Source organism: Calothrix sp. PCC 6303 (assembly GCF_000317435.1).
GTDB lineage: Bacteria > Cyanobacteriota > Cyanobacteriia > Cyanobacteriales > Nostocaceae > PCC-6303.
This window is the reverse complement of sequence record NC_019751.1, coordinates 5,305,777-5,363,447: the sequence shown is the minus strand read 5'-3', so window position 1 is coordinate 5,363,447 and position 57,671 is coordinate 5,305,777. Positions and strand designations below refer to the sequence as shown.

The 57,671-nt window shown below is 39.4% G+C and carries 42 protein-coding genes and 1 pseudogene (2 of these 43 only partly in view); 17 read left to right on the top strand and 26 right to left on the bottom strand.

Annotation, left to right across the window (positions count from 1 at the left end):
* Positions 1 to 1,015: the 5' portion of a GT4 family glycosyltransferase PelF gene (pelF, locus tag CAL6303_RS21705; RefSeq protein ID WP_051036720.1), read on the bottom strand. Its footprint begins 497 nt before the window's first position; the window shows 1,015 of its 1,512 coding nt (coding positions 1–1,015); its start codon is at positions 1,013 to 1,015; its stop codon lies off the left edge, out of view.
* A gap of 8 nt (positions 1,016 to 1,023) precedes the next feature.
* Positions 1,024 to 2,856 carry a response regulator gene (locus CAL6303_RS28655; protein ID WP_015199978.1) on the bottom strand — a complete coding sequence of 611 codons (1,833 nt, stop codon included), beginning with the start codon at positions 2,854 to 2,856 and terminating at the stop codon, positions 1,024 to 1,026.
* Between the two features lie 1,100 nt (positions 2,857 to 3,956).
* Between CAL6303_RS28655 and CAL6303_RS21695 the strand changes: the two genes are divergently transcribed.
* Entirely contained in the window at positions 3,957 to 7,340 is a 3,384-nt protein-coding gene (locus CAL6303_RS21695) for an alpha/beta fold hydrolase (RefSeq protein ID WP_015199977.1), read from the top strand.
* 348 nt (positions 7,341 to 7,688) lie between these two features.
* On the opposite strand, the gene cax (CAL6303_RS21690) is transcribed toward CAL6303_RS21695, so the two are convergent.
* Both cax (CAL6303_RS21690) and CAL6303_RS21685 read right to left on the bottom strand, forming a co-directional pair.
* On the bottom strand, positions 7,689 to 8,774 hold the full coding sequence (cax, locus tag CAL6303_RS21690) for a calcium/proton exchanger (protein ID WP_015199976.1): 1,086 nt from the start codon (positions 8,772 to 8,774) through the stop codon (positions 7,689 to 7,691).
* 317 nt (positions 8,775 to 9,091) lie between these two features.
* Entirely contained in the window at positions 9,092 to 10,588 is a 1,497-nt protein-coding gene (locus CAL6303_RS21685) for a VanZ family protein (RefSeq protein WP_015199975.1), read from the bottom strand.
* A gap of 1,056 nt (positions 10,589 to 11,644) precedes the next feature.
* Here CAL6303_RS21685 and CAL6303_RS21680 point away from each other — a divergent pair.
* Positions 11,645 to 13,252, top strand: coding sequence for an adenylate/guanylate cyclase domain-containing protein (locus tag CAL6303_RS21680; protein WP_015199974.1), 1,608 nt, complete (start codon positions 11,645 to 11,647; stop codon positions 13,250 to 13,252).
* 286 nt (positions 13,253 to 13,538) lie between these two features.
* On the opposite strand, the gene CAL6303_RS21675 is transcribed toward CAL6303_RS21680, so the two are convergent.
* Positions 13,539 to 14,630, bottom strand: coding sequence for a hypothetical protein (locus tag CAL6303_RS21675; protein ID WP_015199973.1), 1,092 nt, complete (start codon positions 14,628 to 14,630; stop codon positions 13,539 to 13,541).
* A 565-nt stretch (positions 14,631 to 15,195) separates the two neighbouring features.
* Between CAL6303_RS21675 and CAL6303_RS21670 the strand changes: the two genes are divergently transcribed.
* Positions 15,196 to 15,882 (top strand): Mo-dependent nitrogenase C-terminal domain-containing protein, encoded by a 687-nt coding sequence (locus CAL6303_RS21670; RefSeq protein WP_015199972.1) that lies wholly within the window; start codon positions 15,196 to 15,198, stop codon positions 15,880 to 15,882.
* A gap of 35 nt (positions 15,883 to 15,917) precedes the next feature.
* Here the strand turns inward: CAL6303_RS21670 and yidD are convergent, their stop codons facing one another.
* A complete protein-coding gene (gene yidD, locus CAL6303_RS21665; RefSeq protein WP_015199971.1) occupies positions 15,918 to 16,190 on the bottom strand; it encodes a membrane protein insertion efficiency factor YidD in 273 nt (90 codons plus the stop codon).
* 78 nt (positions 16,191 to 16,268) lie between these two features.
* Between yidD and CAL6303_RS21660 the strand changes: the two genes are divergently transcribed.
* A complete protein-coding gene (locus tag CAL6303_RS21660) occupies positions 16,269 to 16,970 on the top strand; it encodes a diacylglycerol/polyprenol kinase family protein (protein ID WP_015199970.1) in 702 nt (233 codons plus the stop codon).
* Between the two features lie 416 nt (positions 16,971 to 17,386).
* Here CAL6303_RS21660 and CAL6303_RS21655 read toward each other — a convergent pair whose 3' ends face one another.
* Entirely contained in the window at positions 17,387 to 17,782 is a 396-nt protein-coding gene (locus tag CAL6303_RS21655) for a hypothetical protein (protein WP_015199969.1), read from the bottom strand.
* A gap of 643 nt (positions 17,783 to 18,425) precedes the next feature.
* Between CAL6303_RS21655 and CAL6303_RS21650 the strand changes: the two genes are divergently transcribed.
* The gene (locus CAL6303_RS21650; protein ID WP_015199967.1) at positions 18,426 to 19,037 is read left to right on the top strand and encodes a hypothetical protein; all 612 of its coding nucleotides are present in this window, start codon (positions 18,426 to 18,428) and stop codon (positions 19,035 to 19,037) included.
* A 327-nt stretch (positions 19,038 to 19,364) separates the two neighbouring features.
* Complete coding sequence (locus CAL6303_RS21645; protein ID WP_015199965.1) at positions 19,365 to 20,657, top strand: cation:proton antiporter; 1,293 nt, start codon at positions 19,365 to 19,367, stop codon at positions 20,655 to 20,657.
* A 330-nt stretch (positions 20,658 to 20,987) separates the two neighbouring features.
* Here the strand turns inward: CAL6303_RS21645 and CAL6303_RS30865 are convergent, their stop codons facing one another.
* Both CAL6303_RS30865 and CAL6303_RS21640 read right to left on the bottom strand, forming a co-directional pair.
* Positions 20,988 to 21,140: a hypothetical protein gene (locus CAL6303_RS30865; protein ID WP_015199964.1), complete on the bottom strand. Its 153-nt coding sequence runs from the start codon at positions 21,138 to 21,140 to the stop codon at positions 20,988 to 20,990.
* 247 nt (positions 21,141 to 21,387) lie between these two features.
* Positions 21,388 to 22,410, bottom strand: a complete 1,023-nt coding sequence (locus CAL6303_RS21640) for a tRNA-dihydrouridine synthase family protein (protein WP_015199963.1) — start codon at positions 22,408 to 22,410, stop codon at positions 21,388 to 21,390.
* A 342-nt stretch (positions 22,411 to 22,752) separates the two neighbouring features.
* Here CAL6303_RS21640 and CAL6303_RS21635 point away from each other — a divergent pair, with 342 nt between their 5' ends.
* On the top strand, positions 22,753 to 24,090 hold the full coding sequence (locus CAL6303_RS21635) for an ABC transporter substrate-binding protein (protein WP_015199962.1): 1,338 nt from the start codon (positions 22,753 to 22,755) through the stop codon (positions 24,088 to 24,090).
* A gap of 106 nt (positions 24,091 to 24,196) precedes the next feature.
* On the opposite strand, the gene CAL6303_RS21630 is transcribed toward CAL6303_RS21635, so the two are convergent.
* The 5 genes and pseudogenes from CAL6303_RS21630 to cax (CAL6303_RS21610) form a co-directional block, all read right to left on the bottom strand.
* On the bottom strand, positions 24,197 to 25,537 hold the full coding sequence (locus CAL6303_RS21630; RefSeq protein ID WP_015198005.1) for an IS4 family transposase: 1,341 nt from the start codon (positions 25,535 to 25,537) through the stop codon (positions 24,197 to 24,199).
* A gap of 62 nt (positions 25,538 to 25,599) precedes the next feature.
* Positions 25,600 to 26,088: pseudogene (locus CAL6303_RS21625) on the bottom strand (DUF1345 domain-containing protein).
* A gap of 320 nt (positions 26,089 to 26,408) precedes the next feature.
* The gene (locus tag CAL6303_RS21620; RefSeq protein WP_015199961.1) at positions 26,409 to 26,762 is read right to left on the bottom strand and encodes a phage holin family protein; all 354 of its coding nucleotides are present in this window, start codon (positions 26,760 to 26,762) and stop codon (positions 26,409 to 26,411) included.
* A 71-nt stretch (positions 26,763 to 26,833) separates the two neighbouring features.
* Positions 26,834 to 27,658, bottom strand: a complete 825-nt coding sequence (locus CAL6303_RS21615; protein WP_238993725.1) for a peptidoglycan-binding domain-containing protein — start codon at positions 27,656 to 27,658, stop codon at positions 26,834 to 26,836.
* A 1,023-nt stretch (positions 27,659 to 28,681) separates the two neighbouring features.
* Entirely contained in the window at positions 28,682 to 29,770 is a 1,089-nt protein-coding gene (cax, locus tag CAL6303_RS21610) for a calcium/proton exchanger (RefSeq protein ID WP_015199959.1), read from the bottom strand.
* A 542-nt stretch (positions 29,771 to 30,312) separates the two neighbouring features.
* Here cax (CAL6303_RS21610) and CAL6303_RS21605 point away from each other — a divergent pair.
* Positions 30,313 to 32,919, top strand: coding sequence for a DUF3536 domain-containing protein (locus CAL6303_RS21605; protein ID WP_015199958.1), 2,607 nt, complete (start codon positions 30,313 to 30,315; stop codon positions 32,917 to 32,919).
* A 109-nt stretch (positions 32,920 to 33,028) separates the two neighbouring features.
* Here CAL6303_RS21605 and CAL6303_RS21600 read toward each other — a convergent pair whose 3' ends face one another.
* The 5 genes from CAL6303_RS21600 to CAL6303_RS21580 form a co-directional block, all read right to left on the bottom strand.
* Positions 33,029 to 33,250 (bottom strand): CTB family bacteriocin, encoded by a 222-nt coding sequence (locus CAL6303_RS21600; RefSeq protein WP_015199957.1) that lies wholly within the window; start codon positions 33,248 to 33,250, stop codon positions 33,029 to 33,031.
* 80 nt (positions 33,251 to 33,330) lie between these two features.
* Entirely contained in the window at positions 33,331 to 33,552 is a 222-nt protein-coding gene (locus tag CAL6303_RS21595; RefSeq protein WP_015199956.1) for a CTB family bacteriocin, read from the bottom strand.
* Positions 33,553 to 33,632: 80 nt separating this feature from the next.
* On the bottom strand, positions 33,633 to 33,854 hold the full coding sequence (locus tag CAL6303_RS21590) for a CTB family bacteriocin (RefSeq protein WP_015199956.1): 222 nt from the start codon (positions 33,852 to 33,854) through the stop codon (positions 33,633 to 33,635).
* Between the two features lie 80 nt (positions 33,855 to 33,934).
* Complete coding sequence (locus tag CAL6303_RS21585) at positions 33,935 to 34,156, bottom strand: CTB family bacteriocin (RefSeq protein WP_015199955.1); 222 nt, start codon at positions 34,154 to 34,156, stop codon at positions 33,935 to 33,937.
* Between the two features lie 609 nt (positions 34,157 to 34,765).
* On the bottom strand, positions 34,766 to 35,071 hold the full coding sequence (locus tag CAL6303_RS21580; protein WP_015199954.1) for a hypothetical protein: 306 nt from the start codon (positions 35,069 to 35,071) through the stop codon (positions 34,766 to 34,768).
* A 525-nt stretch (positions 35,072 to 35,596) separates the two neighbouring features.
* Here CAL6303_RS21580 and CAL6303_RS21575 point away from each other — a divergent pair.
* Both CAL6303_RS21575 and CAL6303_RS21570 read left to right on the top strand, forming a co-directional pair.
* The gene (locus CAL6303_RS21575) at positions 35,597 to 36,049 is read left to right on the top strand and encodes a ribbon-helix-helix domain-containing protein (RefSeq protein ID WP_015199953.1); all 453 of its coding nucleotides are present in this window, start codon (positions 35,597 to 35,599) and stop codon (positions 36,047 to 36,049) included.
* A complete protein-coding gene (locus CAL6303_RS21570; RefSeq protein ID WP_015199952.1) occupies positions 36,030 to 36,710 on the top strand; it encodes a PAS domain-containing protein in 681 nt (226 codons plus the stop codon). The genes CAL6303_RS21575 and CAL6303_RS21570 overlap by 20 nt, the downstream gene beginning before the upstream one ends.
* A 365-nt stretch (positions 36,711 to 37,075) precedes the next feature.
* On the opposite strand, the gene CAL6303_RS21565 is transcribed toward CAL6303_RS21570, so the two are convergent.
* Positions 37,076 to 37,735, bottom strand: a complete 660-nt coding sequence (locus CAL6303_RS21565; RefSeq protein ID WP_015199951.1) for an NAD(P)H-dependent oxidoreductase — start codon at positions 37,733 to 37,735, stop codon at positions 37,076 to 37,078.
* Positions 37,736 to 38,112: 377 nt separating this feature from the next.
* On the opposite strand from CAL6303_RS21565, the gene CAL6303_RS21560 reads away from it, so the two are divergent.
* From CAL6303_RS21560 to CAL6303_RS31650, 4 genes are all read left to right on the top strand, one after another.
* Complete coding sequence (locus tag CAL6303_RS21560) at positions 38,113 to 40,713, top strand: chloride channel protein (protein ID WP_015199950.1); 2,601 nt, start codon at positions 38,113 to 38,115, stop codon at positions 40,711 to 40,713.
* Between the two features lie 106 nt (positions 40,714 to 40,819).
* Positions 40,820 to 42,688 carry an NACHT domain-containing protein gene (locus CAL6303_RS21555; RefSeq protein WP_015199949.1) on the top strand — a complete coding sequence of 623 codons (1,869 nt, stop codon included), beginning with the start codon at positions 40,820 to 40,822 and terminating at the stop codon, positions 42,686 to 42,688.
* A 132-nt stretch (positions 42,689 to 42,820) separates the two neighbouring features.
* Positions 42,821 to 43,798 carry a transposase gene (locus CAL6303_RS21550; RefSeq protein WP_083866358.1) on the top strand — a complete coding sequence of 326 codons (978 nt, stop codon included), beginning with the start codon at positions 42,821 to 42,823 and terminating at the stop codon, positions 43,796 to 43,798.
* Between the two features lie 337 nt (positions 43,799 to 44,135).
* The gene (locus CAL6303_RS31650) at positions 44,136 to 45,125 is read left to right on the top strand and encodes a pentapeptide repeat-containing protein (RefSeq protein WP_015199948.1); all 990 of its coding nucleotides are present in this window, start codon (positions 44,136 to 44,138) and stop codon (positions 45,123 to 45,125) included.
* Positions 45,126 to 45,170: 45 nt separating this feature from the next.
* On the opposite strand, the gene CAL6303_RS21540 is transcribed toward CAL6303_RS31650, so the two are convergent.
* From CAL6303_RS21540 to CAL6303_RS21520, 5 genes are all read right to left on the bottom strand, one after another.
* Positions 45,171 to 45,617: a Fur family transcriptional regulator gene (locus CAL6303_RS21540; RefSeq protein WP_015199947.1), complete on the bottom strand. Its 447-nt coding sequence runs from the start codon at positions 45,615 to 45,617 to the stop codon at positions 45,171 to 45,173.
* Positions 45,618 to 46,481: 864 nt separating this feature from the next.
* Positions 46,482 to 46,982, bottom strand: coding sequence for a pentapeptide repeat-containing protein (locus CAL6303_RS21535; protein ID WP_015199946.1), 501 nt, complete (start codon positions 46,980 to 46,982; stop codon positions 46,482 to 46,484).
* Between the two features lie 47 nt (positions 46,983 to 47,029).
* On the bottom strand, positions 47,030 to 47,539 hold the full coding sequence (pgsA, locus tag CAL6303_RS21530) for a CDP-diacylglycerol--glycerol-3-phosphate 3-phosphatidyltransferase (RefSeq protein WP_015199945.1): 510 nt from the start codon (positions 47,537 to 47,539) through the stop codon (positions 47,030 to 47,032).
* A 271-nt stretch (positions 47,540 to 47,810) separates the two neighbouring features.
* A complete protein-coding gene (locus tag CAL6303_RS21525) occupies positions 47,811 to 48,563 on the bottom strand; it encodes a hypothetical protein (RefSeq protein ID WP_015199944.1) in 753 nt (250 codons plus the stop codon).
* 354 nt (positions 48,564 to 48,917) lie between these two features.
* Positions 48,918 to 49,901 carry an RNA polymerase sigma factor, RpoD/SigA family gene (locus CAL6303_RS21520; RefSeq protein WP_015199943.1) on the bottom strand — a complete coding sequence of 328 codons (984 nt, stop codon included), beginning with the start codon at positions 49,899 to 49,901 and terminating at the stop codon, positions 48,918 to 48,920.
* 1,369 nt (positions 49,902 to 51,270) lie between these two features.
* Between CAL6303_RS21520 and CAL6303_RS21515 the strand changes: the two genes are divergently transcribed.
* From CAL6303_RS21515 to CAL6303_RS21505, 3 genes are all read left to right on the top strand, one after another.
* Complete coding sequence (locus CAL6303_RS21515) at positions 51,271 to 52,368, top strand: cyclic nucleotide-binding domain-containing protein (protein ID WP_015199942.1); 1,098 nt, start codon at positions 51,271 to 51,273, stop codon at positions 52,366 to 52,368.
* Between the two features lie 276 nt (positions 52,369 to 52,644).
* Positions 52,645 to 54,081 (top strand): NHLP bacteriocin system secretion protein, encoded by a 1,437-nt coding sequence (locus CAL6303_RS21510; protein ID WP_015199941.1) that lies wholly within the window; start codon positions 52,645 to 52,647, stop codon positions 54,079 to 54,081.
* Positions 54,082 to 54,204: 123 nt separating this feature from the next.
* On the top strand, positions 54,205 to 56,469 hold the full coding sequence (locus CAL6303_RS21505; protein ID WP_015199940.1) for an NHLP family bacteriocin export ABC transporter peptidase/permease/ATPase subunit: 2,265 nt from the start codon (positions 54,205 to 54,207) through the stop codon (positions 56,467 to 56,469).
* Between the two features lie 90 nt (positions 56,470 to 56,559).
* Here CAL6303_RS21505 and CAL6303_RS21500 read toward each other — a convergent pair whose 3' ends face one another.
* Positions 56,560 to 57,671 carry the 3' end of a hypothetical protein gene (locus CAL6303_RS21500; protein WP_015199939.1) on the bottom strand. The gene runs 2,392 nt beyond the window's last position, so 1,112 of the gene's 3,504 nt are visible here — the last part of the coding sequence; the start codon falls outside the window, past its right edge; it ends in the stop codon at positions 56,560 to 56,562.

Sequence of the window (57,671 nt, the reverse complement as noted above, 5' to 3'; positions counted from 1 at the left end):
CTACATTGGGAATGCGATCGCGTACAATGGCGGCAGCCGCAATTAGGTCAATTTGACCTTTGAGGGGAAATATTAACCCCATGTTCATCACTTGAGGACGTTCTTTGACAATGGGGGGAGTGGGATGAAACAGTTCTGGATCTGCTCCATTGTAAATTACTTTGATTTTTTCTGAAGGTACACCCCACCAACGTTCCCAACGGGCGTTATATTCACATACTGGTGATACTTGATCGGCAAAATGATAATTTAGTTTAACTACGGCAGTCACTAAGCGAAACAAAAATTGCCGCACAAACAAGGAAGGAATACTACGATTGAGGTTTAAATATTGCTCTCGCACATTGATTCCATGTTCAGTGAGAAAATAGGGAGTTCCTCGCTGTAATTTGGCAATTACACAGGGTAAACCACAAAAACCAGCAGATGAGGAATGGGTGATATCTGTGTGGGGTACCGGAAGATGAATGGAGATCAGGAAACGGTACAGCAAACGCATTGCTTCAGTCGTTTCCGTTAAGGTGACTGCATCAGGTTCTACAGAAGGATGCCAATTTTGTGAAGTTAAACGCCTAAATGTTGACCACACAGCCCGATCTGTCATGGTTTTGTGATAGTCGTACCGCAAAAAATATTCATGGATGGCAACCAATAAATAGCCCAATTCTCCCATGCCGGCATTATCAAAAACTACAGCGTCTAAAAAGCGCTCAAACAGAGGGATAAATTTAGCATTAATAACCCTTTGTGTGGTCTCTAGTTTGCTCTTAAATGCTTGGGAAAAAGGAAAACGCCAAGAATATTCAACCGGATCATCGGTTCCCCATAGAGGTACCTTCACAACTTGCTTGACGTTGCTAGGTAAGTCATAGCGCAGTTCTAAATAGGGGTTAGCTGCGATCGCAAACAGCTTAAAATCGACTTCTGGTAACTGAGTTGTTAACACATGACACCAGGTACTAACACCTCCCTTATGAAAAGGGTAAGTACCTTCAGTTGCCAATAATACGGACATCCTTTCCACTACTTATCCTCCAAGGAGAATTGCACAGCAGCAGCTTGACCTACAAGCAAGGCATGGCTAGGGTTTGAAAATTCTAATTCCACATTGTGATTCATATTCTCACCAGGCAAAGGATTAATTGATACTACCTTAGCCTGAAATTCCTTTAATTCTGCACCCGCACCTATGCGAACAACAGCTTTCTGTCCTGGGTGTAAAGCATTAACCAAACGAGCATTAACAGAGACTTCCACTTTCATTTTTTCCATCTCTGCTAATCCAATCAGGGTATTACCCGTAAATATTTGATCCCCAGGAGTTACAGGAAGCTCAACAATGACTCCTTTATTGGTTGCTGTGACAAAAGATTTTAAAGATGGGGACTTCTGTTTTAACAGTTTTTCTGATTGTTGCTGAATTAGCTTTAAGCGATCGCTTGCTTGCTGATAGTCTAAATTAGCTTTTTTTAACTGTTCTTCTAGTACTTGCCGTTTTTGTTGGACATCGTTGAGAGATATGCGACGCTGAATCCGGGATTTTTCTTTTTTGGCAAGTTCTAAATCTGTTGAGGTTTTTGCTGCTACTTGAGCAACCTCTAAGTCTGCTTTAGCAACTCTAGCATCAGCCTGTGCTTGTTCTAGTAGTTCTTGACTAATGGCACCTTGTCGCTGTAATTGAGCCAAACGGTTGGCTTTTGACTGCGCTCTTTGATAAATTACCTGCGCTCGTTCAATGGAATTTTGCCGTTGAGGTAGGGGGACTTTATCAGCTTGGCTTTGAGCTAATTCCAGTTCTAACTCTGCCCCAGCCATTTGGGTTGCTAAGGGTGTTTCTCTTTGATTCAGGTCAAAAATCTTGTTTTTTAATTCTAAGACTTGTTGTTGGGCAGTTTCTTGCTGCTGCATAACAGTTTGTTGCTGTTGAATTACTAACTGATGTTGCTGAGTTAGCTGTTCAACTGTTTTTTGTGCTTCTAAATTTTTCAGCGATATGATGGTTTGACCAGATTCCACATGATCACCAATTTTCACATAAATTGCTTCCACCACAGAAGGTGTGGGTGCTGCGATTTTAAAAATTTTAGCTGGCTTAATTTTGCCCGTAAACTCAGTTTTTGTCAGGTTGCTAATTTGCTCAGATTGGCTAAGGGATGGTAAAGGCGATCGCAAACGCTGACGCACTAAATAAAGCCCTAAAGTTGCAGATACCGCAAATGCAAATAAGATGATGATTTCACGCCAACCAATTTGTTTACGAGACTTTTCTTCCAGAAAAATAGCAATTTCTTCTTCCTTGGTAGTGCTTAAATATGCTTTTTCTGCAACTTCTAAGGATTCTAAATCTGAACGAGTTTTTTGTAAAAGTGCTTGACTTTCTCCTTTATAAGTTGGAGGAGCATATTCTAAGACATCAGACGTACTATCTACAAAGTTTAATGTCGAAGTTTGATTGATGACTTTTTTCATCAATCTTCCACCCAGGTGATTATAGCCTTTACTAACTAACCTCACGGCTTCTTTCATCTCTTCCGGGGATATTTCTTTATGCAAATAACCCATTGCCCCAGCATTTAGGGCTTTATAAATATACTCGTTGTTACTATGGGAGCTTAAAACTAAAACTTTAGTTAATGGAAATCTCTGGCTAATAATCTTAATCAGTGTAATTCCATCAATGTCAGGCATTCCTATATCAATTACTGCAACATCTGGTCTTAATCTACCAATTAGCTCAACCCCATCAATTCCATTCTCTGCCATGCCTACCACATCAAAGCTAGGCTCCGTATGCAGCATTTTTTTAACATATTCTCTGATGCTTTTTTGGTCTTCTACTAAGACAATACGAACCATATTTTTATTTTCTTAGTTTGCTCAATGAATGTTTGTAAATAATTTTTATTGCTTTGCTCAAAATTTGTTGATAGCAACAGCAGGAAATATGTGAACTAGGTTTTTACGTTTTGAAGGATTGATTTCAATTGTCAACGAATTAGAAAAAATGAAGTATTTTGATAATTTAAAATCATTTTTAATTTATCGAAGAAAAATTTAGTTATTAACTCGACGCACAAATACAGTCTAAAACTGCAAATATCAGAATGTGTTAAGAAGCTAATATGTTTTAATAAAGATTCTATAGGACTCATATTTGATTTATGAAACACACCCTACATATACTTAAAGATTCCTATATTGTTTTAGTTATTATTTTTTTATATACTCAAATAAATTGAAGCGAAATAATGCTTTTTTATACTCATTTTATTTTAAGTAATGAAAAGAGTCGGGGACTCCATCTTCACTAAGCTGCGGTGTACACACAAGTCCCGTTAACCGTTACCGATTTCCAAATACATAGTGATTGCCTAAGTTCTGGCTAAGAAGCTTATGGTTCTACCCTACAATCACTAAAAAAACTTGGGGTTTCATCATGGACGAGGTTTATCTCAGCGAATTTACGGAAACTCCACACTCCACGTTGAATCCACAATTAAGCATAGGACTCATATTTGATTTATGAAACATGTGTAGGGTGTTTTATTACCAAGTGTAACGCACCATCTTCCGGATTTTAGTGCGTTAGGCTAAAGCGATAACACACCTTACATATACTTAAATTTTTAAGTGCAAAGCACAGGCTACGCCAACAATAATCAAATCGGATTCCTATATATGAACACTATTACTAATTATCGCATTACTGATTTGACACATGAAAATGATTTTATCTAATTTTTAACTCATTGGAAGATGCAATCTATTGCACCTCTAAATTTAAAATTTTCACTGTTATTCAACAAGCGATAATTATTGCCTGACTGAGAGAAGTTGATCAAATAAAATCTGTTATAAACCTCCCTTGTTAAGGGGGGAATTTTGCTTCACTACTCAGACTTTATCCGAAAATTTTCCCTCTGCCTTATTCCTATATATTTATCTAATTATTGATTATGACTCGTTTATCAAACTCAATTGAAAACTTAAAAAATCACTATAAAATAGTTGTTATCGGCTCCGGATATGGTGGAGGAATCGCCGCCTCAAGACTTGCTAGAGCCGGACAAAATGTGTGTATTTTAGAACGGGGGAAGGAGTTTCAACCAGGTGAATACCCAAATACAGAATTAAAAGCCATTGAGCAACTACAGATTGATTTACCCAATAAACATATCGGTTCAAAAACTGGTTTGTATGATTTTCATGTTAACAAAGATATTAATGTCTTTGTTGGTTGTGGTTTGGGAGGAACTTCTTTAATCAATGCCAATGTATCCTTACGTGCAGAACGTCGAGTTTTAGAAGATACCCGTTTCCCGCAAAAGCTAAGAGACGATATTAATACACTGTTGGCTGAAGGATATGAACGGGCTGAGGAAATGTTAAAACCCACACCTTACCCAGAGTTTGGTTTTCCTCCACTTCCCAAGTTAGCAGCTTTGGAAAAGTCGGCAGAATTCCTGAACGAAAAGTTCTATCGTCCCCCCATTAATGTGACTTTCCAAGATGGAGTGAATCATGTAGGGGTGGAACAGAAAAAATGTAATCTTTGCGGCGATTGTGTCACAGGTTGTAATAATAAAGCCAAAAATACAACGTTGATGAATTATCTACCAGATGCAAAGAATCACGGTGCAGAAATTTATACTCAGATTTCAGTTCAATGGGTAGAAAGACAAGGTGATAAATGGTTGATTCACTACCAATTACTTGGTTCCGGAAGAGAAAAGTTCCAAGCACCCACAATGTTTATCAGTGCAGATATTGTGATTTTAGCTGCGGGAACTTTAGGTTCTACTGAAATCTTACTACGTTCGGCAGCGCATGGGTTGCCTGTTTCGAGTCAACTGGGTGGTAATTTTAGCGGCAATGGGGATGTGTTGGCATTTGGGTACAACACAGATCAGAAAATTAATGCTGTTGGTTACGGGAATTTGCCAGCAGAAAAAATGGAAGCTGTTGGACCCTGCATTACAGGTATTATTGACATACGGGAACAACCACGTCTGGAAAATGGGATGGTAATTGAAGAGGGTTCCATTCCCGGTGCGATTTCTCGACTGCTTCCCAAAGTATTTGCAAGTGCTGGGGAAATTCTGGGGAAAGACACAGATAGTGGGATTAAGGATTTTGCCAAGGAAAAATTCCGAGAATTTGAAAGTAAAGTGTATGGTGCGCGTACAGGTGCTGTCAATAATACTCAAACCTACCTGGTGATGACCCACGACAACGCAGGTGGTAGGATGTACCTAGAAAGCGATCGCTTGCGGGTTGAATGGCAAGCTGTAGGGGAACAACCCATTTTTGAACGGGTCAATAGTCGCTTAACTGATGCCACAAAACCCCTGGGTGGGACTCAAATTCCCAATCCAGTTTGGAGTCAGGTATTTAAGCAAAAAGATTTAGTCACAGTACATCCCCTCGGTGGTTGCATCATGGGAGAAAATGCCACATCTGGAGTAGTTAACCACAAAGGACAGGTATTTGCAGATGTTCAAGGTGAAGAAGTTCACACTGGGTTATATGTCTGCGATGGTGCAGTTATTCCCCGTTCATTAGGGGTAAATCCATTATTGACCATTAGTGCGATCGCTGAACGCTGTTGTCGGTTAATTGCTCAAGATTATGGATGGGAAATTAACTACAATTTACCTGAAATGCCCATGGCAATAGATAATCCTGAAGGGGAAACTGTGGGAATTGAGTTTACAGAAACCATGCGTGGTAATTTCTCTCTAGAAAACACAAACATTGAAACAAAGTTTGAATTTACCCTTAGTATCATTGCATCTGATTTAGAAAAAATGCTAGCTGATGTAACTCATCCAGCCAAAATTATTGGAACTGTCACAGCACCAGCTATCTCACCCACACCCCTAACCGTAACCAATGGGGAATTTAATCTGTTTGTGGTGGATGTAGATGGGATAAATACTAAAAAGATGCATTATCGTTTCCCCATGTGGGATGAAGATGGCAAAATCTATTATCTTGATGGTTTCAAAATCATTCACGATCATCCTGGTTTTGATCTCTGGGATGACACCACAACTTTATATATCACAGTCCACGATGGTGATACTACTGATGCTGCCATTCTCGGTAAAGGTGTACTTAAAATTCAACCTCAAGACTTAATGCGGCAAATGTCCACAGTCCGCATCACCAATACCCAGAACCGACAACAGCGTATAGAATATACCGCCAAGTTTGGTAAATTGTTTCTTGGAGTACTATTTAATACCTATGGTGAAATCTTTGCTCGTCCCAGTGTTTTCAAGCCAGGTGCATTACCTCGGCAAAAACGCACATTACGAGTTAGCACACCAGAAGTATATTTTTTTCAAACTCCTGGAGAATCATCCGTACAACTGAGATTAACCAGATATCAAGGTGGGAAAAAAGGTCCAGTAATGTTGGTTCACGGTTTAGGGGTATCTAGCAGCATGTTCAGCATCGATACAATTGATACTAATTTAGTTGAGTATCTCTATGCCAATGAATATGACGTTTGGCTACTAGATTACCGTTCCAGCATCGAATTAGCTGCATCTCAAACCACCTACACAGGTGATGATATCGCATTAAAAGATTACCCAGTAGCAGTCGATAAAATCAGACAAATTACAAGCAGCGAGACTATTCAAGTCATAGTTCACTGCTTTGGTGCTACCACATTCTTCATGGCAATGTTAGCAGGATTAAAAGGGGTTCGTAGTGCAGTTTGTTCGCAAATGGCTACCCATCTAAAAGTGCCTTTGATGACTGCGTTAAAATCAGGATTTTATCTTGCCTCAACTTTAGAAATGTTAGGGATATCATCTTTAACAGCATATGTTGATAGTAATGCTAATTGGCTAAATCAACTTTATGACAAAGCTTTAAAGTTGTATCCGGTGGATGCTGGTGATGGGGATAACAGTCCCGTAAGTCGGCGAATTTCCTTTATATATGGGCAGTTATATGAATTAGACCAGTTAAATCAGGCAACATACAACGCCATGCATGAAATGTTTGGCATCGTAACTATGCGAAGTTTAGAACACATCGCTTTAATGATTCGCAAAGGTCATTTAGTTAACATTTTGGGGCAAGAAGACTACATTCCTCATTTAGAACGGTTAGCAATTCCCATAACTTTTATCCACGGAGAAAAAAATAACTGTTTACTCCCAAAAAGCACCGAAATCAGCCATAGATTATTAGCACAAAAAAACGGTAAACATCTATATACACGTCATGTAATACCCAATTATGGACACCTAGATTGTATTTTAGGTAAAAATGCTTCTTATGATGTTTATCCGTTGATATTGGAACATTTGGAAAAAACATAAGTAAGTGGATATGTGTAGTTCTGGATGACTTGTGAAAAATAAGATCACGTAGAGACGTAGCAGTGCTACGTCTCTACTATTTTGGTAGCTAAGTCAACACAAATAGACCTGCCCAAAAATTAAATTCCCTAAAAGATAGAATACAAAATTTAATTTTTACAAATCATAATATCTACAATATATAGCTTATGCGAATTAAATAGCATAATAAATTATGTGTAAGCTCAAAATTAGAAAATCCTATTTTTTGTCTCTAAGCTATCATCAACTATCTCAACCACTTATTGCTAAATTGAGCAAAGAGATCTAAGCAATCTTTAAAAACCTTGTACAGACTTCGTGTTACTATCAAGCAGGATGATAATAAAATGCCACAACCAAAATTAGATATGTAGCTAAGAGTAATGTCCCATCCAGCCAGTTTGATCGACCCGTGAAACTAATTAAATTTGTAACAATGGTAGCAACAATTAATGCCACCACCTCAAAGGGATTAAAATTGAGATCCATCGGTTGATGAATAAATTGTCCGATAAAAACTAGCAGGGGAGCAACAAATAATGCCACCAGTAAACTATCTCCCAAAGCTACAGAAACTGTTAAATCCATCTGATTCTTCAGAGAAAGTTGGGTGACAGTGACAACACCCGATACATCACTAATTAAAGGGATGAGAATAACTCCAACAAATAGAGGAGTGAGGTTAGATCCTGCCATTACCAACTCAACGACATTCACAAATAAATCCGACTCATAAGCCACCGCGACGGTGGAAGCCAATAACACTAGTAACCAAATCCATACCCGTGACTTTTCCTCATTACTAGCTTCCTGATTTATCGGATTTTCATTAACCAAACCCACCTCGTAAAGATAGCTGTGGGTTTTCAGGGAAAATAACAAAGTTAAGCCGTAAACAATCAGGAGAATTGTGGCAACAACTAAAGAAAGATTAAGAATAGCCGAAGCTTTCACCACATTGGAAGTATAAATCACCAGAGTCGGGAGAGCGATCGCTATCACCGCCAATGTCATAGAAGAACCATTAACTCTGGCTAGAATTGGTCTGAATTCTTGCTCTTTATAGCGAATTCCTCCCGTAAGCATTCCTATTCCCATAAACAGCAGTAAATCACTGAGAATACTTCCAGTTATACTGGCTTGAACAATATCTACTAGCCCTTGTTTTAAGGCAGAAAGAGCGATGATGATGGTGGTAGTATTGCCAAAGACAGCGTTAACTAATCCTCCTAAGGTTGGACCTGTAACCACCGCAACCCTCTCCACAGCCGTACTTAACCAGATTGAAAGAGGGATGATAGACAATGCCGAGGTAATAAAAACTGCCATTGCTCCCCACTGTTGCATATTAGCAACCACAGATAGGGGAATAAATAGCAGAAAGACAAAAGAAACAATTTTTCTTAAACTCATAAGTTAGCCATTTCAGCCAGGAAACATAAGGAGGGAGAGAAGGAAAATACTATATATAGGAATCCGATTTGATTATTGTTGGCGTAGCCTGTGCTTTGCACTAGACACGTCCTAAAACTCACAAGCTAATATTAACAAGGCTTTGAAACCAAATCTTGTTAAAAGTTTAAGTATGTGTAGGGTGTGTATTTCAGAAATCAAATATGAGTCCTATATTAATATAAGGGATCTCTACCCTATGAGTACATTAAGGGCAGGGACTAGGCTGTTGATTTTGTCAACTTATCAGAGAGTATTTTGAAAAAACATGAAATAAACTATAAAAGATTAGTCCTCAACTTTAAAATAAATGTACTTGAAACTGTAAAAAATATTCCTAAAGAAATATTTACAATGCTGATATTCTTACCACTTTGATGAATAATAATTGTCTCTAATATTAAAGAAGGTAATAATATACCAAGCGGGATTAAAAAATGATTAATTGCATATTTGTGCTTGAATAAAATTATGAGAAATGCCAAACAAAATCCTAGTGGAATAAAAGTTACTGCATATAACAATAATCGTTGTTCCCTAGGAATTAAATCTAAAAGATTAAATGCTAAATAGTTTCGCATATTATCAACATAGATTTGAACATTTGCTTGTGAATAAGTAACAACAATATTATGTGGTTCAGTGTCGATAAAAATACCTGGAACATATAATTTGATATCTGCTCCATTTTCCCCTGTCAGTGGGGTGCGTAACCTTAATATTAAGTCAGTTGCCTCTTGACCTAAGACAAAATTACTATGGGTTGTATCCTCTGATAGGGAAATAATTCGGGCTGGACCTCTCTGGTTTGCATTGGTAGTTGCAATTGTTGTGATGAGTGTAAATTCTGAAGTTGCACTTATCTTTTGAGTAAGTTCAGTTGCAGGCGCAGCACTCTCTAACCATTGATTCGGAGTTAAAATTGTTCCTAATTTTTCTACTTCTTGGTTTTCTAATGGATTTCCTCGCCATATTAGATCTGGTAGTGTACCAGTACGATCTTGATAATTTTGTTTCTGATTAAGACTGTATGAAGTAATTAAAGAATTACCAATATTATCTAATTTATTAGGTTCAGCAAGTAATCTAGCAATTTCAGTCGAAGAAATTGCCGTATTTGTAATTGCTAAATTGGAAATATAACCTGACCAAGGTCTATCACCTGTACGTTCATTACCTATTAATAATGGAAAATTTGGATTCCATGTTTTTAATTTACTTGCATATTGCCAAGGAATCGTGATGAGATATGCTAAAATTATGTAGGTAAATAAAAGAATGTTAAGCCGTTTAAAAGAGCGACTAATTTGACTGTTCTCTATTCGCATCAAAACTGAAATAAAGCTATTAGAGTCCCAAAGATAAAAGCAGAATAATCCTACAATTCCACCAATTGTATTATTCATAATATCCGCAGGAGTTGGCGTTCTCGAAGGTAGAAATAATTGCAATACTTCTACTGACGCAGATAAGCAAGCACTAATAACAATAATCGTCATCAACTTGGCTGAGATTGGAGTTTTTCTACGTTTTAAAATACTAGCTATCCCGAACCCTAGGGGAGCAAATAACAAGACGTTATTAACTTGATCAACGAGAAAACTCTGATTATTAAAACCATTGATCAGATTTGGGAATGAAAGGTTATCTCCAAGATAAAAGTTAAATGGATAAAGTGTGGCAAATAAAATTATAAATGTACTAAAGATCACAAGAAAAAAATCTAAGGAGAATCGATGAAATAAGGATGGAGATGAATTTTGAGGATTTCGCATATAGTAAATTAACTTAGAGAGTAAAAGTGCAAAATTACTTAGTCACATAATCTAGTCTAAATACATATACTAAATCTACGTATATTTACTGTTGATTAACGAGTAGATCAAGACAGTGGGCAGTCCCAATGAAAAAAATCACTAGCATATATGTACTTGTCTTTTTTATTATTCCCCACTCACTTACAAACCAGTGGGGCAAAGCCTATTTTTACTAGGTTTTTCAGGATTAAATAACTTTTGGTTATTTACGTCGTGCTGTAGTACATGAATCCGATTTGATTATTGTTGGCGTAGCCTGTACTTTGCACTTAAAAATTGAAGTACTATGTAGGGTGGGTTATGGCTTTAGCCTAATGCACCAAAACCTGGAAGACGCTGTGTTACACACCCTACACATGTTTCATAAATCAAATATGAATTTTATAGCTATCAGTCAGAGCAAAATATAAGTTCATCCTTAAGTAAATATTTAGGCAATGGTTTTAACTTTAATTAATTATCCGTATATAATTCTGTCTTCTATCTAGTTAATAGGCTATAAAGCTGCCGTAAAGAACAGACAAAAGTTATATTGAGTTGTTTAAGATTCTTTATAGCTGAACAAATCTTCATCTTTTCATAATCAACAGGAAGTATTTAAACGGACGTGATATAACTGACCATAGGTAGGTCGGGAGGGAGCGTCCAGTTTTGGCAAATAGCCCATCACCCTAGTATCAAGAGTTCTAGGGTATTTCTTCCAAAATCGGATGGTCATTAGAAATCTCAAAAACAAGAAAAAGCCGTCCTTCTAGGACGTAGCTACAAACTCAGTTTTCCGGCAAGATTTTGCAAATAATCAAGACTGTAGGACGAGACACAGGTATAAGAAGTTACATTATTCGTATTTGTTGATATAATTGTCTGCATCAAGTTACCAATGTCATAAGAAAGAGGTAATAGTTAATATTGGTGTACTCCTTGCCCAGCACGATACTAGTATCCTTAATCATTAGGGAAACCAGATATTTTGGCGTTGGCATTCCCTAAGTCTATGATGGATTTATCACAGTTATGAGTGAAATTAAACTGCGCTTCAAAGAGGGAAATACTGAAAAAACGGTAAAGGTACACCAAGATGAGTTCATTATGGGTCGTTTACCAGAATGCGACCTTTATTTGCCATTTGGAGGTGTTTCCCGTCAACATGCTCGTTTAATTAAAGTATCTCCGGAGGTTTGGGAAATTGAGGATTTGGGCAGTAAAAATGGGACGCAACTAAATGATCAAATTGTAACAAGTCCACAGCAGGTATATCACGGGGATATTATTTGGTTGGGTAATGTTAGCTTGGTAGTTTTATGTGCGGGTTCTCCTGAAAATTTTAATTTTTCCCAAGCTGATAGTTCAGAACAGCGAACGATCTTAAGGAATGTAAAAGAACTACAACAACTGTGGATACAAGCAAAAGAGAAAGAGGGGGATCATCTCAATAAGGATAAAACTATTGCTCGTCTCAAAGATTTGGTTGATATTGCCAAAAATCTCTCAGCGGCAACATCAATTGAAGAAATTTTTTCGCAGGTGAAAGAAGTTGTTTTTCGATATTTAAATAGTATTGATCGTTTAGCTTTATTAATTGATGTAAGTAATAGTTCCAAACTGGAGTTAGTCAATGCGGCTGCTCGTAGTGCTTATCAACAAAAATATTTGACTGGTGATTCAGACTGGATTAGTCATAGTATTTGTCAAAAAGTATTTGATGAACAAGTTGCAATTCAAACAGCAGATGCTCTTGCTGATGAAAGATTTGCTGGTGAGGATAGCATTTTAATTAAGGGTATTCGTAGCGCAATGGCTGTACCTTTATGGGATGAGAATAAAGTTGTGGGTGTTTTATATGCTGATGCTCATCTTTCTTCATATCATTGGACAGAAGAAGGTGAACAGGAGCTAAGTTTTTTCTCAACTTTAGCTAATCTTGTTGCTTCTAGTGTGCAGCGTTGGTTATTAATAGAAAAGCTGAAATCTGAGGAGATAATCCGTCAGCGTTTGGAGCGTTATCACTCACCCGCAGTTGTACAACAGTTAATTACTTTGGGTGCTTTACCGGATGGACGCTTACCACCGAAAGAGAGTGAAATTAGTATTTTGTTTGCTGATATTGTTGGGTTCACGGCAATTTCTGAGCGTTTAACACCAACTCAAATTGCGGAAATGTTGAATAATTTATTTGAAGAAATGCTGCAAGAGGTATTTGCTTATGGCGGCACTTTAGATAAGTATATTGGTGATTGTATTATGGCGTTTTTTGGTGCTCCTGAAGCCCAACTAGATCATGCCGAACGTGCTGTTGCTACTGCTCAAGCTATGCTGAGACGTTTAGGAAAGTTGAATGCAAATGGTTTTTGGCAAGAACCGATTCAACTACGGATTGCAATTAATAGTGGGAAAGCGGTTGTTGGTGATGTTGGTAGTTCGCAGAGGGTGGAATATACAGCTTTGGGTGCGACAATAAATTTAGCATCGCGTCTAGAAAGTGTTTGTCCACCTGATGAATGTGTTGTGAGTGAGGCTACATATGAATTACTTAATTCTACGGCAGCATTTTATGAGATGGGTGAGTACCGTTTTAAGGGTATTGATAGGTTAGTTAAGGTTTATCAAACGAAGATGCAATAACGGTTTAACCTAAAAAGCACCTAAATTATCTATTAGGGCAGACAAGGATATCCACCCCGCAATAATTCTAATAATTCAGACTGAAGTTTTTGGTCAATCTACACTATCAAAACGAAAAATCTTGTTTTCGGGGGATTATGACGACATCAAAAGTGCATTAAACCATACACTGTAAAAAGGCACAGAGTCAACAGCCTAGACGCAGACTGCTTTTCTATGGCTTAGTTTGGCGGGAAGAATATCTCAGCGTCAACTTCTCTCCGTTACAAAACAGACTTATTACTCATTACTTATTTTTTAATGTTGTTTCGATGGAACCTGAATACTGGAATTCACGAATCATCTGATGTGCTGGTGTTTCCCGTTTTTCCAATAATTTTTTTAAGGGTTTGAGTAAATTTATGTCGGGGTCATTACCGAGTGCGAGTTCAGATGCTGTTAAAATTTGGGTTGCGATCGCATAAATTGTTTCGTTATCAAAACCTTCTTTGCCGGAAAGCTGAAATAGTAATGCGTCGGGGGTTGTAGCTCGTCCTAGTAAAGTTTGATCTAAAATCATCCCTTTTAACAAAGTTAGTAAAGCTGCATATAGGGAAAAATCTCTACAGGTATCAAATGCTTTAAATTCAATTCTGCCGACTTCTGCGGGAATACGAGCAATTTTTGTTAAGGAAGGTACGCTAGTAATTAATTCGTCTTGGTTCTTGACAAATACTCTCGTTGCCGGACGTTTACCGTTACGAATAAATGTCCGCACTGATAAACCATCCCACAAAATACCATTATAGAAAGGAGAACTGTAGCTGAAAGGTATGATGTAGGGGCTGTAGTAGGTCAGTTTTTTGCCAATGTCGATAACTGCTGCTGTTGGTAAATCTGCAACCGAAATATTTAAATCTGGTCCGTAAGTCACCATGTAGATGTTAACTGTCTGTTCTTCTGGAGTTGCCTGTAGCTCCCGCTGTTCATATATATTCAGTGGTGGTTGTGGCTCGTATGCTGTTTGGTAGGGGTTAAAACTGACCACAACTGGTGAGAATCCGAAACTTTGAGCCGTTTGAGATAACAAATTATAGCTCTGGTTTAATTCTGCGATCGCATCTTCAATACTAGAGTGAATTATCGTCCTAATTTCTATCCCCTTGGGTACACATTCGGTTGTCTCTCCCGACTCTCCAAATCGCTCAAATCCCTCTATATACCATCTTTTTTTCCTAATTCCCGCATCTCCGATATGTAAATACCGATGATCGTCTGGATATTCCGGTAATGCCTCAATTATCTGACCAAAATCGGCGAATTTCACACAGGAAAAATCCATAAATTTTCCTGTGTAGTCTAGAAAGGCTACCTCGTGTTCAATCCCAAATTTGAACATAAATAATACTCTAATTTATGGTGTTTTACGGTTGTGAATTAATGATTTATCAGTATTTATCTGTGAGGTAGGTCACATTTTAGTCTAGTGGACAATTATTTTATCTCTCCAATAAATATCATACCTTATTGCAAAATAATAGCAAAAAAAACTAAATCTTAATGTTCAAACAAATACAATTTCTAGTTTTCACAGCAGAATGTTAGCAATTATTTTAGTAGCTGAAAGCTTTCGCAGCACTGGGCTAATTGCTTCTAAAAGTCTATTTTTCAACATCTGTGGTCAATTTTAAAGAAATCACTCTTACCGGAAATATTTAGATTCTATCTTTTCAAATATGTCTAAGGTGTTAAGTAACTCATCTAGAGAAGATGCCATTTTTATGTATAAAATAATTAAAAATTATTATCAACTATTTTCATTTAGTAAAGAAATATATATAAAAGAAGTACATTCGGTTAGTCGCATAGTTTTCAAATGAACGGATAACGACTGTTTTCTGAAAACAGAGTGCAACAAGTCGCCTAAGGTACTATGGACTTAAATAAATTTGAGGTGAAGATTTATGAAAAATGCTGTGCAATCACCATACACTAGTCAACAAATTACAGCTTGGCTGAGGGGACTTCTAGCCCTTGCTTGGGCTGATGGGGACTTTGACTCCCAAGAGCAGCAATTAATCGCTAGTATCACTCAACAGGAATTGTCTCCAGGAACTCAATTAGAAACCCTTGAAGACATTTCACCAGAGGAATTAGCTACAGTTTTTGGGGTTGGGACACCGATTGCCGAAAACTTTTTACGCACAGCAGTCATGGTAGCCATCGCAGATGGAATCTACAGCAAAAGCGAAGACTATATGCTACACCAATTTTGTAGAGCATTGGGACAGCCAGAAAACATTCTCGAAGCTCTGCGTCATACCCTAGAACACCCAGAACAAGAACCAAAACTGCAAACGATTAGTTCCTCCACTGCCCTCACCAAGCCCCAGCTAGATGCACTACATCCTTTACGGGAATGGCTCGATGGACTAGATATTCAAGATCCTAGAGTCGCCAGATTTTTATGTAAAATGATTCCTTCCCAATGTCCATTTGAGCGTGATGTCGTTTTATTTGGACGCAAAATTGTCCATATTCCACCGCTATGTAAACTAAATCCGATATACGAACAATTAGTAGGCTTACGTTTTCGCGCCCTTTCCTATCTTGCAGATGGTTGTGGTGAAGACATAACGCCTTATATCTGAAGTACCCTAAAACTTTGCCGTTCAAAACAAGTTTTTTAAGTTAAGTTAGCTTTTTCTTCCTCGTCACAACACGAACACTTTCCTTTGCTTACTAAGCTTTCTGGCACAGGATCATAACCACCAGGATGAAAGGGATGACACCTTAATATACGACAAACCGCCAACCAACCACCACGGATAGCTCCAAAACGCTCTACAGCTTCTATCGCGTAAGCAGAACAAGTGGGTTGATAGCGGCAAGTGGGAAGAAATAAGGGGGAGATAAATAAACGATATCCGCGAATTAACCAAATTAGTAATATTTTCATAGTTTGTGGCACATATCCGATAAATTGGTAGTAAAGATCAATTTCTACCTAACTATTGTTACATTTTGAATTAGTCGATTGATTAGTCTACTTACCGATTTTAAATCTAGCTATCCTTTATGGATCCAAATTACGAGTACAACAGCTTGGCTAGGGCTGGTACTGTTAATTGCCTGGTTAGTGTATCGTTCTCACAAATTTGACCACGAAATTGTGAGGAAGATTGTTCATATTGGTACTGGTAATGTGATTTTACTAGCATGGTGGCTGGATATACCTGCAATTTTCGGTATTATCGCTTCTGCGATCGCTAGTATTATCACTTTAATATCTTACAGATTGCCTATCTTGCCAGGAATTAATAGTGTTGGGCGCAAAAGTTTGGGAACATTCTTTTATGCCTTTAGTATTGGAGTTTTAGTCGGATTTTTCTGGTATATAAATAAACCCCAATATGCTGCCCTTGGAATTTTGATTATGGCATGGGGTGATGGTTTTGCAGCAATTATTGGGCGACGCTTTGGCAAACACAAATATCAGTTATTTGGCGGGCAAAAAAGTTGGGAAGGCTCTTTAAGTATGACTTTAATTAGCTATGTTATCAGTAGCTTAATTTTATTTAGTATACAAGGAAATATATGGCAAGTTTGGGTAATTTCTTTAATTGTGGCAATTGTGGCTACTGCTTTAGAAACCCTTTCTTTTTTGGGAATTGATAATTTAACTGTTCCTTTAGGAAGTGCTATGTTAGCTTTTTGGCTCAACCAGGTATTAAGGTAAATCAGTTGTTTTGTGCTTTGAAATTGATAATTATTGAATCAATCATCACGAGATAGTAGTAAAAGCCACCTCAATTAGGTAAAAAAAGGAGAAAGAATTAACTAGTAGAAAAAGGCAGAAGTAAGTAGGCAGAGAGCAGCGCGTTGCGGAGGTTCCCAAGGAAGCTTTGCTGAGTCGGATGATCCCGCAAACGTGCCGCCCCGTTGTAGCGACTGCGGAGACGCAGAAGGAATAAAGCCCATAAAACAAGCTTTTTGTCTGGTTACGATGGTAGGTTTATTTCCGCTGTGCTGTACTAGTACATTTCAGCATCAATGAGGCAACCACCAAAAAAGCAACAAAGTCTGGAAAATCTTATTTTTTCCTTTTGCCTTGACGTACTAGGCTTAACTCTTAACTCCTAGATTTTTCAGATTCTAATAGTTATTGTAATAGCCTTGGTTCTGGTAGTTGTTGTTGTGATGTCCACCACCATAGTTGTTGTTGTGATGTCCGCCGTGTCCGCCATGTCCACCATTATGTCTGTATCTGTTCTGGTGATGTCCACCATGGTGCTTACGATGTCCACCATTATGTCTGTATCTGTTTTGGTGGTGTCCACCATGGTGCCTGCGATGTTGGTAGGAGCATTTTTTGTAGTAAGTGGCAATTAGTTGAGGAGATTCTTCTACTACTCCTAAATTTTGGCTGGTGTGATTTTGGGTTTCACCTAAAAGTGAGACTTCAGTGTTGGTGCTAGCTTCAGCAGTAGCACTGCTCAAACCAATAGATGCAGGCAATACTAAAGCACTAATTACTAATTTCCAAAACATCTCGTGGCGCTCCTAATTTTTTGTTTTCTGCTGGTTTTACAGAGTTACGCTTAGAAGACTCAAGTGAATATCAAAGTTGATTTTTTGAGTCTATAGGAATTGGTTATCACGCTTAAGATGCTAGAGATAGTTAGTAGTAATCACTCTCCTATTTTGACTATAATTTTAATTATTTATTTAGGTTTTAATACCGGAAATAAAGTTATGTCTAGTAACATTGTCATAAATGATGCTTTTTATCTGATTCAACTTCGTCCATAATCAAACACGGGGTTTTTTAAGCAGTTCAAATGCCTTAAACAAGGAGGTAAGGTAGATGCGTAAAGCCTTAAGGCATCAAAGAAAAGCCGCTTGTTGGAGATTAGCATAAGCCCGTAATGCTGGCTATGCCTCCTCAAGTTTTGATGCAAAACTACGGTTATCAAAATAGACGAGATTTAGTAGGTAATAATTACCAGTTTAATTTCTTAAGGTCGAGAGTCCAATATCCGATAATTAAATTGATATTTTATTAGTTCAGCTTAGGGATATATAATTTAAATAACGATTTTAGTTTAACTACTGGTAATTAGTAAATATACTCATTATCACAATTTAATTGCTCATTTTCAAAACAAAAATTATTCACAGTCGTAGTATAACAATGAGTTTTTTTGATTATTCTGTGCCGCCTTTGCGTCGGAAACAGGAAATTCTTGATATCAATGATTTGGATGGACTGATAAAAGTTAATTGGCAAATCGGCAAATTCCGATTTTACTCCAGTTCTTACACTCGTGTTGATCAAGCTTTCATCTTATGGGGTTTACTTTTAGTTCCCATGTTTTTGACTGCACAATTTACACCAGTTAGTTGGAGTTTACAAGCGCAAATGTGGTCTGCACTTAGTGCTTTTGGAACAGTGATGACCGTACTATTGACTAGTAGATGGGTACACACCAGAAAGGTTACTTGGATACTTTACTGCTGGGTTGTATTGATGGTGGTGGGAATCGGGTTAACTGATTTAGCAGTTTTTTTAGGTTGGGTGGATGTTTTATTAAATTTGTGTCCTATTTGGTTAGGTTTGAGTACATTCGGTTATTTATGTACTGGATTAGCTGTGCGATCGCGTACTCTACTGGTTGCTAGTATTCTACATTTTTTGTGTATTTTTCTCCTCCCTTATTTTGGTGGTTGGCATTACATAATTACAGGGATGTTGATGACACTATGCTTACTACTTTTAGCTGAATTTGAATGGGATCATCGGTAAATAGCTGTAGGATTTATGCGTGCGGGGGGAAGTTACTGGGGAGATATATCGCTAGTACATGAAGGCAGAAGTAAAAAGGCAGAAGGTAGAAAAGCTTACAAGCAAAGCTTTTTACCAAAGTATGATGGTCGTTTTATTTACGCCGAACTCTACTAGACTGACAAAGAACCAAGCTTGTAGGCTGATGGGCTATTTGCCAAAACTAGATGTTCCCATTAACTCATAAAGCTAATTCATATACTCAGCAAAAATCTACCATGAGGTATTTATCATTCAAAGCTATCGCTTTTATACTGGCGATACAAAGCTTATATCCCCAAAATCTTCATGGTAGATGTCTATATCCTCGATCTTCTTTTCATTGGTGTACTTTTACTATTGGTTACACTAGCTTCAGGTTTTATTTCACGTTTACCTCTGTCTTTCGCCCTAATCTATCTAATTGTAGGTATTTTCGTAGGACCTTATGGATTAGGACTGATTAAATTACGTCAAGAAGGAGTATTTAATGCTGAACTTCTAGAAAAAATCACCGAACTTGTGGTGATAATTTCTGTCTTTAGTTGTGGCTTAAAAATTCGTCGCCCACTGAGCTTAAAGTACTGGGATATTACGAAACGATTAATTGTATTTCTGATGCCCATTTCCATTTTTTCGCTAGCTGTAGTGGGCAAATTATTTTTAGGAATGAATTGGGGAGAAGCTATTTTATTAGGTGCAATCTTAGCACCAACAGACCCTGTTTTGGCATCAGAGGTACAACTAACAAATATAAATGATCAAGATGAGTTACGCTTTGGTTTAACTTCTGAAGGTGGTTTAAATGATGCTCTAGCTTTTCCCTTTGTTTATTTTGGTCTTTATGCCTTAAAAGATGATAATTGGAATAACTGGCTAAAACAATGGGCTGCAATTGATTTAATTTGGGCTATCGCGGCTGGCATTGTGATGGGAATTGTCGTTGCTAAAATAGTAGTTTGGTTCGATAATAAAGTTCAAAAACGTTGTCGCGTTGATGAGACGATGGAGGATTTTGTAGCGATCAGCACAATTTTGATAACTTACTCATTAACAGAAATTATTAACGGTTATGGATTTTTGGCGGTGTTTGTTGCTGGATTAGTTATACAGCGTAGTTATAACAATAGTGATAAAGCACTACAACAATTAGAATTTGTGGAGCAAATTGAGAAACTATCGGAAGTTGGGACAATATTAATATTGGGAACGATATTATTATTTCAGCCTATGGTAAATTACGCTTACCAATCTTTAGTAGTTATAGTATTTTTGTTATTAGTAATTCGACCTGTAGGAGCTTGGATTAGTACAATCGGTAAGCGCTTACCAAACTCACGTAATAGAAAAATGGACTTAGTAACTCGTGGATTATTAGGCTGGTTTGGTATTCGTGGTGTTGGTTCTTTATATTATCTAGCCTATGCTTTTGGTCATGGTTTGGAAGGGAAAGCTGGGGAACAAATTGCCTGGATCACTTACACAACTATAGTTATGTCGGTAATCATACATGGAATTACCTCAACCCCGTTGATGAATTGGTATGAAAGTAAAATTAGCAAGGATGAAAATACAACTTTACCATTTACCAAATGCAGTTGATTAGAGAGTTCCAAATAAGAAAATATCCCAAAACTTATTGTGGTGCAGGCATCTTGCCTGCTACTAATACAAGAACAGGCAAGATGCCTATCTCACAATATTGGATCGTCTTTTTTTGTGGAGTTGTCTTAAGGGATTTACGAAGAATAAGCTAAAACACATTTAAAATTTATGAAACACAAATAGGGTGTGTTATCACGAAGTGTAACGCACCAAAAACCGAAAGAGGCTGCGTTAGCCTAAAGCCATAACACACCCTATGTATAAATTTTTAAGTGCAAAGCACAGGCTACGCCAACAATAAATCTAATCGAATTCCTATATATTGTTTTACCAATGATTCGACTTGCTATGTTTGTATGGTGTACCTGTAAAAGGTTGAACTCCCGTGTTAGGATATCTATCATCGGTAGGGCTAAAAACTCTCATTGCTGCTTCTACAACATACCGTGTGGCATTAGCTATCTTTTTAGAAATTTCCATACTGCTAAACCTCTAAATTTACTAGGTTTTACGCTTGTACTCATACTTTAGTTTCTGATTTATTGCTTGATTCAGTTTGGTAATATATTGAAACTTCATGCAATAGTTCGCTATTTAAGTTTTCTTATTTTTACTATATTGAATAACTCACTTTCATTGATGACTATTTTTGTAAACTAACACCAAATGATTTTGCTAGCAGATAAAGTTTAAAGTTTAGGCTTGATTTAAATTGGATCTGAGAAAACTAGCGATCGCTTAAATAAGGCGATAGGGCTAAAGTTTTGGTACTATCTGCCAGAAGAACGCGATCGCAAAGGCTAAATAACTCCATCTCTGTCTGGGTTTGTCGCATCAATCGCAGAAAATCACCTTCAGGATCAACTAACAAAGCAATATAATTAAGGAACATTTTAAGGTAGCCTACGCGCGCTCGCTCTGGCATATTTGAGGCTGTGGGAGTTTGCCATAAACGATCAATATACTTGCGTACCTCCGCTAGAGGAACAGACGCGATCGCTTCTTTCCGCAAAGCCTGTCGAATTTGCTCAAATAACCAAGGATTTCCTATTGCCCAACGTCCCACCATCACACCCGCTGCACCAGTTTGCGAAAGTACTTCTAGGGCAGTTTTCGCCGAGCTAATATTACCATTGGCAAGCACTGGACAATTGACTCGTTTCACCGCTTCCGCAATCAAATCATATTTTACTGTCCCGTGGTACATATCTTTGACGGTGCGACCATGCAAACTTAGTAAGTCAATTTTATGGCGGTTTACTATATCTAGAATTTGGTAAAACGTGTCCGTATTTTCAAAACCCACACGCATCTTAACAGTCAAAGGGCGATCGCTCACAGCATTGCGTAATTCTCCCAAAATCCAATCCACTTTTTCCGGTTCTCGTAACAATCCACCCCCAACATTTTTACGATAAATTCTCGGTGCTGGACAACCCATATTCAAGTCAACCCCAGCGATATTATGACGGCAGAGTTCCTTTGCTGTTCTAACTAAGTGGGGAATGCTTTCACCAATCATTTGAGCAAAAACAGGGCGACCTGTATCATTTTCAGTAATTGATGCCAAAATGTCACGATTAAGTCGTGAGGTATCATTGACGCGAAAATACTCGGTAAAGAAGTAGTCAGGACTCCCGTAGTGGGCAATGACTTTCATAAACCAGAGGTTTGTCACATCCTGCATCGGTGCAAGGGCAGTCAGGGGTAGGGATGGATTGAGTGATTTAGGAAGCGATACCTGGGACATAAAGATGAACAGTCTTCGACAAAGCACAACTTTACCAAAAAATCGTAGGGGTAAAACGTATCGTTTAGACGTTGAACATCTCACCCAGTCTCGCTCCCATGCTTTGCGCTACGGTGTACACACAAGTCTTGAATTCCCTAGATTTTCTGTAATCTCACACTCGCCAACGGTTGAAACCACTGTAAAATTCAGTTATATTTCCTTAGATTCTAGTCAAAATAGGCGATTATGGTTGAGGTAAATCTTCTAATTTACGATTGCCAAAAAAGCCATAAATTTATTTTGAAAGTGCTGTAAAGTTTAAACAAGCCTAATTTAAATGTTTTAACAGTTCGTAAATTTATGCATTTTTTTTATTCTATTAAAAATAATATTATAATTTGTAGAAAAATAGCCTATCGGTATTTAGCTATTTTGCTGATTATCCTTACCTTCACTGTCAGCGGATGCCAAATTCAACCGTCACGAGATGATTCTCAAGTTATCCGTTTGACTCTCTGGCAAGGGGTTAATCCACCTCCAAACCGTGATGTGCTGCAAAAATTGGTAGATAAATTCAACCAAACACATCCCCAGATTCAAGTTGAATCGCTATATGTTGGACAAGCAGATCAACAAATGCCGAAAATATTGGCAGCGGTAGTTGGGAATGCATCCCCAGATTTATTATGGTATTCTCCCACCATTGCCGGACAATTGGTAGAACTGGATGCATTGGTAGCTTTGGATGAGTATTTAGAAACGACCCCTCTTAAAGATGAAATTGATCCAGCTTTGTTTGCAGCGCTGGAATACAAAGGGAAAATTTGGGCAGTTCCATTTGCAACTAATAATGTCGGTGTATTTTATCGCCCTAGTTTATTTAAGGCTGCGGGAATTACTGAATTGCCTCAAACCTGGGAAGACTTGAGAAAAGTTGCCAAAAAACTAACTAAGGATACCAATGGTGATGGCAAAATCGACCAGTATGGAATGGTGCTACCCCTTGGTAAAGGAGAATTTACGGTATTTACTTGGCTACCATTTTTGTGGAGTGCTGGAGGTGAATTAGTTCAAGGAAAAACACAACAGCCAGAAGCGGTACAACTGGGAAATAATCAGAGTGCGATCGCTGCCTTGAAACTTTGGCGTAATTTATTAGATGATGGTTCTGCCATTTTATCAGGCTTAGAACGTGGTTATGAAACAGATGCTTTACTAAATGGAAAGGTAGCAATGCAACTTACAGGACCCTGGACTTTAGGAGAATTTCAAGCCAGCGGTAAAGATTTTGATGTTTTCCCCATACCAGTTAGTAAACGTCCAGCAACAGTTATTGGTGGAGAAAACTTGTATGTATTAAAAACTACGCCAGAACGCCAAAAAGCCGCATTTGAATTTGCTAAATATGTCATCAGCGAAGATTTTCAAACCGAATTGGCATTAGGAACAGGCTATTTACCCATCAACATCAAATCGCGCCAAAGTCCCAAATATCTCGAATTTGCCAATAAACAACCAGCAGTGAAAGTTTTTCTCAATCAAGCCAAATTTGGTCGCAGTCGTCCAGTTTTTCCCGGTTACAACCGCATTTCTGATAACTTAGGACGAGCAATTGAATCTGTAATTATGGGTAAATCAACACCTGAGCAAGCATTAAATGAATTGCAAAAACGTCTAGATTTAATTTTTAAAAACTGAGTTTAATCACTAATTTTGTACCTGAATTAATGATGCAATTAAATTAATACTTAAAGCCAAAATAGTTGTATTGAAAAAGAAAGATAAAATCAATACCTCTGCCAAATTAAGAGGATTCAACGCCCGTAGAAACGTGATGAATACGCCCTAAAGAAGTAAGCTTGGCAAAAATCCGGGTTAATAAAATAGGCTCAGGGATTTCTGGAAGCATTTTTAAGATCTCATGGACATATCGAAAGCCACGATAATGAGCCTTAAGATCAATAATGCCGGAGTCAGGATTCAGGATGCGGAAATCAGCGAGAAGATGATGAGATAAATTAACCATAAAGAATGCTAGATTAGCAGCATTAGTCACCGCAGTTTGACCGATGTTCATAAAGTCTTCCAATCCCCAAAATTGCTTGGCATCACGGAAGTTAAACTCGATCTGAAAGCGTAGTTTGTAGTAGTCAATTATTTTCTCAGATGACAACTTTAGGTCACTAGAAAACAGAATTACGTGACTGCGAGCATTAGTTTTCAGATTTGTTTTCACCAAAATAACTACATTCAGGGACTGGGCAAATTCTTTGTGCAGTAAAGTAGCTTGGTAACTATCGGTTTGGATATCCTCTTCGATACTACTTTGACGCAAATATTCATCAGAAATATTACGCCAGTCTAGTTTATCTCCGTATTTACGGCGTGAACGATGATTAGGGTCAGGATTTTGGTAAGGTATGTATAATGCTGAATCGTGGCGTAACTTGGAAATTATATGTAAGTTGACCTGTCGAGCCATCTGCAAAGCATTATTGTTTCCAAAATGACCATCTAAGACTAAGTAAGTCAGTGGGATAAAGTTAGCTACCAGCTTGACTAGCTCATTAATCATCTTCTTAATTCTGAGTAATTCAGATGTGAGAATTACTTCGGTCTTGTTTTTATTTTTACTCCCTTTTGGTCGTCCACGTCCACGTTTTTCTTTGGCTTTTATTTCTGGTCTTGGCGATACACTACTTTTTTCTATATCGTTCTTTATTACCTGTTCTATTTGAATCGGAAATGAGTGCCTTTGTTCAACACTTACTAATGATAATGTAAAGAAAGATAGCCCTGATATTGGCTTACTTACTAGGCTGGAAAAGAATCTATCCAACCCATAAGTTTTTTTCCCAGATTTACTTACTACAACTTCATCTCCTGCAAGCAAATAAACCTCATTTGCACGGAACAAATGCTTGCGGAAAAATAGCCAAAACAATGTCGCCCAAGGGATTACCGTATGAAAAAATCTCAACATCGTCCGATAACTACCACCACTACCTGTCCAACGAGAAATTCCCAACATAGTGACTCGCCCGCTCATCGCTAACATTGCCAAGATTATTTGGTTCAATTGCTTCATCGTTGTAGCATTTATCTGCGGCAGGAAGCACTGTAACAATGATAAAATGTCAAACATGGGCGCACATAGTGGTTTTTGAGTTGTCGTTGTGAGAGACAATAACTCTACTACGAAACGCCCTACCTCTTCCTCTTCATCCTCTTACTTTGGCGAAGGTATTGTAAAATACTATGTAATAAAGTTAATTTACGCATTTGCCGCGATGTAGCTTGCACATCTGACACTTGGCTTGTCATTCAGATTCCAAATGAGAAATACAAAAAATCCCAATAATTTGGGTTGTCCTCATTTGGAAAACTTAGACCGCCAGCATTTTTATGTACATCAATTAGACTATCCTGATAGTAAGTATATGCGTATTGCATTGTAAATGTTGTATGTACTAATAGCCATGAGGAAAAGATGGTGATAAACGCCAGCAAAATATGAAAATAGGAAATAAGAATAGGAACATCTTTCTTATTATTCAGAATAAATACAATAGCTAAAATGCTGGCACATGCTGCCGCAATAATTATGCTAAATACTGCAATTCGTCCCTCATATTGACGTTGAGCCTTATTTCGCATTTTTCGTGGTGTAGCTTGAAGCATTGTCCACCAAGTCAACGCCAAAAAATGAATATTCCCGATATTCCAAACACATAATAGCCGTGTGGATACATATAACCAGGAAGGCAATGATATCAATGATATCATTGCTAAAATTGTAGAAATTAATAATCGATGTCTCGAGTCAAAAGTTTTAAAAAAATGTGTTTTGTGTGACACTTATCACCGAATTATTTGATTTTATTACCGATAGCGGCGACTAAGAAGCTTTGCAGGTCGGGAATTCAGTGCATTGCAAGTATATCAACTTGAAGCATCTAGTGGAGAATTCCCTAACCTACATAACTAGATTAGATGAGTAATTAATTATTCAAGGCTTAATCTACTGCCCGAACAAAATAATTGATCACACTGGAAACAATCGATAAGACAATTGAACCGATAAAAGCCGCACCAAAATCTCTGACAATAAAGCCATAACCAGGAGTTAATTTACTTGCTAATATCAACATCAAAGCATTGATTACAAATGTAAATAGACCAAAAGTGAAAAAAGTAATTGGAAAAGTAAAAAAGCTCAAAATAGGACGAACAAAAGCATTTACAAATCCAATTACTATTGCTGCAACCAATGCTGCCACAAAACTCTTCACAGTTAAACCTGGTACAATATTGGCTGTGATAATTAGTGCGATCGCAGTCCCTAACAAAGTCAGTAAAAAGTGTTTCATCTTGTAAAACTACTAGAAAGTGAGATGAAGCAAGGTAAAACTCACATGAAGTTCTATGGTTTTATTCTTACTTATTTCCGCCGTCTTGTCAGCAACTCCCAAGTTTCTCCACCAACAATGCCATCAGCTTCTAAACCAAAGCGCTTTTGTAAAGCTTTGACAGCAACTTCAGTTTCAGTCCCAAAATCACCATCAGGATTAGCTGCTAAATAACCAAGTCTTTTTAAATGTTGCTGTGCTTGAGTAACTTCAGAACCGCGCATTCCAATTCTTAAAATCGGCATTCCGCCAACAGTATATTGAATACCAGGTTTTGGTGTAAAGGTTGTTTTCGAGGTACGGTTTGTGGATGATGATGCAGTTTGTCGAGAACGATTTGATGTTGAATTCTGGGCAGAACCAGTTTTCTGTTGATTTCGATTAGTTGTAACGGGACGAACAGTTTCCATCGGTTGGGGAGTTTTTTTCTGATTCGATGTTACAGGTTTTACTGCTACTTCTGAATTTCTGCTTTGTTGGTTTCTAGTTGTTTGAGTTGGACTTGGAAATGGTGTTGGTGATGTTAATCCAGAGTTAGCATTAACAATTGTTGCTTCACCAGGAAATAAGCGTTGCCAAGTTGCAGCATCAACAGTATTATCTACTTTTAAACCAGCTGCTTGCTTAAATTTAGAAACACCAGCAGCGGTAGCATCGCTGTAAATACCATCAACAGCACCATCGTAAAAGCCTAAAAACTTCAAAGCTGCCTGTAACTCGGAAACAGATTCTCCTTGACTACCAGGTGCTAAGTTAGGACGTTTGATAGAACCAGTAGAAATAACTTGAGCGATTTGTTGTGTAGATGTTGTTTCTGCTACGGATGGAGTAGCCAAAAGTAGGGGTGTTGATGTCAATATAATTAAGCTCTGAAATTTCCTCACAGAACTTTTTGGCAAGAGACTAAATGACTTTAAGTAGCTTATTTTGCCTGACTTGATTTTGTAGTTCATAAATTTTGCCCCCGAATATCTCAAGCTAATAGTACAATTGCTCTCGCTAACGCGACAACTCAGTCGATAGACACAAACAAACTAAATTATGGAACAGACTATACAACCCCCATATCTATCTCAATTAGGTTCCTGTTCCCATGATTCAGTAACCTAAAACACATTTAAATTGTACAGTCATTGGTACTGATTGTTTACAGACGAAAATGTTCCATCAAATACTGTTGGAAGCGAATTAGTCACTAGAAGGACAATATAGTGGATACGGTTCAGTTAAGCCCGAAATCCTCTATAGAGACTCGAAATTAGGCGGTATAGCGGCTTCTATTAAGTAGCAAGCTACGCGTTCCTACATGGCGAAATTAATACCAAAAATCTTTAACTTAATCGTATTGCAATATAGTCATGGTAAATATTTGCGTAAAAAATCTACACAGGTAGCATTGCTATGTGCCTACAAGAGTTTCAGATGATTAATGATTATGAGATTAGTTTAATTGTTTCAAAGGAATTTGAATCCAGAATTCTGTACCGATATTAGGGTTCGATAAGCACGTCATTATACCTTGATCGTGGTTAGCGAAATTTGATAGCTAATCCTAATGCAGTACCTTTACCTACTGCTTTGGTGGTGAAAAATTGATTAAACACTTGTTTTTTGATGGATTCATCCATGCCTTAAGTAACTCGCCCAATATTTAGAGATAAAGCACAGTGTTCCGTTGATACCCATGAGTCATAATCTGACTTTCGTGCTTTCTTTTGACGGTGCAGTAGTTACTGGGAAAAAGCGGATATCTTGATCTGGCTACTTAACAGGCTATTACGCACCAGCTGAGTTCGACCTCTGTGGAACACTATGCACTTCCAATTATCCCATTTTCATGTGTTCTGGTGTACGCAGTTCATGATGGCTACTTAACTGATTTAAGCGATTACAGGGTGGAAGTAGAAAGCAAAACCCAGCACAATATAAGCTGCCAATAACAGAGTTCCTTCCAACCAATTAGATTTACCATCAGAACTGATAGTATTGGCAATTAAAACCGATACGGTTACAGCCACCAATTCAAAGGGATTAAAATCTAAATCCATTGGTTGTCCAAAAATCCACCCGGCAATCACCAAAACTGGTGCGACAAATAGGGCAATTTGCATACTTGATCCCACTGCCACCGAAACCGACAAATCCATCTTATTTTTCATTGCCACAGTTACAGCAGTCGCATGTTCAGCAGCATTACCAATGATGGGAACGAGAATCACACCTGTGAATAATGCAGTTAAACCCAATTGGGACGTGGCAACTTCCAAAGAATCCACCAGCATTTCCGATTCCACAGCCACCAGCAGCGTACATACCAAAAGTATCCCAGACCATAGCCAAACATTAGGTTTATGTTGGGGAGTCTCCGGGTCTTCATCTTCAGTTTCTGCAACCCCAACATCATATAAGTAAGCGTGGGTTTTCATCGAAAACACTAGAGTCAAAGCATAGACAATAATTAATACCACGGCAACCGCCACAGAAAGCCGTTGAATCGTCACCTCATCAATACCTTGAGAAGTATAATTCATTGCCGTTGGTAGCAAAATTGCAATCACAGCCAAATTCATTGATGCGGCATTGACACGGGCTACAATCGGTTGGAAGGTTTGTTCTTTGTAGCGAATTCCCCCCAGTAGCATCGACAAACCCATCACTAGTAATAGGTTGCCAATAATTGAACCTGTGATACTAGCCTTAACTACACTTACCAATCCTGCCCGCAAAGCAACCAAGGCAATAATTAACTCTGTGGCGTTACCAAATGTAGCATTTAATAAACCCCCCATTGCTGGACCTAGTACCACAGCAATTTCCTCTGTAGCGGTACCCATCCAACCCGCTAATGGCAGAATTGCCAATGCTGCGGTGATGAAAACTACCAATTCTCCCCATTCCAGGAAATGCGCGGCTAAAGAAACCGGAATAAACAGCAATAGTACGAGAAATATAATATTCTTTACTGACATTTTTCACCTATACTCAACACCACAAGTTACAAACAGGAGTCGGACTTAAGCCTACAGATCAAACCTGGACTTAATTATTGCCGGATTTTTGTCTGAGTCAAGACTCCCCTTACTAGAATAGCCTTAAGCCTATAGGGAAACGGCTCCGAATTTGTACTGTTTTAAGTTTGCTAACTTCCTTGTTAACTTAAATTCACTAAATGTCTCAATTTAGGAATTAATTCTTAGGAAAAGTTAAAACAATAAACCAAGAACATACATGAAAAATGCGGTTTAATAAATTAAGACAGTCTTAAGTTTTTAGCTTTTGCCACCACGTAACCTGACAACTAGTTATTGCTATGTCCTGAGAGGTTATAATGGCAAAGACATGGCTGGAGAACAACAACCCATATACGACAGCAGAATTTGTACAAGATAACGGAGTTTATGATTGATAGTTGTGACTTGTACTGATTGTGCTAAATGTAAGCTTAAAAATTTTTCAGGTTGATTGTTCTCGACATCATTGCAAGTTTATCTGTAATTTGGAATAGTTTTGCATGAATTCTGCTGCTAAGTTGCCAGCTACCACTGGTTTTGACTTGACATTGCCAGACACTTCTACACCCGAACCCTTAAAACCGGCTGCGGGTGTTTATGTCACGGTACATGGACATTTTTACCAACCACCACGGGAAAATCCATATTTAGATGCCATTGAACGTCAACCTGGTGCTGCACCATTTCACGATTGGAATGAGCGTATTCATCACGAGTGTTATCGTCCAAATGCCTTTGCGCGGGTGTTAAACAACCGGGGTGAATTGCTGGGGATCGTAAATAATTACGAATACATGAGTTTTAATATTGGTCCAACGCTGATGTCATGGTTGGAAAGACATGATGTTGAAGTGTATCAGCGGATATTGGAAGCAGATCGTAAAAGCTGTGAAAGATTGAACGGACATGGAAACGCGATCGCGCAAGTATACAATCATATAATTATGCCGTTGGCGAATGAGCGGGATAAATACACGCAGATTCGCTGGGGGAAAGCAGACTTCAAATCCAGATTTGGACGTGATCCCGAAGGTATGTGGCTGGCAGAAACAGCCGTAGACTATGCAACCTTAGAGGCTTTGGTAGCTGAGGGGATCAAGTTTATTGTTTTAGCACCATCCCAAGCACAGCGTTGTCGATTCCTACCAAACAATGAAAATAGTGATCCCGAATGGCATGAAGTGGGAGGAAGTCAAATTGATCCCACCCGTCCCTATCGTTGCTATCTCAAAGACGGTTCTCGCAACTCCTACATAGATATCTTTTTCTACGATGGTCCAATTTCCCGTGATATGGGCTTTAGTGATGTCGTGTTCAACTCGAACCATTTTGCTGGGAGAATTGCCGCAGCTATCCGTGGGGATCACCGTCCTGCACAGTTAATTTCGGTAGCAACCGATGGTGAAACCTTTGGACATCACAAAGCTGGAACTGAAAAAACCCTCGCTTATGCCTTCATTGGGGAATTTCCCCGTCAAGGTTGGACTGTAACTAACTTTGCCCATTACCTCAGCATCAATCAACCAACTTGGGAAGTGGAAATTAAACCTGTCACCGCTTGGAGTTGCGCCCACGGTGTAGATAGATGGCAAGATGATTGTGGTTGTGGTGGTGCGCCAGGATGGCATTTAAAATGGCGTAGACCATTGCGGGATGCCCTAAATTGGTTACGGGATCAACTAACTCAGGTGTATGAAAAGCATGGGAAATTATTTTTCCGTGATCCTTGGCTAGCCCGCGACGAGTATATTGATGTAATGCGCGATCGCACTCCGGAAAATGTCCGCCGTTTTCTGCAAACTCATCAAATTCATAAACTCTCTGCATCTGAACAAGTTGACGCTTTACGACTCCTAGAAATGCAGCGTCACGCCTTACTCATGTTTACCAGTTGTGGTTGGTTTTTTGAAGAAATTTCCCGCCCTGAAGGTACCCAAATTCTTCGTTATGCGGCGCGTGCTTTGGAATTAGCGGGGGATGTAGCTGGATTACAGCTAGAAAAATCATTTATTAAACGTCTTGCCCTAGCACCCAGTAATATCGAGAGTTTTGGTAACGCTGCTGAAGTCTACCACCAACTGGTGTTAACAGCACAAGTCAGTTTCCGTCAGGTTGCCGGACATTATGCGATCGCGTCTTTGTTCAATGGGCATCATTCCGCCACTGATAACCAAAAACATGTCTATTGCTACACTGCCACTGAGCAAGATTACCACCTCGAAAGGATGGGATCTTTAACCCTCGCGGTTGGACATTTAACCCTAGTGTCAGAAATTACTTGGGAAAAAGAAGACTTGGTTTTTGCAGTCCTCCATTTAGGTGGTTGGGACTTCCACTGCTGCATCCAACCCTTTGAAGGCAGACGCAGCTACAGCCAAATTCGAGAACAGTTATTTACAGCACTCCAACAGGCAAGTGCAGCACATGTCATCGTCGTGATGACACAGCTATTTGGAGAGCAATCCTTTAGTCTCCAAAATCTCTTTGCTGAAGAACGTCATCGGTTGATGCGACTTCTGAGTCAAGAAACATTAACAAGACTTGATCAACTTTATACCCAAACATATCGGGATAATTACGGAATTATTATGGCATTCCATCGTGACGGACTAGCAGCCCCCCAAGAGTTGCAAGTGGCAGCCGAGATTGCCCTCGGACAAAGATGTATGGCGATATTAAAAGCTTTAGAGCAAGAGATCACAGAACCTGTTGCCAGTGGGAATCATCTCTCAGAATTAGAAGCATTAGCCACCGAGGCTAAACATTTACAATGCAAAATTGATACAAGTATCATCAAAAAAATCTTCGAGCAATTGATCATGCGATCGCTTTGGCAATTATTGCATGATTCCCACGATGATTTAGCAGCAGATATTAAGCGCCTCGAACGTCTTATTTCAGTCGGACATCAACTAAACTTAGGAGTCACCTTAGAACGATCCCAAGAACTGTACTTTCATCATCTCCATCATCGTATTCTGCCAGAATGCGCTCATGCAGTCACCCATCAGCAAGATACATCTAAATATCAACAGCTTTTACAGATGGGACAAACATTAGCAGTTGATGTGACCCCTTGGTTAAATAAATTAACACTCAGTAAATAATCATAAAAAATCCCAGTCTGGGAAATTATTTCTCAGACTGGGTATTTAACTCACTGAAGATGTTAGGGAAAATCAAATACTGATGTTGAAGTGCAGTTAATTTCTCAAATTAACCAGCGAAAACTGATTTACCAGCACTAGATGAAACTTTTTGGTTAACAACTTGAGTTAAAGACTCTGTTCCACCACCACCAACTTTAAATAATGAATTAATTTGGTTGCTTTCTGCAAAGAAGTTGCCGAATTCGCTTAAACCAGTTGCACCACCTGCAACTACATCTAGTTCATCAGCGGAAAGTTCGATTGCTTCGTTTTTGATTTCGTGTGACATGATTCAATACTCCGTTAAATTAGTTGTGTAAATTAATTGATTTAGGGTGCGGCAGAAACCCACCGCTGAGACTTATTAAATTAACCAGCGAAAACTGATTTACCAGCACTAGATGAAACTTTTTGGTTAACAACTTGAGTTAAAGACTCTGTTCCACTAGCACCAACTTTAAATAATGAGTTAATTTGGTTGCTTTCTGCGAAGAAGTTGCCGAATTCGCTTAAACCAGTTGCACCACCTGCAACTACATCTAGTTCATCAGCGGAAAGTTCGATTGCTTCGTTTTTGATTTCGTGTGACATGATTCAATACTCCGTTAAATTAGTTGTGTAAATTAATTGATTTAGGGTGCGGCAGAAACCCACCGCTGAGACTTATTAAATTAACCAGCGAAAACTGATTTACCAGCACTAGATGAAACTTTTTGGTTAACAACTTGAGTTAAAGACTCTGTTCCACTAGCACCAACTTTAAATAATGAGTTAATTTGGTTGCTTTCTGCGAAGAAGTTGCCGAATTCGCTTAAACCAGTTGCACCACCTGCAACTACATCTAGTTCATCAGCGGAAAGTTCGATTGCTTCGTTTTTGATTTCGTGTGACATGATTCAATACTCCGTTAAATTAGTTGTGTAAATTAATTGATTTAGGGTGCGGCAGAAACCCACCGCTGAGACTTATTAAATTAACCAGCGAAAACTGATTTACCAGCACTAGATGAAACTTTTTGGTTAACAACTTGAGTTAAAGACTCTGTTCCACTAGCACCAACTTTAAATAATGAGTTAATTTGGTTGCTTTCTGCGAAGAAGTTGCCGAATTCGCTTAAACCAGTTGCACCACCTGCAACTACATCTAGTTCATCAGCGGAAAGTTCGATTGCTTCGCTTTTGATTCCGTTTAACATAATTCTGATTCCGTTAATTAGTTGTGTGTGTTGTGGTGTTTTTCACCCTCATGATTACATCTAGGGATGGGTTTTTGATTTCATGCAGTTTTTTGGGGGATAAAATCAGAAAAAATTTCTGAATTCTCAAAAAGCACACGCTGTAAGCTTTTCAAGCAAATATATATTTTCAATAGTCCTTCTTAGGGACGAAGAATCTTGCGGAGACGCTACTCAAGTTATGATTTATTCCTATGCAAAAGTAGAACCCCAACTTCTATATACAAAAGTTGGGGTTCTAAGATCTATGTTACATACCCAGATACCTTGCAGTATCTAGTCCAGGGGTGGGACTCTCCCCTTTCTTTAATGCCCGAAGGGCTATAGTGAATTCGGGTATGCCCTACCCTTGTTAGATTACTGAGGCAGTGCGCTGGGTGGCTATGCCGACTTGAAGGAACTGCCGTCCAAATTCTTTTTTTTATTTGAAACTCATACCCAATTTTTCGGTAAAAATCAAAGTGCGTAGCTTGTTTACTACCATAGGTATCACTTAAATATCACTCGTGAGACTATTGCACTCACCATTTCACAAATAAATATCACACTCTCCAAGCTGGAAAGGGAAACCTAAACTAGCTGTAATTTTGTTTCTAAACCAGAGGCAATCAAACTAATCATTTGTAAGATGGCGGCTCGATCGCCCATTCTACACCTTGCGTACAATAATTTCACATCTACCAGTCCAGCATTGATTGCTGATGTATTTAGCGCACCTTCACGAGCAGCTTGATTGTTGTTTGCACAAGCTGTAAAAAGCATTATCCCTGCCATCGTATACACATCTAACATTGGTTCATCATTATTGTGGGGGTTAATGACTTTGGGAAACTCTGATAGGGGATGAACAAATTGCTCGAAGGTTAATTGAGTCATGGTTTTAGCCGATTCGATACTTTAATTGGGTTTGAAGCTGGGTACATCTGTGCTGTTTTCGGACTAGATGTTCCGACGTGGAAGTCAATTGTATCTGCACTTACTGGTTATTGGGAGATTTTATTCTGGAATTTCAGCAACTAATTTTCAGCAACTAATATAGCTATAGTCTGTCCGAATGCAACTCTAAAAGTCTTCAGTGAGATTTCTATACGTCTAATTACGTACATAAACCTTAAAGTTTCTCATGTCCTAAATTCAACTCCAGCATATATACTGAGAAAGGAGGGAAAAACTCTGAAAATCCTTAACTGAGTTAGCTTTTAGAGTGAAGAGCTGGCTTCCGGGGTGTTCTGCCTTTTTTGTTTTTTAATTGCCTACTGCTCCACATCTTAATACTAATCTTGTCATTTTTATTTGTCAACATGTCATTTAAAAAAGACTAACAAGATTGTCCTGCTTTTATGATGTCATGAGCGAATATAAAAGGTAGGTGGTAATTATCGAATTGAGTGGTCAAACAATATGTCTGATAGAAGGCGTTCTGAAGATTACAAACAAGTTAGTGGTTACATACCCATTGATTTAGCGCGGGAGTTCAAAAGTCTATGCGCTCGTGAGGGTATTTCCCAGAGTGATGCATTGGAAGAAATGACTCGTGAGTGGATAGCCAGAATCAATGGCTCTGCGGCTATAGCCAAACCCGTGCCGATGGAAACAATTGCCGATGTGGTGACAGCTAATATTGCCAAACTCAAGCGCTGCGGGGTGAAGAATCTGCAAGCGATCGCAAAAGGGGAAGTACTGCCAACACCTGGTGATTTTGCAATCATTACATCTGCTTTAGGTATTCCGGAGGAGGAGCGAAAAATAATTTGGCAAAAAACTTTCAAAATTTCCGTGTTTTCCGATTCTGGCAGTGTAAATGTATATAACAACTCTGGAAGTATAAAAGGATATGAGCACAGGTATTCTTAGGATACTAAATCTGCCCGGATGGAACTACAAGATCTCTCACGAAGGAATTTCCATTCTCGCGCCCACAAAGCAAGATGCAACTTATCTTGCTCAGGGCTACGGAGAAGCCCTAAGTGAAACTGCGGCAAAAATTAATGGAAAGGTAAGAATTAAATGGAGGGGTTGCAAAAACCCCATTGAATTCTTCGGCTGGATGACATCGGCAGCAATGCCTACACCATCAGAAACCGCCGAGAGAATCCTGTATTCTGGAGGTTCAGTTTTCTGTAGTCAGTTACATATACCCGCCGAGTTACTATATCGGATGGTTAACGCTGCCGAAAATGAACGTCCCATCAGCATAGTCAGACAGGACACTCGTAAGCAAATCATTGTCAATCAGGCGATGGCTGATATGTTACAAACACCTCCAGAGGTGGCAACACAAAGGGTAATGACTCAGTTTTGGCTACCTGAGGACTTAGACGAATTAGAAAGTAAGCTCCACAATGATGGACGCTTCACTTGGACTTATGCGGCTGGCTTGAATGAACAAACTTGGGCAATTCTTACCACCCAGTTTGAAGCATTCGAGGCGGAAGGTGTGTGGTATCGGCAGGGAACCTGCCTATCTACTCCTCAGATTGTGCCAATTCCAGAGGGAGCCTTTGCTCCAGCTTAAAGAGATAAATCAAGAATACTCTGTCAAGCTCTTCGGGGTGCATTTCTTCAATTTTGGAAGTGCAGGAACACCAAAGAAGGATAGGAGATAATTTGGTTGGAGCGGCTGCCAAAGTCTTCACTGTTTTGAGTGAAAAGTTGGTTGCCTTCATTGTTGAATATTTTTTTGTTATCAGAGTTTTTTGGGTAGATAAAAGCCAATAGATATTTTGTGGCGCTGTGCTTAAGAGTATGGTGTTGCTGAACTTGGAAATTCAGCAACACCAGAAATGCTTTTACAGGTTGGCTCTACTCCTTGAGGCTGCCTTCAAAAAATCTTGGGGTTGCTCTTGAAGATACTCTTTAAGGCAACATTGATCCGGGAGATTAGTCTACATATTGGACTACATCTTCGGTTTTAAAACGTACTTTTGGTCTTTCCGCGCTGTGATCATCGGCTGCGCGATACCCTGCGGGACAAGCAACTGCGGTTTTATAGCCTTGGGCAGCTAGTCCTAGTACTTCGTCGTACTTACTGGGCATTAAACCTTCCATAGGACATGTATCTATACCCAACATAGCAGCAGACGTCATGAATTGACCCAAGGCAATGTACAGTTGACGAATTGACCACTCATCAATATTCAAAGGATAGGGAGGTTTCTCGATGAAGCCTTTGACGACTGCACCAAATTTCTGAAGGTTGTCCACTGGTACTTGTTGAACTTCTGCCATCCGCTCAAGGTAGCGTTCGACATCATCACCGTTAATATCCTGCTTAATTGTAAATACCACCAAATGGGATGCATCGACAACTTGAGCTTGTCCCCAGGAATGCGGCAGTAGTTGCTGACGAATTTCTGGATTCCGAACAACAATAAATTTCCAGGGTTGCAGCCCAAAGGATGAGGGTGCCAATACCATGCTTTGTTCTAATGCATTCCAGATATCATTTGGGATTTTTTTAGTTGAATCAAATTTTTTAGTGGCATAGCGCCAGTGTAATTGCTGGAGAACGGTTTCAGGGGTAGAAATTTGACTACTCATACAGAGACTCTCAATTGATTACCAAATATAACGATATACGACTTGCGTACTTGTTCTGGTGTCAAGTCGATTAAATATCTACATAACCATAAGAATAAAATTGAAATATTACTACTGGGCGATCGCATAAATCCACCAATACCTGTTATCACTTAGGTTAATATGATTTGTGTTGTCTGTACTGCTGGTGACAAATGTACTGGATTGAAAAGACGAGAAGTTAAATCAACTTACCTAGAACAGAAGTAATAGGGAATAAATTTTAATGGCTAAGGCTAAACTCCGCTAACATTTCTCCTGGTATAGATACTCCATGTAGCTTCTCCTAGAGACAGCTACTTATATGGCATGGATGGCAAACTTCATTTAAATTTTTTATGCCTTCTGCGGTTCTGACTCGGCAGTTTCGTCGCTTGTGGCAGCCAAGAAAAGGTTTGGCGATTGCTGAAGCTTCAGTAATTGGATTAGTGGCGGCGTTTTCGGCGGTATTCCTCAAGGTTGGTTCGGGTGCTTTGGGTGCATGGAGGGTACATGTGTCCCACTTGCTACCTGTGTGGGTGGCTTTACCTTTACTGGGTTTGGCTGGGGGTTATTTAGCAGGGTTGTTGGTGGAAAGGCTAGCACCAGAAGCATCTGGTAGTGGGATTCCCCATGTGAAGGCAACACTGGCAAACATTCCGATGAAGTTGTCTTGGCGGGTTGCTGGAATTAAGTTAATTAGTGCGATGATTGTAATTGGAGCGGGGATGACACTGGGTCGTCAAGGTCCGACGGTACAGGTGGGCGCTGGTTTGGCGGCGGGGATGAGTCGTTTGGTGCCAACTTCACCGGATCATCGTCGGCAGATGGTGGCTGCGGGGGCTGGGGCTGGTTTAGCAGCGGCTTTTAATGCTCCCTTGGCGGGGGTATTATTTATTGTTGAAGAATTACTGCAAGATTTGTCTGGGATGACTTTAGGTACTGCCATCATCGCTTCGTTTATTGGTGGTGTTGTCTCACGGATGTTGGGTGGAGGCAATTTATTGTTGAATCCACAATTAACCCAATATGCTAATTCGACGATTACAGATATTCCGGTTTATTTGATTTTGGGGGTTTTGGCTGGTTTACTGGCTGCTTTATTTAATCGTGGTTTATTAGCAAGTATTAAATTATATCGACTGCTACATCTAAGTTTGTCTCTGAGAGTGGCTCTAGCAGGCTTGGTTTCTGGAATTATAGTGGCGATTTTGCCAGATTCTTTCCGTGATAATACTGGTTTAAGGGAATTTGTAATTGCTGGTTCTGTGAATGTTTCTGTGGTAGCGATCGCGTTCTTGGCTCAGTTCATTTTAACTCTGATTGCCTTTGGTTCGGGGGCACCGGGAGGGCTGTTTGCACCGAGTTTAATTTTGGGTTCCTGCTTGGGCTACCTGGTGGGGAGTTTACAATCGCATTTTCTCGGAATAGGTTCACCGACAACCTGCGCTTTAGCTGGGATGGGGGCTTTTTTTAGTGGTGTTTCTAAGGTGCCAATTACGGCAATTGTGATTGTTTTTGAGATGACGACGGATTTTAATTTGGTGCTACCGTTGATGATTTGTTCGGTGACATCTTATTTGGTGGCAGATAAGTTATTGCCGGGTTCACTATATGATCGGATTTTACAACTGAATGGCATTGATATTCAAAAGCAAAGCTCTATGGAAGGAGTTTTGACGAAATTAACAGCTAAAAGTGTAATGCAACCCAGGGTGGAGAGTTTGGATGCACAAATGACGGTGGAAGAAGCTGTCCAAGCATTTGCGCGATCGCATCATCGGGGCTTCCCGGTGGTGGATAATGGAAAGTTGGTGGGAATTATTGCCCAAAGTGATTTACTCAAGGTACGGGAGAAGAATTTAGAGATAGATACTCCTTTGCGGGAGGTTATGACACCAAAACCGGTGACGGTGACTTTGACGCATAATTTGAGTAATGTGTTGTATTTATTAGATAGATATCAAATTAGTCGTTTACCTGTGGTGGAAGGAAGACGTTTAATTGGGATTATTACCCGTGCTGATATTATCCGTGCCGAAGCTGATCACCTCAACTGTGAAAACCCCGATAAAGGACCTCAGCCTGAACCATCATACGTTGTTTATCAAACGCGATCGCCTAGCATCGGCAGGGGTAGGTTATTGGTACCTGTGGCAAATCCCGATACTGCGGGGATACTTTTAGATATGGCAATGGCTATTGCCCGTGAGCGTCATTATGAGGTTGAATGTATTCAGGTAATTTTGGTTTCTCGTCATAGTTCCCCAACGGAAACTCCTGTAAATACTACTAAAAGCCGACGTTTACTCAAACAAGCGGAAACTTTGGGGAGGAAATTCCAAATCTCGGTACATACCCAAATCCGTGTCACCCATGACGTGAGTCAAGCAATTCTGGAAACTATCAAGGAACGTCATATTGACTTGATTTTAATGGGTTGGAAGGGGAATACTTCAACTCCCGGTCGAATATTTGGGAATGTTGTGGATACGGTGGTGAGGCAAGCTAGTTGTGATGTGGTGTTGGTGAAGTTTGGCAAAATTAAAGAGAATTATCCAAATTTCAATCATTGGTTAATTCCGATGGCAGGAGGTCCTAATGCTTGGGCTGCTATTAAACTATTACCAGCTTTGATGACTTTGAGTAAAGATCCTCAAATCAGGTTAGCGAGGGTTTTTCATCCGTCGGAAACCACTCCAGATATGTCTATTTTAGAACAAGCCGTAAAATTACTGATTCGCAGTCGGAAAATTGAAAGCCCAATTATGTCTATACCAATTAAAGCTGAATCTGTTTCTGAGGGTGTAATTAGTCTGGTAAATACCGTTGGTTATGATGTAGTGGTTTTGGGTGCTAGTCGGGAAGGAATGCTACAACAAGCCATTAAGGGGAATATCCCAGAAGCGATCGCATCTGGTGTAGAAAGCACTGTTATATTAGTTCGGGGAAGTAATTGATTCTCAATTACATATTTTCTTCAGCAAATTATGTTGTTTCTACTATTTTCGTTCGCAAGAGAAATAGTTAATAATAAACTCAGGTGGATATTTACTGAGTTAAAAAATGAACTTGAGTATTCGCCACTGGTTGGCGGAAAAAAAACAGCAAAGTTACCATAAACAGTCTTTTTGCACTGACGTTACAGCTAGACTATCTTTCAGTATTATTGCTGATTTAGAGGTTAAAAGTTTAACAACTTTTGATTTATGTCCTCTAGCTGAGATTTTAGAATTACCCCTAAGTGTAGTTTGGCAAGAAGTTGAATTTGTGGCGACTGTGACTGAGAATCTTTTAAACAATCTCAGTCAAAAAAAGCCGTTGAAACGGAATGAGGGAGTATGGTTAACTTTTCAAATTGCCTATCTAAGGGGTTTGAAACAAGTTATTGAACAGGAGATTAATTTATGTAAGCCTTGGCTAGCAAGATCAAGTCAGAACAATCTAAGTTCAGCTACTAGTATGTTAGAGCCAAACGATTTGGTTTGCGAGTATTTTTTACCAGATGTTCAACTTAAAGGGTTACTGAAAACGATTCGTCCTGGTAAACTAAATGATAATCAGGCAGAGCAAGCTTTGTCATTGTTGGATGAATCGCTGCTAGTACAGCAATTCAAGCAAGTGACTGTGGCTTGGCTAATGGCAAATGGAGCTGAGGAAAATGTTGCTAAACTAATTGTCCAACGTTTGGGTTATGGTTTAGCGGGGCATTTATTGGCAGCTGTAGCCGAAAATGCTGCACCATTAGCTCAATTGCAGAAGTTTGTCAGGCTAGGAAATCCTCTACCAGGAAATTTAGCATATCAAAGTACCCAAGCTACAGATACAATTGATTTGGTAAGGGAGCAGTATCGCGCACATTTGCTTCAACAAGCCTCTGAACCGCTGTTTTTAGAAGTTTTTTCCTTAAAGGACATTTATGTTCCTCCCAAAGGTTTACCGATTGGGGAAAATGTTTTTGAGTCGGTGGATTTGATTCAATGGGTTGAACAACAACTTCATAACACCCAAAGTCTGACTGTTATTGAAGGTGTAGCGGGAATTGGGAAAACTAGTTTTTGTCAGGTTTTGGCAAATCAGGTAGCAACAAAGTTGTATCCAACATGGATGCCAATTTTAATTAGGCTACGGGATATTATTTATAGTGAGGATTTGGCTGAAAGTCTAAATCGGGCTTTTTTTGCGAACTCACAAGTACATTTAGCTGAATGGTTGGAAAATCCAAGTTTACGCTGTTTGTTAATCCTAGATGGTTGGGATGAGTTACCACCGTCTGAAAAAGTTGATAAAGTGAAGTTTTTGCAGCAACTTTTGGATTTGCAGTCACATTCACATCATCATGTGGTTTTGACGAGTCAACCAGGAAAATTGGTAGATATTTTAGGAGAACTTTCCCCACAATTCCAACGGATTTGTATCCAGTTATGGGAACCAAATCAATTACGTCAATGGTTTCAACTTTGGGGTAAAGTGCTATCAATGCCACTTTCCCAAAATTTGTTTACCTTTTTCAAGCAAGCAGGATTATTTAAAGCAAATTCTCTGTCACCAGAACTTTCAGTGATGGTACGTCAACCACTGATGTTATATTTGCTGGGAGTTTTATATCGAGATGGATTATTAGACGAGGAGATTTTGAAGTTAGCCTATAGTACCAAAAAAATCGGTGCTGCTACTCTGATGTGGGAAATTTACCAACGTTTGAGTTTTTGGTTATTGGGGTATCCCCATCGATGTGGTGTGAAACCGATTTTAATTCGGGAAACTGAGACACATATCCATCGTACTCAAGATGCGATCGCATTCCAACTCCAAGGGCTAAAACCTCAAGATTTACTCCAGAAAATCAAAGCTGTGAGTTTACAGATTTTACAATCACAGCAGGGTATTACTGTGGTGGATGTGGAAACAAGTCGGCTTTTACCAAGTTTTTAGGACTTACGCATTGACGGGATGGTAAAATAATGCATTGGAAAACGGTGTCGTCTACTTTCAAGGTATCGGACAATTAGAGAAATCAGCAAACCCTCGACAGCACAATGTAATTTGGAACATTACACCCTGTTCTTGCTATCGGAGCCAAAGCATGGAGGGTGCAGTCGATTGGCAGAAATCTTGGGAGATGTTTCACATGATAGTGTGAATAGGTTTTTGCTGAGAGAAAGATACGAGCCAAAAGATTTATTTGACATAGTAAAAGAGATAATCAATATAGAAGGAGGGATTTTAAGTGTTGATGATACAGTAATAGAAAAGCTGTACAGCAACCCAAAATACGCAGAATTAATTGGATATTTTTGGTCTGGTAAATATCATAAAACGATTAAAGGTTTAAATTTAATAACACTTTATTACAGCGATATTCGAGGCAATTGTGTTCCCATAAATTACAGGATATACGATAAGAAGGAGGGAAAAACCAAAAATGATTATTTCCAAGAGATGCTAATAGAAGTGACTGATTGGGGATTAAAGCCGCGAATAGTCACAGGGGATAGTTGGTACTCAGGAGTAGAAAATCTGAAATTTTTGAGAAACCAGAAATTAGGTTTTTTATTCGGAGTTGAAAAAAATAGAACAGTATCAAATGAGCCTGGAAAGTACTGTCAGGTAAGTACTTTAGAGATTTACGATGAAGGTTTGATAACTCATTTAAGAGAATTTGGATTTGTAAAGTTGTTTAGGAAAGTGTTTAAGAAAGAAGACTCTAGACACTACATATTTTATCAGCCTGATGACGAGAATCAGAAAGAAGTCTTACAACAAATAACTAGAACTGAATTTATCACTATTCATGACACACATTGGGGTATTGAAAGTTTCCATAGAGCAGTAAAACAGCTATGTGGCATTTGTAGGTTTATGGTTAGAGATAGCCACGCAATCAAAACACATATATTCTGCTCACTTCAAGCATTTGTTCGTTTAGAGAAAATGCGTTCTGAAAACATCATTGACAATTGGTATGAAGTACAAAGGAATCTATTCACAAAAGTTATTCGTGAATATGTTTTGGATAACTTGAATGCTAGTTGTGCCGCTTGAATACATAAACTAGCTTTCCTGTCAATGCGTAAGTCCTAGTTTTTATTTTAAATCTCTCGTTGGGCAATCTCAAAAGTTACCTCAGCAGTTAAATATAACTACTAAACATCAATTTAATCCTATTTCTGTTTCTAGAAAAGTCCATAACCCTGAATGGATAGGAGATGCAGAGGAGAGTATACAGGATTCTGAACTTAACTTTCAAACACCAAAGTTTTTAAAAACTGAATTTTACCAGGGAAAACTGGGTGAATTTCTCTGTGCTAAAGCCATAATTCAACAAATTAAACTAATTATTCAATCTCAACCCGATAACTATGGGGGGTCAATTTTCGTGATGTCATCACCACAGCAACTTGCCCAACATATATACAGTTTACTTGGTTATGGCATTCTCAGCAGCGAAATTCGAGAATTAGTCATTGCTGGATTGCGAAAAGAACCGCAACGAGAATTCTCATTTGTAGCACTATGCGATCGCTTGGGAGAATTTTGGTATGCTTACTGTCGTGGGCGTTGGTTTGATGAAGGTTGGGCACATGAAGCTTGGAAGTATTTTCGCTCTTTAAATAATCCCATCAATGTTGAACAGGTAAATACGGCAGTAGGAATAAATCTCTTTTTCCTCCTCTGTGCATTTCACCGTGAAGCTAATCTGCAATTTTCTCCTTGTCATCACCCCCAAACTGGAGAACTCTTAAATCCTGAAGCTCTACTATTATTGATTAATAAGAGCATTATCTTCTCAAATCACACATTTGCTCATTGTATTCGTGCTGAAGGATTAATTAATCTGAATTTAACAGGTACCGAATTAAGTGGAGTGATGCTAGTTGCTGCTAACTTGGTAGGGGTAAACTTAGCAGATAGTAAAATAGTTGCTGCTAATTTAACCCAAGCGCAACTACAAAATAGTAACCTTGCAGGGGCAAACCTTACAGGGGCGAACCTCACAGGGGCAAACCTCACAGGGGCGAACCTTACAGGGGCAAACCTCACAGGAGCAAACCTCACAGGGGCGAACATCCACAACGCCATCTTCACCAATGCCTGTCTAGATAGTGCCATCTTAGCAGAGTGCGATCGCCAAACTGCAAAACTCAATGGGGCAATGTTCTCTCTAGAAGAATATAAACTCCTCAGGAACTTACTCATTCAACATTCCCGGCATCAAATCACTAACTCCAATACCAGCACTAACATCTGGTTAGATAAAATGACAGATATGGGAATCATCGAAAGTGCTGAAGGGGAGATGACTTCCGAAGACTTTGATTACGAAGTTGAAAATCAAACTATTTTGGAAGTTTCAAGAAAAGGGGAATAATTACTCAACTGCTTTGCATCTACCACAATTAGACCCCTCCAATTTTTATGAATTGTTGCGATAACCAAAAAAGTTAATACTATAATCTGTAATCTTTACCCCCGTCTTTTCCTCAATTTCCCGAATCAAATCTGGTGGTAACTCCACATGAACATCTAAAATTTGTTCAGTATCCAAGCAATTTACATGACTGTGGGAATCACTAATATTGCCATACAAACGACCATCACAACGTTCAATACATTCAATAATCCCTTGGGAAGACAAAGCTTCTAGATTCTGATACACAGAAGTATGACCGATATCTTTACCCAAATGATTTAAACGATCATAAATTTCCCTTGCTGATAAATGTTCTTGAGCTTGCCACAGTAATTCTAAAATAAAACGACGCTGACGACTAACCCGCATCCCCAAGGTTTGACATCTCTCAAGTGCATCTTCTAATGAACGTATTGGCTTTTGTTGTATCGATACAGATGGCTTTTGCATTTGTAAATTGATTTATTAATCTGGTAGTTTTCGCTGTTTGTTTATGCTTGTTTATGCTTAGTTCTTATTTTATCAAGAAAGAATTGATGATGTAGAATCTTGCATGTAGCTTAAGTCTTGTTTTCAGTATGATTAACTACACTTGTTTTTAGTTGAAGCTAGACTAGGTAGGTGAGAACATCAATATCTCAAGTATACTAAATAATCTACAGCCAGAGCTTAAACATTTGCACTTAGATATATACACTGATTGATGAGCAAGATTTATAACTAATCATAATTCCGTCTTCTGCTTTTGGTGACATCTAAGGTCATGAACATATCAGCGAATGAGTCATGTAAGTGGATACTTCTATTTTTCTCACTAAAACAAACTCATTACAACTTTAGCTTAAAATTGCTATTAGCGTCTACAAAAAAAATAGCCGAGAGAATCTCGACTAAAGTCAACTTGCCTAAAAACCTCTTGTTTTCTGCTAGTTAACAGGTAAGCTAAAACGCACTTAATTTGTAATCCCGAAAACCTTACAGCAAGGCTTTCACGTTTTAAAAGATGTCATTTAGGTGTGTCTAAGCTTAATAGCTTACAAGTATTTTCAGGTGAGTAGAACACGTTATGGGGGTAAAGCGCATTGCTAAACCCCTACAGTTGGCGTGGTTCAAATAGGTGAAAACTGCTGTACAATAGGCAACCTTTTGGAGATGGGGAATTCAACCCCATAACTTCGTTAATCAGAAATTTTCAAATTCTCTTGATCTCAAAACTTACGCAAGTGTCACAATAGTTTGCCGGAAAAAGCAATTAAGCGACAATTTCTCTCCGTTACAAAACATACTCATTACTTATTACTCATTACTTGTTTTTTACCCCTTACATCCTAGAGATTGACGAGTTTCTACCCCAGTCTTTGGGTTCACTCCGCTAGCGTTGACACAAAGCTTTTGAACTTCGGTACGATCTAAAACAGCATTGGTAAAATCAGCACCAGTCACATCCACATCACTAAAAGCTGAACGTAACATCATCGCATTAGTAAAAACCGCATCGCTGAGATTTGCACCCTTAAAATCAGATAGATAAGCAATTCCTTCGCTAAAATCGATCCCCTGAAGGTTTGCATCATGTAACATCGAACCATTAAAAACGGCTCCACGCAAATCGGCAGCACTAAAGTTTGCTTTCTCTAAATTCACACTAGTGAACTCCTCTGCAATTAAACTTTGTCCAGAAAAATCTTTACCCTTCAAGCTTCCGGCAACTATTGAACCCGTTACTGCCGAAGAACTTGCAGCATATGCAGGTGTAGAAGATGCAAAAATCACAAAAGTTAAAACCAAGCCAACCAAAAACTGCCAAAATTTCATGCTCTTAAGTTACAAACTGTAAAGATTCACAATATTTTATTAAAATATCACTTCGAGGTGGTCGGTAGCAGATAAATAACTCCAGATATCACCGTCATCACCACAGAAATCCAAAAAGCAATAATTGCTGATAAGTACCAAGTATTGGGTAAAGGTGCAATTAATAGGGCTATGGCGATTATTTGACTAACCGTTTTGAGTTTACCCCAAATATTCGCCCCGGAAATGGTAGTTTGGTTCACGCGCCAACCAGCGATCGCTAATTCTCTTCCGAGTATGATAAATACAGCATAAGCCGGAATTTGCTGAAGTTGAATTAAGGATAATAAAGGGGCTAATACTAACAATTTGTCAACTAAAGGATCTAAAAATTTACCTAAATCAGTAATTTGATTTAGTTTCCTTGCTAAGTATCCATCTAACCAATCAGTTAAAGCACAAACAAGGAATATTCCTAGACATATCCATCTTGCTTGTACTGTGGGATTGTTTAATCCATATAGTAAAAAAGGTATACCTAAAAGTCGAGAAAAAGTAATAGCGTTGGGTATATTCATGAACAATCAGTTATCAGTGAACAATTAACAGTTATCAATAATCGTAGGAGTTACGCAACTGGCGTATTTTTTCCTATGGTAGGCAAAACACAGTGTGGATTTTTCTTCCGCACTAAAGTTTCGTTGTCTAACAATGCGATTATATTTCGACATGGCAGTGAGATTTATAACGTCACGTATCCAGCTTTACTTGTGATACTGGCGTAAGTTATGAATCAGTTAATAATTATCAACATGTATTCACTGTTTACTGTTCACTGTTCACTGATTTCTAGCGGCAAGCTTGAAGAATTTGACGATCATTATCACTCACCGATTCTAAACGATGGTAGTCACGCAACGCCAAATTATAAGCGTAGTTGCTGGGTTGGTTAGGATCATCAAGAACTGGTTCACCATTCCCAACAGCAATTTCATTAGAAACTCCATCCATTGCCGAACCTTCAACAGTCATTGCCAACTCACCAGAATTGTCAACTGTTCCCTCGAAACAGCTATATTCGGAGTTTGGCATGTACATTGCCCCGGTTACTTTGTTTTGTCGCTTTTCAAAGACAACATAACCTTGTCCATTTTCCCCAGGTTGCGGTGATTGACCGTAGAGATAAACACCATCTTGTGTGGGATAATTATCGCTAAGTGTCAATTGTCGTTTGCTGTTGAAAGTCGGTGGTTCAGGAAGTAAAGCAATTTTTGTGTTGGGTTGCTCTTGTGGTTGATAATATGACTCAGTTGGGTTTACCTGAATTTCATTGGCAAATATATTTCCACGATTTCCATGGATTGCGGATGAAATGCGATCGCCTTTAGAAAGCGATGGTAATTCTGGTGTCAAGTTGGGTTGATTACTATTAGTTACTGCCGATTCTCGCAATGCGACGGTATAGGAATAAGGATCTGAATCAATTTGGTTACTAAATACTGGCTTCTGACGGTCTGCGACAACTCCGGAGAAGATAAGCAAGCTCAGTAAAGGTAATCTGATTTTACGCAATAATGGTGAACAATATATTTTTTTTAACACCCTGATTCTCCTCCCCTCAAATAATATTAAACTTTTAAACTTTAAATTCTGTCTTATTTATTTCCTAGCTTAACTAAATACTTACGTATAAGAATGTATCGTAGGTTAGAAAGACCTTGCTGTTAGAGGACGAAACTTCGCCTAGTCTACATTGTCGGGAAAAAATTGATGATTAAAGATAAAGTTTTTATGTAATTTTTACTGCAATTTTAAAGTATCATCGTTTTCTCTGATTGCTCCTGAGATTGTGCCAAAAAAATACCCTCCACAAGCTCATGTGGGAAGGTAAAAATCGGGATGTGAGATCCCCAACTTCTTCAATTTCAATAAGTTGGGGATATGATCTCGCATTAATTAACTAGCAACATATTCCTTCACATTGGCACGACGGCGACGTAAATGGGCAAGGGCTTGATGTTCTAGCTGACGTACACGTTCACGACTCAGGCTTAAACGTTCACCAACCTTAGCCAGTGATAGCTCGTTACCATCTTCCAAACCAAAACGCAAAGCCAACACTTCCCGTTGCTGAGGGGTGAGTTCTGCCAGTAAGTTATTTAAATCTTGGCGCAGAAACTCTTGAGTTGTGTAATATTCTGGTGATGGACCGTCATCTTCCAGCATTTCTTGGAGTTCGGTATCTTGGTTGTCACCAACTCGCACATCCAAAGACACTGGCTGACGTGCCATATTTAGATATTCCCGAATCTGTAAAGGTTCTAATTCCAGTTCCTTTGCTATTTCTGCTGGTGTGGGAGAACGTCCTAATTTTTGAGCAAGTTCCCGTTGCACCTTTTTGATTTTATTCAGTTTTTCGGTAATGTGGATAGGTAAGCGTATAGTTCTTCCTTGTTGAGCGATCGCACGGGTAATCGCTTGGCGAATCCACCAATAGGCATAGGTGGAAAATTTATATCCCCTAGTGGGATCGAATTTCTCAACTCCCCTCTCCAAACCCAGAGTTCCCTCTTGAATCAGATCCAGGAATTCCATATTTCGCTTCTGATACTTTTTAGCGATCGCAACTACCAAGCGCAGGTTCGCTTCAATCATCTTTTGCTTTGCCCGCTTACCCTGATGTACAGTCAGATTTAATTCTGCCTCTGGCTGATTCACCTGGATAGCCCACTCCTCAAGAGTCGGTTCCCGTTGCAGCTTCTTCGCTAAAGCCTCCTTGGCTTCAACGAGGATCATCATTTGTTGTACCTGCTTCCCAAAAATAATCTCTTGCTCTCTGGTTAAAAGCGGTACACGTCCAATCTCACGTAGATAGGTTCGCACCATATCAGCTGTGAACTTGGCATTAGTATTTTCAGTTTCAACTTTAACAGTAGACATCGGTGCGCTGTCCTCTACTCCGTAAACACAATGGATTTTTGAATACTAGGTGGGCGGATTCGGAAAGGCAGTCGATTAATCGCACAAAATTGGGAATCTCAAACGACAATCACTCATACAGGTAATGTCAAGACGGTAGATTCCGCAGATGGGTTCCCCCACCTTTCCGCTTTAATTATTTTTCTAGAAGCACGCTGGGTTGTTGATAATTCTGTTATTGAGTCGCTGGACGCTACTCGTTAAATATGAAGTCAGTATGAGTTCCACTTAATTCAATCTTACGACAAATCCCGTTGTGAGTAAAGTAGTGTGAATAAAGCCCTCAATTGTAATTTAAAGAAGCCTCAGTGCCCAAAAACATCGAGAATATCTGGTAATTCCTCTCAATAATCACATATATACATAGTGACGTAAAAAGCTGAACCCAGACCCTCATCTGTAGCCGGATAACCGAACTCCAAAACAGCTGTCCTTGGGTGGATGTTACTAAACACGGAAATTCCGAAATATACATTTGAGCAGCTGTAGTTGATATATTTTCACACTAGCTATTCTCGCTGCTGTTCTTGTAAAACTTATCTGTCTAAAGACATAATGGTAAATTTAGTAGACGAAAATTATATCGGCATATCTATTCTTTTGGCAAGTCTAAAATTAGAAAATTTACATCCTCATCAAAATTGCATAATTCTATTAGTTCAGCCCTATAGAAAAATATGGATTTAAATTCTTAATAATTTATCAAGGAGTGGGAAAAAAACAGATTACAAATCAATGGGATAATGGGGGCGAGAGAATTTGAGCTATCAAATCTTTCAAAGCTCTGATCCGTAATTAACTACTGACTTTATTCTCAAGATTAAATATGTATAGGTATATAGAGGGATAGCCGTTGCAAACTTTATTTGTCAGCAGTTGAGAACCTCTAATCACCAAAATAAAACCTAATTTTTAACTATGTTTCGGGGTTTAAGTCCCCTGTCTAAGGACGGCAGTCAGTTTTGGATCGAGGTCTAAATCCCCGTCCCCAAACAGACTTATTACTTATTACTCATTAATTGTTTTTTTAATCCTTAGCTCCTCAATAAGATTTTATACGGAGCATTTTTAATACTAACAACTAGATATACTTGCAAAGGTAGATAATACGGACTCTCGTATCGCAGACTAGTACATGAAGGCAGAAGTAAGTAGGCAGAAGGCAGAAAGTAGGAAAGCTTATAAACAAAGCTTTTTACCAAAGTGTGATAGTCGTTTTATTTACGCCGAACTGTACTAGAGAACTCAAACTGGAAAGTCTTACTAGATTATGAATAATACAAACTGGTATGACCCTCCCATTCTTACCCAAACCTAAGGGAGTTGAAGCATGACCGAAGTTTTACTTAAGGAACTGAGCAATAGTGACATCGATTGGATGTTAGCAGCAGGTATCCGGGAAGACATTCCCGCTGGTACAACCCTCATTCGTCAGGGTGAATCTGTAGAAGCAATGCACATACTGGTTGATGGAGCGCTGACAGTATGCGTTGCTCAATCTGATGATAACCCATTAGGAAGGGCATTTGCTGCCTTAGAAGGTGGTGAAATGACAGGACGAGAAATCGCTCGTTTATCCAGTGGGGAAATGGTGGGAGAAATCCCATTTTTGGATGCTTATTTAGCTTCCACAACAATTAAAGCCGTATCTGACTGCCAAATACTATCAGTTCCCCAAGTAGTTTTAGCAAAAAAACTGAGAGAAGACATTAATTTTGCGGCACATTTATATCGCGCCAGTGCAATTATGCTAGCAGATAGGCTGGAACGTATAGTTAGTCAGTTGGGTAGCAGCACTGTTGTTTTAGCTCAACCCCAATTAAGAGAAATATTATTTATATTTGGCGAATTACACGATAGTGATATCGATTGGATGATATCAGCAGGGAGTGCAGTTAGGGTTCCCAAAGGAAAAGTCTTAATTCAAGCTGGTAGACCCGCAGAAGCATTATATATTCTCTTAGATGGGAAAATGGCGCTATCGGTTCATGAAGATTCGGGAAGTCCTTTAGCACGGGCTTTTTCTACAATTGAAGATGGTGAAGTCCCCACAAGGGAATTTGCGCGGTTATCACGGGGTGACATCATGGGGGAAACGCCATTTATTGATGCAACACCTCCGTCCATGACAGTGCGTGCTGTGGAAGACGCAATTGTCTTATCGATTCCCCGATGGCGATTAGCAGCGAAGTTACTTCATGATATGGGATTTGCGGCAAGATTTTACCGAGTGCTGGCGGTATTATTAGCCGATAAGCAGCAAGGAATCATTAGTCGCCTGGGGTATGGTAGGCTGACTTATAGCAGTGGGAATTCTCTGGAAGAAGATGAAAACTACGAGAACGAATTGAGTCCTGAGTTTTTAGCACAAGTAAATTTGGCAGGAACTCGATTTAATTGGATGCTACAAAAAATTCGCGTGATTTAAAGGATCAAATTATATTTCCTCCTCGCAAGCGGAGAGAAGTCAGTGTGGAGATTCTCTTTCCGCCAATGGTCGGGGGATGGTTAGGGTGGGGTAAAATTCTATGCAGCTAGTCTTACAGGCTAGCTGAGTTCTAAGAGGACATGCTACGCGAACGCTAACACAAAGAATTGGTATGAGCAGTTAATTGTTCTATATAAATGCATAATTCCTTTTCTCTGTTCCCTATTTACTCTTATCTGCCTGATTCAACAACTTCAACTTCAAAGGTATTTTAAAATGGTTTCTAATAAAGATGATTTATTCCGAAAGAAAGCGCGAGATCATGCTTCTTCTCCCGAACGTTTAGATCAATTATTACAAATTGTTAGTCCTAAGAATTGGTTGCCATTGATTGCAATGGGTACTGTGGTGGCAGCGGGTGTAACTTGGAGTGTACTGGGAAAAGTTCCAATTACATCGTCTGGACAGGGCGTATTAATTTATCCTAGTAAAGTTACTGATTTGCAATCACCACTTTCAGGGCAAGTATCAACACTGAGGATTAAAGTTGGGGAATTGGTGAAAAAGGGCGATGTGTTGGCGACAATTGATCAACCAGAGTTAAAGCAGCAGTTACAATTACAACGGGCTAAGTTAGCTGAATTGGAAGCTCAGAACTCAAATGCTAATTCATTACAAGGGCAAAGTAGCGATTTGGCGCTAAAAGCGATCGCGCAACAAAGAGAAAGCCTACAGGAACGTTTACAACAAGCCCAAAGTTTTAACCCCATCATCCGGGATAAGTCATTAAATACCCTCAAAGTTGAACGTGAAAATCTTGAACAACGTCTCAGGGTAGCACAAGAATTAATTCCCACCCTAGATAAAAGATTAAAACAGCGTCGAGAATTAAAAGAACAAGGTGCAATCCCCGCAGATCTGCTTTTGGAAGCAGAACAAACTTACTCTGATAACATCCAAAAAATCGGCAGCATCAACTCAGAATTAGAATCCCTGAAACTTAAGCAAGTAGCAGCCGAAAAGGAATATCGGGATAATATTAGCCAAATTAAAGACTTTGAAACCCAAATTCAAGCACTCAAAGGCAAAGAAAAAGAATTGGCTGTTCAAGATTTTCAATCTTCCAACATCCGCGTTAACCAAATCCAAGAAATTAAACGCACCATCAACGAACTGGAAGCTAAAACCAAAGGCAATAGCAGCATCATTAGTCAGCATACAGGACGAGTTCTGGAACTAACATCTAGTACCGGACAAGTCGTCACCCCCGGTAGTCGTCTCGCTACAATTCAAGCACAGGAAGAAAAAGCGAAAATTGTCAGCATTAGTTTTTTCCCTGTTGCCGAAGGTAAAAAAATCCGCGAAGGAATGGAAGTCCAAGTAACACCCACCACCGTGAAACGGGAAGAATTTGGTGGTATCAAAGGTAAAGTTGTCAAAGTTTCATCTTTCCCCATCACCAAAGAAGGTGCAGCAAGTTTGGTTGGAAACCCAGAAATTATTCAAAGTATTATTGCCCAAGGACCCCACATCCAAGTCACCACCGAATTAGAAGTTGATGCCACGACAGTCAGTAAGTACAAATGGTCTTCTTCTAAAGGTCCTAATTTGACAATTTCTCCCGGTACAGTTACATCCTCCCGTGTCACCATCGAAGAACGCGCACCAATTAGTTTTGTGTTCCCCATATTGAAGGAGATGACTGGACTTTAGATCAGTTATCAGTGAGTAAGTGTTTTAAGATGGGTAGCGACTACGACATAAACCTTGTTTCAGAGGTCTATAGATAATTAATAGAGCCGTTCCCCGTTCCCTATTCCCTGCCCCCAACTCGTCATGCTACCTAAATTACCCAAGCTATCCAACCCATTTAACCAAAAAACTACCCGTCGTCGCACTCCTACACTGCTGCAAATGGAGGCTGTGGAATGTGGTGCGGCAGCTTTAGGGATTATCATGAGCTACTATGGACGGATTGTTCCCCTCGCACAGCTACGGCAAGATTGCGGAGTGTCGCGGGATGGAAGTAAAGCGGGGAATGTCCTCAAAGCAGCAAAAAGCTATGGGATGTCGGGAAAAGGTCTCAAAATTCAAGAATTAGACGCGCTGAAAAAAATTCGCACTCCCTATATTGTTTTTTGGAACTTTAACCATTTCTTGGTGGTGGAGGGAATTACCAAAAAACAAGTTTTCCTTAATGATCCGGCAACAGGACCCCGCAAAGTTAGTATTGATGAGTTTGATGGTTCCTACACTGGGGTAGTGTTGGTGTTGGAACCGGGGGAAGAATTTAAACGTGGTGGTAGTAAACCCAGTATTTTTGCGGCTTTGTGGAATCGACTCAAAGGTTCTTTGGGTGTATTACTTTACTGTATTTTGGCAGGTTTTCTGTTAGTAATTCCTGGTTTAGCAATTCCCGTTTTCACTCAGGTATTTGTTCAGGATGTACTGATTCAAAATCGCTATGAGTGGTTACGTCCATTGTTAGGAGGGATTGTGATCACGTCATTCCTAAATGGGTTTTTGACGTTATTACAGTTACAATTTTTACGCAAGATGAAAATCAAACTCTCGGTGGGAATGTCGAGTAAGTTTGTTTGGCATATTTTGCGATTGCCTGTAAGCTTCTATGCCCAAAGGTTTGCCGGGGAAATTAGTAGCCGGGTACGCTTGAATGACCGCTTGGCGAATCTACTTTCTGGTCAGTTGGCAACTACGGCAATTTCGGTGGTAATGGTAGTTTTTTATGCTGCTGTGATGTGGCAATACAATCAAGTATTAACAATAATTGGGATTGCCTTTGTTCTATTTAACTTAGCTGTGTTGCAGTTGGTTTCCAGGCAACGGGTTGATGCCAATATGCGGTTGATGCAGCAGGAAGGAAAAGTTAATGGGGTGGCGATTTCGGGGTTACAAAGTATGGAAACCCTCAAAGCTTCCGGCTTAGAATCGGACTTTTTCGCTCGGTGGTCTGGTTACTATGCTAACTCCATTAATGCCCGCCAGGAAATGGATTTGAGTAACCAAACCATTGGCACAATTCCATCTTTTTTATCTTACATTACAACCATGTTGGTATTGGTGGTTGGTGGTTTGCAGGTGATGGATGGAAATATGAAAATTGGTGCATTGGTGGCATTTCAAGCCTTGATGCAAAGGTTTTTAGAACCTGTGAATAGTTTGGTAAGTTTGGGTAATGATTTGCAGGATATGGAAGGTAGTATTACCCGCTTGGATGATGTGTTGCAGAATCCAGTTGATCCGCAAACGGAAGCAGAAAGTCCAGAACTAGAAAAAAAAGGCAAGAAAAAAGGCAATCAGGTTATTTCTTACGCGGCAACTCAGAATTGGGATGTCAATATTACTAAACTTCAGGGATATGTGGAGTTAGAAAATATCACCTTTGGCTATAACAGGGTTGCTGCACCATTAATTGAAAACTTGAGTTTATCATTGAAGCCGGGACAAAGAGTTGCTTTAGTTGGGGGAAGTGGTTCTGGAAAATCAACCGTTGCCAAATTGGTATCGGGTTTGTATGAACCATGGGATGGAGAAATCAGGTTTGATGGGGTGAAGCGATCGCATATTCCCCGGCAAGTGCTTGTTAACTCCATCGCCATGGTAGAACAGGATGTATTACTTTTTGGTGGCACTGTTCGTGATAACTTAACCCTGTGGGATAGCACCGTACCCGATAGATACTTGATGCGCGCTTGTGAAGATGCAGCCATCCATGAAGTTGTCCAATCTATCCCCAGTGGTTACAATGGCAACCTGTTAGAAGGTGCCACCAATTTGAGTGGGGGGCAACGTCAACGGTTAGAAATTGCCCGCACCCTGGTAAATAATCCTTCTATACTGGTGATGGATGAGGCAACTAGCGCTCTAGATACTGAGACAGAAAAAATCATCGATCAGAAACTTCGTCAACGGGGTTGCACCTGTATAATTGTGGCACACCGCCTCAGTACAATTCGTGACTGTGATGAAATAATTGTATTTGAGAAGGGAAAAGTGGTGCAACGAGGCACCCACGAGGAATTACAGCGAGTGGAAGGACATTATTTACAGTTGGTAAAAAGCGAAGGTGGAGCGTTATAAATTCAAAAATTATAACCTTTGTGGTGCGGGCAGCGTTCGACTGAGCGCTGCCCATTCCACAAGATATGTATATTATTTAACCACTAATCCTTAAATAATAGCTCCAATGACAAAGTTGACGGTGTAGGGTTCTTTGAGAGATTGCTGAGTGCTGCTTTGAATTGCGTCAAGATATTGTTTAAGCGATCGCACTTGCTCTAAATTGGGTCGATAGGTGAGGCTACCTTGCTTTTCAAATAGGGGTACCGAAACAACTGCCCGATAATCGGGGTTTTCGATGGAAGCTTCACTCAGCCACATGGCATCTACGCTATTTGGGACTAAACCAGAGGGAATCTCCCCTTCTAAGAAAGCTAGGAGTCGCTGCTGACAGCTGCGGGTGTTGATTCCACGCGCTTCAAATAGCTGAATTGCTTCACCAAATGAAATTGCCCTTTCTGGTAATAGTTCCAGTAATTCGGTAAATAGGAAATAGTCGGTGTATTGCTGCCTAGGAATCTCCAAAACTTGGGGGTGCAGCGGTAGTGCAGATAAACCATAGGCAACTCGGCTACATACGGGAGCGCCATTTTCATCTAGATACAGGTGTTGGATGATTTTGGCATTGGGAAGTTTTTGCCGTAACCAGCGGCTAACTGCTGCTAATGAGGCAACACCCCCAGTTAAAACTGCTTGGTTGATGGCTTCGGTGGGGATGCCACGAGCCACTAATAACCTATTGAGTTCACGATTGAGACGACGGACAAAGGGTACAAATACTTGACTTTCTAAGTCGCGGCGGTGTAGAGTCCAACGCTGATCGGCAAGTTCAATGATGAATGTCTCTTGGTGCTGTAAAACTAATTTTGCACGGGTGGCGGCTTCTAGGAGTGCTTGCCCTAGTTTAGAACTTTCTAAGCGCTTTTGCAGACGGATACGTTCCGGCACATCGGGTTCACCAGGACGAGGTAAAGTTAATTCTGCCCATTGCAGGCTGGAAAGGAGAGTTTGATCTAAACCGGGAATTGATGGTTGCCAATGGAAAATATTCTTATTGGCTGGGGGTTCTGTGGGGTTGAGATTGCGGGATTCTCGCCATTTTTCACTCAAAAGTAGTTGACAAACAATATCTTGTCTGATGCCTTTACCAGCGTAGGTAAAGTTGTGCAGCATAAAATCGTTGTGTGCTAGTTCTAGCAGGTTCTCTGGTAAATCTACCAATG

What these genes read in the sequence shown, in the direction of transcription:
- CAL6303_RS28655 (WP_015199978.1), bottom strand. Translation starts at nt 2,856, where the DNA reads ATGGTTCGTATTGTCTTAGTAGAAGACCAAAAAAGCATCAGAGAATAT.
- CAL6303_RS21695 (WP_015199977.1), top strand. Translation starts at nt 3,957, where the DNA reads ATGACTCGTTTATCAAACTCAATTGAAAACTTAAAAAATCACTATAAA.
- cax (WP_015199976.1), bottom strand. Translation starts at nt 8,774, where the DNA reads ATGAGTTTAAGAAAAATTGTTTCTTTTGTCTTTCTGCTATTTATTCCC.
- CAL6303_RS21685 (WP_015199975.1), bottom strand. Translation starts at nt 10,588, where the DNA reads ATGCGAAATCCTCAAAATTCATCTCCATCCTTATTTCATCGATTCTCC.
- CAL6303_RS21680 (WP_015199974.1), top strand. Translation starts at nt 11,645, where the DNA reads ATGAGTGAAATTAAACTGCGCTTCAAAGAGGGAAATACTGAAAAAACG.
- CAL6303_RS21675 (WP_015199973.1), bottom strand. Translation starts at nt 14,630, where the DNA reads ATGTTCAAATTTGGGATTGAACACGAGGTAGCCTTTCTAGACTACACA.
- CAL6303_RS21670 (WP_015199972.1), top strand. Translation starts at nt 15,196, where the DNA reads ATGAAAAATGCTGTGCAATCACCATACACTAGTCAACAAATTACAGCT.
- yidD (WP_015199971.1), bottom strand. Translation starts at nt 16,190, where the DNA reads ATGAAAATATTACTAATTTGGTTAATTCGCGGATATCGTTTATTTATC.
- CAL6303_RS21655 (WP_015199969.1), bottom strand. Translation starts at nt 17,782, where the DNA reads ATGTTTTGGAAATTAGTAATTAGTGCTTTAGTATTGCCTGCATCTATT.
- CAL6303_RS21650 (WP_015199967.1), top strand. Translation starts at nt 18,426, where the DNA reads ATGAGTTTTTTTGATTATTCTGTGCCGCCTTTGCGTCGGAAACAGGAA.
- CAL6303_RS21645 (WP_015199965.1), top strand. Translation starts at nt 19,365, where the DNA reads ATGGTAGATGTCTATATCCTCGATCTTCTTTTCATTGGTGTACTTTTA.
- CAL6303_RS30865 (WP_015199964.1), bottom strand. Translation starts at nt 21,140, where the DNA reads ATGGAAATTTCTAAAAAGATAGCTAATGCCACACGGTATGTTGTAGAA.
- CAL6303_RS21640 (WP_015199963.1), bottom strand. Translation starts at nt 22,410, where the DNA reads ATGTCCCAGGTATCGCTTCCTAAATCACTCAATCCATCCCTACCCCTG.
- CAL6303_RS21635 (WP_015199962.1), top strand. Translation starts at nt 22,753, where the DNA reads ATGCATTTTTTTTATTCTATTAAAAATAATATTATAATTTGTAGAAAA.
- CAL6303_RS21630 (WP_015198005.1), bottom strand. Translation starts at nt 25,537, where the DNA reads ATGTTTGACATTTTATCATTGTTACAGTGCTTCCTGCCGCAGATAAAT.
- CAL6303_RS21620 (WP_015199961.1), bottom strand. Translation starts at nt 26,762, where the DNA reads ATGAAACACTTTTTACTGACTTTGTTAGGGACTGCGATCGCACTAATT.
- cax (WP_015199959.1), bottom strand. Translation starts at nt 29,770, where the DNA reads ATGTCAGTAAAGAATATTATATTTCTCGTACTATTGCTGTTTATTCCG.
- CAL6303_RS21605 (WP_015199958.1), top strand. Translation starts at nt 30,313, where the DNA reads ATGAATTCTGCTGCTAAGTTGCCAGCTACCACTGGTTTTGACTTGACA.
- CAL6303_RS21600 (WP_015199957.1), bottom strand. Translation starts at nt 33,250, where the DNA reads ATGTCACACGAAATCAAAAACGAAGCAATCGAACTTTCCGCTGATGAA.
- CAL6303_RS21595 (WP_015199956.1), bottom strand. Translation starts at nt 33,552, where the DNA reads ATGTCACACGAAATCAAAAACGAAGCAATCGAACTTTCCGCTGATGAA.
- CAL6303_RS21590 (WP_015199956.1), bottom strand. Translation starts at nt 33,854, where the DNA reads ATGTCACACGAAATCAAAAACGAAGCAATCGAACTTTCCGCTGATGAA.
- CAL6303_RS21585 (WP_015199955.1), bottom strand. Translation starts at nt 34,156, where the DNA reads ATGTTAAACGGAATCAAAAGCGAAGCAATCGAACTTTCCGCTGATGAA.
- CAL6303_RS21580 (WP_015199954.1), bottom strand. Translation starts at nt 35,071, where the DNA reads ATGACTCAATTAACCTTCGAGCAATTTGTTCATCCCCTATCAGAGTTT.
- CAL6303_RS21575 (WP_015199953.1), top strand. Translation starts at nt 35,597, where the DNA reads ATGTCTGATAGAAGGCGTTCTGAAGATTACAAACAAGTTAGTGGTTAC.
- CAL6303_RS21570 (WP_015199952.1), top strand. Translation starts at nt 36,030, where the DNA reads ATGAGCACAGGTATTCTTAGGATACTAAATCTGCCCGGATGGAACTAC.
- CAL6303_RS21565 (WP_015199951.1), bottom strand. Translation starts at nt 37,735, where the DNA reads ATGAGTAGTCAAATTTCTACCCCTGAAACCGTTCTCCAGCAATTACAC.
- CAL6303_RS21560 (WP_015199950.1), top strand. Translation starts at nt 38,113, where the DNA reads ATGCCTTCTGCGGTTCTGACTCGGCAGTTTCGTCGCTTGTGGCAGCCA.
- CAL6303_RS21555 (WP_015199949.1), top strand. Translation starts at nt 40,820, where the DNA reads ATGAACTTGAGTATTCGCCACTGGTTGGCGGAAAAAAAACAGCAAAGT.
- CAL6303_RS31650 (WP_015199948.1), top strand. Translation starts at nt 44,136, where the DNA reads ATGTCATCACCACAGCAACTTGCCCAACATATATACAGTTTACTTGGT.
- CAL6303_RS21540 (WP_015199947.1), bottom strand. Translation starts at nt 45,617, where the DNA reads ATGCAAAAGCCATCTGTATCGATACAACAAAAGCCAATACGTTCATTA.
- CAL6303_RS21535 (WP_015199946.1), bottom strand. Translation starts at nt 46,982, where the DNA reads ATGAAATTTTGGCAGTTTTTGGTTGGCTTGGTTTTAACTTTTGTGATT.
- pgsA (WP_015199945.1), bottom strand. Translation starts at nt 47,539, where the DNA reads ATGAATATACCCAACGCTATTACTTTTTCTCGACTTTTAGGTATACCT.
- CAL6303_RS21520 (WP_015199943.1), bottom strand. Translation starts at nt 49,901, where the DNA reads ATGTCTACTGTTAAAGTTGAAACTGAAAATACTAATGCCAAGTTCACA.
- CAL6303_RS21515 (WP_015199942.1), top strand. Translation starts at nt 51,271, where the DNA reads ATGACCGAAGTTTTACTTAAGGAACTGAGCAATAGTGACATCGATTGG.
- CAL6303_RS21510 (WP_015199941.1), top strand. Translation starts at nt 52,645, where the DNA reads ATGGTTTCTAATAAAGATGATTTATTCCGAAAGAAAGCGCGAGATCAT.
- CAL6303_RS21505 (WP_015199940.1), top strand. Translation starts at nt 54,205, where the DNA reads ATGCTACCTAAATTACCCAAGCTATCCAACCCATTTAACCAAAAAACT.